Raw genomic sequence first — 57,226 nt, 5'->3', positions numbered from 1 at the left:
AGACCGTCACCGAAGCGCTGGAACAGGCCCAGGAATACGCCGACGTCGTCGGCGCCACCTACCGGGAGGATCAACAATGACAACCGTGGCAGTCGGCGCACCCACCGCCGACGACTCGGAACGCATCCGCCGGGTGCGGGAAGCCAAGAGCGACGCGGTCTCCCGCGCGGAAGGCTGGCGCCGCCGGGGGCCCCTGCTGCCGGCCCTGATCTTCATGATCGTGGTCACGCAGATCCCGTTCGTGTTCACCCTCTACTACTCCACGCAGTCGTGGAACCTGGTGCGCCCGGGCTCGCGCAGCTTCGTGGGCCTGCAGAACTACGCGGACGTCTTCCGCGACAGCCAGTTCCGCGAGGTCGCCGTCAACACCGTGATCCTCATCGTCGGCACCGTGCTGATCTCCGTCGTGCTGGGCCTGCTGCTCGCGCTGCTGCTCGACCGGGTCTTCCTCGGTCGCGGCATCGTCCGCACCCTGCTCATCACGCCGTTCCTGGTCACCCCCGTCGCGGGAGCGCTGATGTGGAAGACCGCGATGTTCGATCCCGTGTTCGGCATCGTCAACTTCGTGCTCTCCCCGTTCGGCGTCGGGCAGATCGACTGGGTCAGCCGCTACCCGCTCGCCGCGGTGATGGCCAACCTGGTGTGGCAGTGGACCCCGTTCATGATGCTGCTCATCCTGGCCGGGCTGCAGTCCATGCCGCGTGACACCCTCGAGGCCGGCCGGGTCGACGGGGCCGGCGCCTTCGCCCTGTTCCGCGAGCTGACGCTGCCGCACCTGCGGCGGTTCATCGAACTCGGCGCCGTGCTCGGCGCGATCCACCTGGTCAACACGTTCGACGCCATCTACATGATGACCCAGGGCGGACCGGGCACCGCCAGCTCCAACCTGCCGTTCTACATCTATCAGCGGGCGTTCCTCGGCTTCGACATCGGCCAGGCCGCCGCCATGGGCGTGGTGGTCGTCGTCGCCACCATCGTCGTGGCCACCGTCGCACTGCGGCTGATCTTCACATCGTTCACGGGCAAGGAGGAGGCCGCCTGATGAGCACCACCGCCCCCACCACACAGCAGCTCCCCGCACCGGAGACCGTCCCGGCGCGCCCCCGGAAACGTAAGCACCGCAAGGCAAATCCATGGGGCGTCGTCGCCTGGATCGCCGCCCTGGGGTTCTTCTTCCCGGTGTTCTGGATGGTGCTCACCGCCTTCAAGCAGGAGGCCGACGCCTACTCCGATCCACCGAAGTTCTTCTTCACTCCCACCCTCGACCAGTTCCGCGCGGTGTTCGACACCGGCGTCGGTGTCAGCCTGCTCAACTCGGCGTTCGCCACCGGCGTGTCGACGATCCTCGTCCTGCTGCTCGGCGTGCCCGCCGCGTTCGCCCTGTCGCTGCGGCCGGTGCGCAAGACCAAGGACGCCCTGTTCTTCTTCATCAGCACGAAGATGCTGCCGATCGTCGCCGCGATCATCCCGCTGTACGTGATCGTCGCGAACATCGGTCTGCTCGACAATATTTGGGCCCTGATCATCCTCTACACCGCGATGAACCTGCCGATCGCGGTGTGGATGATGCGCTCGTTCTTCCTCGAGGTGCCGGGCGAGCTGCTCGAGGCCGCGAGCATGGACGGCGCCGGCCTGTGGACGTCGGTGCGGGAGGTGATCCTGCCGCTCGTCTCGCCCGGCATCGCCGCCACCGCCCTGATCTGCGTCATCTTCTCCTGGAACGAATTCTTCTTCGCCGTCAACCTCACGGCGGTGCAGGCGCAGACGATTCCCGTGTTCCTCGTCGGCTTCATCACCGGCGAGGGCCTGTACTGGGCTCGCCTGTCCGCGGCCGCGACGATGGCGGCGCTGCCCGTCGTCCTCGCCGGCTGGGTCGCCCAGAACAAGCTCGTGCGCGGCCTGTCGTTCGGCGCGATCAAGTAACTCTCCCGATCACTTTCGAAGGAATCGTCATGGCCGAGATCACCTACCGCAACGCGTCGTGCATCTACGAGAACTCCGACACCCTCGCCGTCGACTCGCTGAACCTGGACATCCAGGACGGGGAGTTCGTCGTCCTGGTCGGACCGTCCGGCTCCGGCAAGAGCACCGCGCTGCGGATGCTCGCCGGACTCGAGGACATCGACGAGGGCTCGATCAGCATCGGCGGCCGCGACATGGTCGGCGTGCCGTCGAAGGACCGTGACATCGCGATGGTCTTCCAGAACTACGCCCTGTACCCGAACAAGACCGTCGCCGAGAACATGGGCTTCGCACTGAAGATGCGCGGCGTGAGCGCCGACGAACGGCGGCGCAAGGTCGAGCAGGCGGCGAAGCTGCTCGACCTCACCGACTACCTGGACCGCAAGCCCGCCAAGCTCTCCGGCGGCCAGCGGCAGCGCGTCGCGATGGGCCGGGCGATCGTCCGCGAACCGCAGGTGTTCTGCATGGACGAACCGCTGTCCAACCTCGATGCCAAGCTGCGGGTGCAGACCCGCACCCAGATCGCCGCGCTGCAAAGGCGTCTCGGCACCACCACGGTGTACGTCACGCACGACCAGGTCGAGGCGATGACCATGGGTGACCGGGTGGCGGTGCTGCGCGGCGGCACGCTGCAGCAGTTCTCCTCCCCCACCGAGCTGTACGACCGGCCCGCCAACGCGTTCGTCGCCGGGTTCATCGGCTCGCCCGCGATGAACCTGCTCGACGCGCGGATCGTCGACGGCGGCGTGCAGATCGGCAGCACCGTCGTCGACGTCGAACGGGACCGCATCGCCTCGCTGCACCGCGCCGGCCTCGAGACCGTCACCGTCGGGATCCGGCCCGAACAGCTGGAGATCACGGACGGCGACGGCGTCGAGGCCATCGTCGACCTCGTCGAGGAACTCGGCAGCGAGTCGTACGTGTACACCCGCGTCGCGCGCAGCGACACCACCCTCGTCGCGCGGTCGCTCACCCGCACCCCGGCCCGGCTCGCGGACACGATCCGGCTGCGCAAGCGGGAGGGCTCGGTGCACCTGTTCCATCCGGAGACGGGCGAACGCGTCGGCGACTGACCGGCCGGCGGTGAACCTGCGCCGGAACCGGCGGTGAACCTGCGCCGGAACCGGCGGGGTCGGTACGGTCGGGACGTGCTCTTCTCGACGATCGTCGCCACCTCACGGGCCGTCGGCACCACCCGGTCGCGACGGACCAAGGTGGAAGAACTGCGCAGCCTCCTCGCCGTCCTCGACCCCGTGGAGGTCGAGCCCGCGGTGTCGTGGCTGGCGGGCGAGCCCCGCCAGGGCCGCATCGGCGTGGGCTGGCGCACCCTCGCCGGGGCCCGCGCCGACCCGGCCGACGCGCCGTCGCTGACCGTCTCCGACGTCGACCGGGCCTTCACCGAGCTCGCCGGTCTGGCCGGGACCGGATCGACGGGGCGGCGCCGCGAACTGCTCGCCACGCTGCTCGGCGCGGCCACCACCGCCGAACAGGAGTTCCTGGTGCGGCTGCTCACCGGGGATCTGCGGCAGGGCGCGCTCGAGGGCGTGATGACCGACGCGGTGGCCGCCACGGCCGGTCTGCCCGCCGAGACGGTGCGCCGGGCGTTCATGCTCTCCGGGCAACTGTCCGTGACGGCGGCCGCCGCGCTCACCGGCGGCGCCGACGCGCTCACCGCGTTCCGTCTCGAGGTGGGCCGGCCGATCAGGCCGATGCTCGCCTCTCCCGCGCCGTCCCTCGCCGACGCCTACAGCCGGTTCGGCGGCGACGTCAGCGTCGAATACAAGCTCGACGGCGCCCGCATCCAGGTGCACCGCCACGACGAGACGGTGCGGGTGTTCACCCGCACCCTGCGCGAGATCACCGGCAGCGTACCGGAACTCGTCGATCTGGTCGCCGCGCTGCCGTGCACGTCGGTGGTGCTCGACGGCGAGACCCTGGCACTCGACCCCGCGGGCCGGCCCCGGCCGTTCCAGGAGACCATGAGCCGCTTCGGCGCCGAGTCCGCCCACGATCTGTTGCTGCACCCGTACTTCTTCGACTGCCTGCACCTCGACGGCGTCGACCTGCTCGACGCACCGCTCGCCGAGCGTCTCGACGCCCTGCAGCGGGTCGCCCCCGAGCACCGGATCCCGGGCGTGCTGCAGCCGGACGACGCCGCAGCCAAGGCCCAGTTCGAGGCCGCGCTCGCCGCCGGACACGAGGGCGTCGTCGTCAAGGACCTCACCGCGCCCTACGCGGCGGGCCGGCGTGGCCGCGCCTGGCAGAAGGTCAAGCCGGAGCACACCCTCGACCTGGTGGTGCTCGGCGCCGAGTGGGGCTACGGCCGCCGCACCGGGTACCTGTCCAATCTCCATCTGGGCGCGCGGGACCCGGACGGCGGTGAACCGATCATGGTCGGCAGGACGTTCAAGGGGCTGACCGACGCGCTGCTGCAATGGCAGACCGAGGAATTCCCGCGGCACGAACGCAGCCGCGACGCACACGCGGTGTACCTGCGGCCGGAGCTGGTCGTGGAGATCGAACTCGACGGCGTGCAGGTCAGCCCGCGCTACCCCCGGCGGGGTGGCGCTGCGATTCGCGCGGGTGGTGCGCTACCGCCCCGACAAGACGGCCGCCGAGGCGGACACGATCGACGCGGTGCGGGCGCTGCTGCCGGCGACGGATTCCGGTTAGCGCCCCGCACTTCCGCCCGATACCGGATGTCGCTCGTGGCCGGTCATGCCCGCCCCCGGGCGAGCGACTCGACCACGGTGGCGAACATGGTGGACTTGATGACACCGAGGGTGCCGGGGTCTTTCCCCACGAGCGGGGTGACGAGCTCGACGGCAGCATCCAGGACGGTATCCTCGCCGGCTGTGCGGTCGACCAGGCCGGCAGCCTCGGCCTCGAGGCCGCCGTAACGGTGCCCGGTGGTCATCGCGGTGACTGCAGTCTGCGGGGTCAGCTTGGCCTGGATCAGGGCGGCCATGCCCGGCGTGAACGGGATGTGGATGTCGACCTCGGGGAAGCAGTAATAGCCCCGGTCGGCGCGCATCACCCGGTAGTCGTGCGCGATGCCGAGCATGGCGCCCGCCCCGAACGCGTGCCCGACCACCGCGGCGACTGTCGGCAACGGGAAGGTGAGGATGCGGCTGAACAGCGCCTGCACCCGGCCGACGTACCACTGCGCCCGATCACCGTGCGCCGTCAACCATTCCAGGTCCAGGCCGTTGGAGTAGAACTTCCCCGTCGCCGTGGTGACGAGCGCGTGCGCGTTCTGCTGCGCTTCGTCGAGGAGGCGGTCGACGGTGTCGAGCCAGTCCGGGGAGAACCGGTTCTCATCGTCGCCGAGGTCGAGGACGGCGATCTTGTCCCGGTAGGTCAGAGTGACAGTCATCGAGAACCTTTCGTGTGGCCGCCGCGCCGGGGCGGCGCCGGCGGAGGATCGAGGGCGAGAACCGCACGGACCGCGGCCTCGAGGCGTTGCCGCAAGGCGGTGTCGGGGACACGCCGACGCCGGAGCAACAGCCCTGTGGGCAGACCGACGACGCAGTCCTCGACGACCGCGACCGCACGCGCGTCGCCGCGGCCCCACAACGTCCGAGTCAGGCGAACGAGCAGCGCGACCAGAACCGAATCGAGCCGGCTCAACTCTGCGGCGACATCCTCCGGCAGGTCGGACCCGAGCAACTCGTCGCGCCGGACGGTGAGCAGAAGACGCGAGGACTCGGGGAAGCGTGCGGCGAACGCCGCCGGGGTATCGGCAGCTGCGACGACGGCGTCGACCCCGACGGCCCAGCCCGGCGCCGAGGCGGAGCCGAGAACCTCGTCGACCGCCGCGTGTTGCAGGTCGAGGAAGCGGTGGGCCGCGCGCAACCAGGCCCGGCCGACCAGCCCGCCTCGTGAGCCGAACGCGTGATACAGAGCGCCGTTCGACATCCCCGTGGCCGCGGCGACCGCACGCAGCGTCACCGCACTCGCGCCACCCTCCACCACCAGACTTTCGGTGGTGTCGAGAACCTCGTCGAGGTCATGGATGCGGGGGCGGGGCACAGCGGGACCATAACAGAACATGCGCTCTATTACTAGGCGGTAACCTCGGGGTGGCGATCGGCTGCGCTGCCGAATCGCGGCCGGCCGTGCCGCGTCGCGTCGCGGACGGAGGCCCCCGTTTCGCTGTCGGTGAATACCCCGGCCCCGGTGCCGACGTCATGCGAGACTTCGGGGCATGTCAGCAGCGGACCGGCCCGCCGTCGCGGATCTCGACGCCCGGCGCCGACAGCACCGTGCCCGGGGGCCGCGGCCCGAGCGCCTGCTGCGCGAGGTCTACGGGGAGATCCTGCGCGACGAACGCCGGGATCAGGACCGCAGCCTCGCCGACGTCGCGGCCGCGATCGGCATGTCCAAGCAGTACCTGTCCGAGATCGAGCGCGGCCGCAAGGAGCCGTCGTCGGAGGTGCTGCGCTCGGTGTGCGGCGCGCTGCACCTGCCCGTCGAGCACCTGCTCTCGCGCGGGATCCGGCGGTTGACCGCCGCGCGAGTGAACGCGCCGGTCGAGCGGGTGCGCGACCCGCGCGTGGAGCTGTGCGCCGCCTGAGCCCCGGTCCCGCTGAGCGGAACCCGTGGTATCGCCCGTCGCTTCGGGGCTGGAGAATCCGCGTCCGACCCGACGATCCCCCCACTGCCGAGGAGACGAGCATGGATGCCGCCGGCCGTTTCGAGAACAAGGTCGCCTTCGTCACCGGCGCAGCCCGCGGCCAGGGCCGCGCCGAGGCGGTGCAGTTCGCCCGGGAGGGCGCCGACATCATCGCGATCGACGCATGCATCGATTTCGCCTCGACCGCTTACCCGGGCGCCACGGAGGAGGATCTCGCGGAGACCGTGCGGCTGGTCGAGACGACCGGGCGTCGCATCGTCGCCACGACCGCGGACGTGCGGGACTTCGACGTGCTCTCGCGGGCACTCGCCGACGGCGTGGACCGGCTCGGCCGGCTCGACGTGGTCGTCGCCAACGCCGGCATCTGCTCGGGCGCGCTGTCGTGGGAGATCACCCTCGAGCAGTGGCGCGAAACGGTGGACGTCAACCTCACCGGAGTGTTCCACACCGCGAAGGCCGCCGTGCCCTACCTGATCGAGCAGGGCGAGGGCGGCGCGGTCGTCTTCACCAGTTCCGTCTCGGGTCTCAAGGGCACCCCGTTCACCGGCCACTACGTCGCGACGAAGCACGGCATCACCGGACTGGCGAAGACGATGGCGAACGAACTCGGCGAGCACCGGATCCGGGTCAACACCGTCCACCCGGCCGGGGTGGAGACCGGCATGAAGGTCAGCGACCTGCACCCGCTGATCGCGAAGTACGCGACCACTCTCGGCCCGATCTACATGAACTCCCTGCCGTACGAGATCCTGCAGCCCGAGGACGTCGCGGCCGTCGTCGCGTGGGTGTGCTCGGACGAGGCGAAGTACATCACCGGCGCGCAGATCCCGGTCGATCTGGGGAACCTGATCCGCTGAGCGCCCCCACCCAACGTGGCCGAATGTCACACCGCTTCGATCCGAGCGAACGCATGTCACATTCGGCCACCCGAAGGGGGGAGTGCACCCTGCGGCCCGGCCACTACGGCTCGCGGTCGACGATCAGCTCGTCGGCGAGCCCGTAGTCGATGGCCTCCTGCGCGGTGAAGACGCGGTCCCGGTCGGTGTCCTTGCGCAGGCGCGCCGGGTCCTGACCGGTGTGCTCGGCAAGGATCTCCTCGGTCTGCGCGCGGATCCGCAACACCTCTGCGGCCTGGAGCGACAGGTCCGAGATCGTGCCCTGCCCCTGCGTCGACGGCTGGTGCAGCAGCACCCGCGAGTGGGCGAGCACGAAGCGCCGGCCCGGTGCTCCGGCCGCGAGCAGCACCGCCGCCGCGGACGCGGCCTGACCCATGCAGTACGTGGCGACGGGCGGCCGCAGGAACCGCATCGTGTCGTACACGGCCATCATCGCGGTGCTCGACCCACCGGGCGAATTGATGTAGAGGCCGATCTCCCGATCGGGCGACTCGGCTTCGAGGTGCAGCAGCTGGGCCATCACGACGTTCGCGACGCCGTCGTCGATCTCCGTGCCCAGAAAGATGATTCGCTCGTTCAGCAGCCTGCTGAACACGTCGAAGGACCGCTCCCCCGCCGGCGTCCGCTCGATCACGTGCGGAATCGTGTACTGGGACATGATCACAATCCCATCCGGCGACCGGCCGCGAACGGGGCGAGCTGACCGAACGAGTGGACCACTGCGTCGACGATGCCGTACTCGCGGGCCTGCTCGGGCGTGAACCACCGGTCCCGGTCGCTGTCGGCGGCGATCTGCTCCACCGGGCGCCCGGTCTCGGCCGCCAGGATCTCCTCGGACTGGCGCTTCATGTATTCCCAGTTGTCGGCCTGGATGGCGATGTCGATCGCGGTGCCGCCGATCCCCGCCGACGGCTGATGCATCATGATGCGACTGTGCGCCAAGGCGATCCGCTTGCCGTGCGTGCCGGCGGCGAGCAGCACCTGCCCCATGCTCGCGGCGAACCCGAGAGCCACGGTGACCACGTCGTTCGGAATCAGCTTCATGGTGTCGTAGATCGCGAGCCCGGCGAGGACCGATCCGCCCGGCGAGTTGATGTAGACGACCACGTCGCGTTCGGTGTCGGCCGTGGCGAGCAGGACGAGTTCGGAGCAGACCCGTTCGGCCGTGTCGTCGTTCACCTCCCCGGTCAGCAGCACCGTGCGGTGCTGGAAGAGCCGGTCGGCGAGTTGGTCGCGGTAGTTCAGCGGTGGTGTGGTGATCATGACCGTCATCCTGGCGCCGGTTCCGCGCGCCGGGGCGCTTCGTCTGCCGACGGCAGACACAGGTGATGTTGCAGGGGCGCGACCGGCGGATACGCTCCGGAGGTGACCTGGTCCCTGGAGTTGGTGCCCACCGCCGTCGGGGTGGCACTGCTCGTCGGGACGACGACCGCGGTGCTGTGGGGCTACCGCGCCCCGCATCAGTTCGCGCCGGCGATCGCGGTGCTGCGGGGCGCCGTGCAACTGGCCCTGATCAGCGTGGTGCTGTCCGGGGTGATCACGAATCCGATCTGGGTGGGCGCCGCCCTGCTCGTCATGTTCACCGTGGCGGCTCTCACCGCATCGCGCCGGATCGGCTGGAGCCCGGGACACGTGGCCCTCGTATCCGGTGCGATGGTGCTCGGGATCGCCGTGACGCTCACGATCGTCTTCGTCACCGGCGCCATCGAGTTCTCCCCGCGGTACGTGCTGGCCATCGGCGGCATCGTCGTCGGCAACGCCATGACGATCGCGACCCTCGCCGGGCGGCGCTTCACGGAACTGACCGGGGACAACTGGGACACCGTCGAGGGCTGGCTCGCGCTCGGTGCGACGCCGCGGCAGTCCACCCGCGAGCTCACGCGTCTGGCCGTCCACTCGGCGCTGATCCCGTCGACGGACCAGACCAAGACCACCGGGCTGGTGACGCTGCCGGGCGCCTTCGTCGGCGCGATCTTCGGGGGTGTGTCCCCGCTCGAGGCCGGGCGCTTCCAGATCGTGGTGCTCGCCGCGATCATGGCCGCCGGAACGATCACCGCCGTCGTCCTCGTCTCCGGTCTGGCACCGGTCCGTACCCGGCCCGGCCTGCCGGACTGATCTCCGCTGCGCCCCGGACCGGGTGGCCGGGGGGCGTAGGATCGCAGGCAACCACTCGGTGCACGTTCGGTCGCCGCAGGGAGCGAGGATGGGCCCGTCGACGGTGCTCGACCACGCGCGGGCAGCGTTCCACGCGCGGGACTGGACGCGGGCGTTCGACGCGTTCCGCGCCGCCGACGCGCACGAGCCCCTCACCGCCGACGATCTCGACCTGTTCGCACGGTCGGCGTATCTGGTCGGCCAGGACGACGACTGCGCGACGCTGTGCGAACGTGCGTTCTCGGCCCATCTCGACGCCGACGACCCCGAGCGGGCGGGACTCAGTGCGTTCTGGCTCTGCTTCCTGCTGATGAACCGTGGTGAGGTGGCGCGCGCCGGCGGCTGGCTCGCCCGGGCCCAGCATCTGAGCGAGCCCGGACGCCCGGACTGCGCGACGCGCGGCTTCCTGCTGCTGCCGGCGGCGGTGCAGGACATGCATGCGAACCGCCCGGCCGACGCCCTGCCCGCGTTCACCGCCGCCCAGGAGATCGGCCGGTCCTGCGGCGACGCCGACCTCGTCGCGCTGAGCACCCTCGGCATCGGGCAGTGCCGCATCCTGCTCGGCGACGTCACCGGCGGTCTCGGCACGCTGGACGAGGTGATGGTCGGCGTGACCCTCGAAGAGGTCTCGCCGGTCGTGGCCGGCCTGGTGTACTGCGCGGTGATCGAGGCCTGCCAGGGCACGTTCCAGCTGCAGCGGGCCAGGGAATGGACGCGGGCACTCGGCCGCTGGTGCGACGCCCAGCCCGGCCTCGTCCCGTTCCGTGGACAGTGCCTCGTACACCGCGCGGAGATCCTGCAACTGGAGGGCGCCTGGACGGAGGCCATGGACCTGGCCCGGCTCGCGTTCCGTCGGCTGTCGGACCCACCGGGGCAACCGGCCGTCGGCATGGCCCTGTACGAACAGGGTGAACTGCACCGGCTGCGCGGCGAGTTCGACGAGGCCGAGGACGCCTACCGCCGCGCGGGCCGGCTGGGCCGCGAGATCCAACCGGGTATGGCGCTGTTGCGTCTGCGTCAGGGCGACCCCGACGCGGCGCTCGCCGGGATCCGGCGGGCGCTCGGCGAATCGCTTCCCCTCTATCGTCCGCGGCTGCTGGCGGGCCACGTGGAGGTCGCGCTCGCCGTCGGCGACGTCGCGGCCGCGCGCCGCAGCGCCGACGAACTCGCGGCGCTGGCCCGCGAACAGGACGCTCCGGCGTTGAGCGCGATCGCCGAGCAGGTCACCGGGGCCGTCCTGCTCGCCGAGGGCGCACCGCGCGCCGCCCTCGACCGGCTGCGCCGCTCGTGCGGGCTCTGGCGCGGGTTCGAGGCGCCCTACGAGTGCGCGCGGGTGCGGGTGCTGCAGGGCCGCTGCTGTGACGCGCTCGGCGATGCCGAGTCGGCGCGGCTCGAGTACGAGGCCGCGGCGGCGACGTTCCGGGACCTGCACGCCGAGCCGGACCTGCGGGACCTCGCGCGAGTGCCGACGCGGCCGGCCGCGCGAGGCCGGCTGACCCCGCGCGAGGTCGAAGTGCTGCGGGCCGTCGCCACCGGGAAGACCAACCGGGCCGTGGCCCGTGAACTCGTGTTGAGCGAGAAGACCGTGGCACGGCACCTGAGCAACATCTTCACCAAGCTCGACGTGTCGTCCCGCGCGGCCGCGACGGCATACGCGTACGAGCACCACCTGCTCTGAGCTGCACAGAATGACCCACCCGGGTTCTCGTCCGGCTACATAGTTCGCCCGACGCGGCCGATGCCGGCGGCGCCTAACGTCGTCCGTCCAGACCCCTCGAGCCAGGAGTTCCCCATGACCACCGACAGTGCACCCCGACTGATCGACACCGTCGTGATCGGCGCGGGCCAGGCGGGTCTGTCCGCCGGCTACCACCTCGCCCGGCGCGGCCGCTCATTCCTGATCGTCGACGCGAACCGGCGGATCGGCGACAACTGGCGCAGCCACTGGGATTCGCTGCGCCTGTACAGCCCCGCCGGATACGACGGCCTGCCCGGCATGCCGTTCCCCGGCGATCCGCACCGGTTTCCGACGAAGGACGACGTCGCAAACTATCTCGAGGCATACGCCGCGCGGTTCGATCTCCCCGTCGCGGGCGGCACCCGGGTGCGTCGGCTCTCACGCGACGGCGACCGCTTCCTCCTCGACTGCGGCGAGATGCGGATCGAGGCCGGCAACGTCGTCGTCGCGACCGGCACGTTCGGCCGCACCCCGAGCATCCCGGAATTCGCGGCGGAGCTGGACCCGCGGATCGTGCAGCTGCACTCGAGCGAATACCGTAATCCGGCGCAGCTGATCGACGGCCCGGTGCTCGTGGTGGGCGCCTCCCACTCCGGCGGCGACCTCGCCTACGAGGTGGCGACGTCCCATCCGACGATCCTGTGCGGCCGCGACACCGGGCAGCTCCCGGTGCGGATCGAGAGCCGCCGGATGCGGGTGCTCTTCCCGGTCCTGTGGTTCGTGTGGGGCCACGTGCTCTCCGTCCGCACCCCGCTCGGCCGGAAGGTGCGTGAACACGAACGCCGGCACGGCGCACCGCTGTTGCGGGTCAAGCGGGAGGATCTCGCCGAGCTCGGCGTCGAACGGATCACCGAACGGGTCACCGGGGTCGTCGACGGCCGTCCGGTCCTCGCCGGCGGGCGCGTCCTCGACGTGACGAACGTGTTGTGGTGCACCGGTTTCCGCCAGGTCTACGACTGGATCGACCTGCCGGTGCTCGGCCCGGACGGCTGGCCGCTCGAGGAACACGGGGTGGTGACCGACATCCCCGGCCTGTACTTCACCGGGCTGTGCTTCCAGTCGTCGTTCCGCTCGATGCTCGTGGGCGGGGCCGGCGCGGACGCCGGGCACGTCGTCCGGCACCTGGTCGAGCACCGCGCGCCCGTCGCCGCTGGGGTTCCGACCCGACTCGGCGCTCCGGCGCACGGCTGTTCACACGGCTCGTCGGGGACCTACGCTACGTCCAGCCGGCGAGTGTCTCGGCTGCTGCCCGGTAGTCGATCGTCCCGGTAGAGACGGCGATCACCAGGTCGTACGCGTCGTCATCCGGCGCGTCGAGATCGAGCCCGTTGAGGCCGTAGAAGACGAACACCGCCATCCACGAGAGCCGCGTGTTGCCGTCGACCAGAGGATGGTTCCGCGCGATCGATTCGAGCAGCACCGCGGCCTTCTCGTGGATCGACGGATAGGCATCACGCCCGAAAAGCGAGGAGCGAGGTCGGTGCGCAGCCGAATCCAGGAGACCGAGATCGCGAATGTGCGGCACTCCCAGATCCGCCGCAAGCGCGAGCAGATCCTCGAGTTCCAGGTACTCGACGTTCACTGAGCCAATCGGTCGAGCAGCGCAGCGTATCGCTCCCGGCCGTCACGGGACAACGCCTGCACCCGCGTGTCCCGCACGCGCCGCGCCGCCGCCTCCGTGATGGCACGCACCGTCGCCTCGTGCTTACTCACACCGTCCGCCTCCGCCAACAGCGCAAGTGCTCGCTCCTGCTCTTCGGTCAACCGGAGTGTCATGGCCATGAGTCCGATGCTACCACTTTGGTATCACCGGACGGCCCGAGGGCCCGGCAGCTGCCGGCGCAGGCCGCTGGCTCGCAGCACCCGCCGCTCGACCCCGGCGCGGGCGGCTTCCTCGGTGCCGATCAGGCGCACGTGACCGCGCGCCCGGGTGATCGCGGTGTACAGCAATTCGCGGGTCAGCAGCGAGGATTCGGGTGGGGGCAGGATCACCGAGACCGTGCCGTACTGGCTGCCCTGGCTGCGGTGGATGGTCATCGCGTACACGGTCTGCACGGCCGACAGCTGGCTCGGGTGGAGCCGGAACGGCTCCCTGCCACGCGCGAACGCCGCGACGGGTTCGCCGGCGGCGTCGACGACCACGACGCCGGTGTCGCCGTTGTAGATGCGGGTCTCGTGGTCGTTGGCGGTGACGAGCAGCGGCTGACCCGGGTACCAGCGCTCGGCGTCGAGTCGCCGGCCGGTGTCGGTGGCGATCCACTCCATCGCCCGCCGCGCCCACCACTGCACCCCGTACGGTCCCTCGCGGTGCGCGCACAGCAGGCGGTGCGTCTCGAACTGCTCGAGCGCAGTCACGGCGTCGCCCGCGACGGCGGCGGCGGTGACGGTCGCGGCGGTGGTGACGACGTCGTGCCGCAGGGCCTCCAGGTCGTTCGGCGCGTGGAAGGACACCTCGGTGCCACCGCCCCCGAGAATCCGCATCACCGCGTCGGCGTCGCCCTCCCGCACGGCGACGGCCAGGTGTGCGATGTCGCCACCGAACCGCCGGCCGCGGCTGAGCCGGATCACGCCGCCGCGCAGCCGGTTCCGTTCCCCCGGCGAGAGCGCCGCCTCGGCGGGGTCGTCGCCGGCGTCGAGGTCGGGTCCCACGACGCGGCCGAGAACGGGGTTTCCCGCGGCGGTGACGGGACGGGCCACGAGGTCGGCCAGGACGGCGCCGGCGTCGACGGAGGTCAGCTGGTCGGGGTCGCCCACCAGGATCAGGCGGGTGCCGGGGCGGACGGCCTCGAGCAGCCGGCACATCATGGTCAGCGACACCATCGACGTCTCGTCGACGACCACGACGTCGTAGGGCAGATGGTTGCCGGCGTGGTAGCGATACCGGGTGCGGCCGCGCTGCCAGCCGAGCATGCGGTGCAGGGTCATCGCGGACAGGTCGGCGCGCAGGCCCAGCGGCTCGGCCTGCTCGCGGACGGATTCCTGCAGCCGGGCCGCGGCCTTGCCGGTGGGCGCGGCCAATCCGATGCGCAGGGCGGGGCCGTGCAGCGTGGTCAGGAGCGCCAGGATCCGGGCGACGGTGTGGGTCTTGCCGGTGCCCGGCCCGCCGGCGATGACCGTGGTCCACCCGGTGGCGGCCAGCGCCGCGGCGATGCGCTGCCGATCCGGTGCGGCGGCCGGGCGGCCGGGGTCGTGCTGGTCCCGGAACAGCTCCCGCAGCCCCCGCTCGAGCGTCTGCTCGTCGACGACGGGATGACCGAGCCCGCGGGCGTCGAGGATCTGCCGGACCGTCTCCTCCTGACGGAAGTAGCGCTCGAGGTACAGCAGCGGACCGTCGGCGGTGTCCACCAGGCGCAGCGGGCGCAGCGGGCCGCGGTCGCCGCCGACGACGAGCGGACTGCGGCGCAACCCGGCGACGACGGCGTCGTCGTCCGGCCACGGCAGCGCCGCGAGATCCACCTCTGCGGCCTCGTCGACGGTGACCTCCCGCAACCGGGTCAGGTCCAGGCACACCGAACCGGCACGCACGGCACGCACGGCCAGCGCGGTCGCGAGGTGCACGTCCTCGGCGGTCTCCCCGGACAGCTGGGCCAGCCGCAGCGCGACGTGCACGTCGGCGGCCGCGAGCACCCCGGCCTCGTTGAAGACCCGCAGGGCCCCCTTGCCACGCTGGGCCACCTGGGCCTTCGTCACGGGACCTCCTTGCCTGCCAGCAGGTCGGACAGTTCGGCGACGAGGGCGGGCGGCGGCACCCAGTCGAACACGCCGCAGCCCGCGGGGGTGTCCGGGCCGACCATGCCGCGCACGAACAGGTACTGCACGCCGCCGAGGTGCACGGCCGGGTCGTACCCGGGCAGCCGCCACCGCAGATACCGGTGCAGGGCAACGGCATACAGCAGCGCCTGCATCGGGTAGTGGGCGCGCAGCATCTCCTCGGCCATCCGGTCCCGGGTGTAGTGGGCGGTGGTGAGCTCCTCCGGCCCGAGCCGGTTCGTCTTGTAGTCGACGATCACGAATCGCGGCTCGGTGCCGTGGATCCGCAGGACCGAATCGATGCTGCCGGTGAGGTAGCCGCGCAGCGGGGTCGGCTCGAGGATGCCCACGAGATCGGCGTAGGACGCGAACGGGTCGCCGGCGGGCAGGTGGGCACGCAGCAGCCGGGCGACACCGTCGAGGGTGACGGTGGTGGCGACGGGGTCGTCACCCCCGGCGAGGGGCAGCTCGAAGTCGAGCTCGGCGAGCCGGTCGGCGGGAGCGATGTCGGCGAGCGTGCCCGCGCCCCCGGCGAGCGGGGTGCGCAGGACCGGCAGCAGGGCCTCGGCCAGCTCCTCGGGGTCGACGTCGGAGAACTGCTCGGCGACGGTGTCACGGCAACAGCGCAGCAGTTCCGCCCCGAGGTCGGCGGCCGCGGTGTCGACGACCTCGAGCACCGCGTGCACGAGGGTGCCGAACACGGCCCCGCCGGGCAGGGGGTTCATCGGGGACGCGATGCCGTCGTCCTCCGCGTCGGCCGGCAGCAGCGGGGGTTCCTCGGGTTCGTCGGTCTTCGCGGGCTGTTCGGCCTCGGCGCCCGCGCCGGGCCCCTCGTGGGCGGCGGCGGTGAGGGCGGTGTAGGAGGTGCGCCGCCAGGCGTCGTCGAGCTCGCGGTCGAAGCGGGCGGCCTCGAGTTCCACGACGGTCTCGTGCGGCCGCACCCACGTGACGGCGGGGATCGGCGCCGATCCGACGGCCTCGACGGACACCGTGCCGGCGGCCCGGCCGGCCCACCCGGTCAGCTGCTGCGCCACGATCGGGTCCTCGGGCACGCGCGCCTTGTGGGCGATCTCGGACGTGCCCGGCACGCGGCCGAAGAGCATGCGGTGCAGCGGGGCACCGGAGGTGCTGTACCCCGGAGCCCACCACAGCACCAGGTGACAGCGGGCGCGGGTCAGCGCGACGTAGAGCAGGCGCAGTTCCTCGCCGGCCACCTCCTCGTCGTGGCGCCGGCAGCGCTCGCCGTAGCCCGCGCTGCCCTCGCCGCCGACGTCGAGGACGCGACGACCGTCGTCGTCGTGGAGCAGGAGCCGGTCGGGTTTCGACCGCACGCCCGACTCCCACGCGAACGGCACGTACACGACGGGGAATTCGAGGCCCTTGCTGGCGTGGACGGTGAGCACCTGCACCGCGGCGGCGTCGCTGTCGAGGCGGCGGCTGCGATCGGCGCGGGCCGTGCCCGCCTCGGCGATCCGTTCCGTCAGCCAGCGGGTCAGCGCCGTGACACCCAGCGCCTCGGCCGACGCGGTCTCGTCGAGCAGTTGCGCGAGGTGCCGCAGATCGGTCAGTTCCCGCTCGCCGCCCGGCCATCCCAGCAGCCGCGGTTCGAGGTCGCAGAACGCGGCGAGGCGCTCGAAGAGCGCGGCGAAGCCGGACCGCTCGAACACGACGTCCAGTTCGCGCAGCAGGGTGCCGATCGCGGCGACGAGTTCGTCGCCCCGGGTATCGACGTCCTCGGCGGTGCGGCCCATCAGCGAGGTCAGAGCGGCCAACCGCACCCGGTCGGGGCGGTGCGGCTGTTCGAGCGCCTGCAGCACCCGCAGCCATTCCCGCGCGGCCGGGGTCGCGAAGACACTCGTCCCGCCGGCCAGCACGGCCGGGATCCCGGCACCGGTGAGCGCCCCGTGGACGAGGGCGACCTGCGCATTGGTGCGCACCAGGACCGCGACGTCGCCGGGTTCGACGGGCCGGCGGCCGGCCCCGAGGTCGACGGTGACGTCGCCACCGAGCAGGGCCGCGACGTCGGCCGCGACGTCGCGTGCCACCCGTTCCTGCAGCGCCTGGGCCTTCGGGAAACCGGAGGCGCCGCACGGGCCGGCCCCGGTCCGCGGCAGGTGCCGCAGCCGCAGCGGCGCTGCCCCGGCGATCCGGGACGCCGGCTGCGCCGCCTCCACCGGGTGCGCGACGATCCGCGGATCACCCAGGGCCGCACCGCCGTACAGGTGGTCGAGGGCGGCGAGCAGGTTCCCGTCGCTGCGCCAGTTGCAGACGAGTTCCTGGTGGCCGTCGGCGAACTCCATCGCGCCGAGGTAGCTCAGCACCTCGGCGCCGCGGAACGCGTAGATGGCCTGCTTCGGGTCGCCGACGAGGACGAGGGTCGTGCGACGGTGGAACGCGCTGCGCAGGATCTCCCACTGCAGCGGGTCGGTGTCCTGGAACTCGTCGACGAGCACGACGCGGAAGCGGGAGCCGATGCGGCGGCACGCGGCCTCGCCGTGCTCCGGGTCGGTCAGCACCGCGTGCAGCAGCGCGAGCTGGTCGTCGTAGTCCCGCAGGCCCGCGAGGCGCTTGCGCCGGTCGACCTCGGCCCGCACGGCCCGGGCGAACTCGACGCGTTCCCCGGCGGGCGTGCCGTCGGCGCCCTCGGGGGCGAGGGCGGCCTGGGGGTCGAAGACCGCGGCGCGCGCGGCCTCCGCGGCCTCGGCATGCGAGATCGGTGCCCTGTCCGCCCGCCCGTACCGGCGCAGGTACAGGTCCGCGATGACCTCGATGGTCAGGTCGTCGACGTCCTCGACGAGCACCGCGTCGGTGTCCCGCTCGCCGGCGGTACCGAGCTCGTCGAGCATGCGCTGGCAGAATCCGTGCGTGGTGGCGATGGTGGCGGCGTCGAAGTCGGACAGGGCCCGCAGCAGCCGGCGCCGGTGCGTGGCCACGTCGCCGCCGGCGAGGTGCCGGATCAGCTCGTCGGGGTGGTGCCGCGCGGCCTCCGGGTCGGCCAGCGCCCGCGCGACGCCGGCGAACCGGTCCCGGGTGCGTTCGCGCAGTTCCTGCGTCGCGGCGCGGCTGAACGTCACCAGCAGCAGCTGCGACAGCTCCGCCGCCCCCTCGGCGACGAACCGGGTGGCCAGGCCGACGATGGCGTAGGTCTTGCCGGTTCCCGCGCTGGCCTCGAGCACGGTGGTGCCCGTCGGGAGCGCCCCGAGCAGGTCGAACTTCGACACGGTTCGGGTCACGGACGCCCCTGGATCTCGTTGGACAGCAACGGCTCCCACAGGCGCCGCGCGAGGGCGCCGAACCGGGTGGGCTCGCCGTGCCACGCCTGCTCGTCGTCGCGGGCGGCGACGGCGGTCAGGTCCCGCAGCGTCACGCCGGAGCCGTACAGGTAGGCGATGTGCCGGTCGGTGCGTTCGCCGTAGGTGGAGCCGAACTCCTGGGCGGCGGCGTCGACGCCCATCTCGACGGAGTCGCCGCGGTGTCGCCGCTCGGCGTACTCCGCGGCGGCGGCGGTGGCCGTCGGCAGCGGCTCGTGCAGCCCGCGGTCGCGCAGGTCCACGAGCCGGGCGAGCTGCTCGAGCGCGTCGGCGGGGGCGTTGATCGTGGACCGCCAGGCCGGGGTGCTGCGGAACCGGCCGCGGCCGGTGGTGATCGCCTGCCACTGCCCCGGCCGGTCCGACACGGCGACGGCGAGCAGGTGCACCCAGGCGGTGAGGCGGTGCTTCGGCGCCAGCCGGGAGAAGGTGCTGCGGGCGACGACGGTGCCGTGGACCCCGCCGACCGTGCCGGTCAGCCGCCGGCCGTCGCCGAGGTCGACGTTCACGTCGACGGTGTCGGCCGGTCCCGTGTAGATCGGCCGGCACACCGCCACCAGGGCGTCCACGGTGCCGGCGACGTCGTCGAGCGCGAGCTCGCCGAGCCGGTACGGCGGCAGTGTCCCGCGCCGCCATTCGGCGGCCCGGAAGTCCGCGGGGTCCGTGCCGGCGAGCAGCGCCTCGAGCATGCGGTCGCCGAGGTCCCACCGGGCGAGCGGGTCGAGCCCGATGTCGAGGGCGTCCGCGATGTCCTCGTCCCGGTCGGGCACCCGCACCCCGAGCCGCTGCCGCAGGAACGCCTGGGTGGGGTGGGTGACGAACGCGACGAGGTCGGCGAGATCGACGTCGGTGCGCGGGACGGGCGCGAGCGGACGGTGCAGCAGCCCGGGCCGGTGCCTCGCCGGATGCTGCGCGGCGCGCGCCCCGGCGAGTGCGGCCCGGTCGAAGCTCAGCGGGCGGCCGGGCCGGAAGTTGCGCGGATCGAACGGCTGCAGCGGATGCCGGGTGACGACCTCGGCCATGCCCTCGGGTCCGACCATCGTCTCGACCACGTCGCGCAGCTCGCTGAGCGGGATCGCCGGGGGCCGGCGGGCGCCGGTGACCGGGTCCGCACCGGTGTAGAACAGCAGTAGCGTTTCCCCCGCCGACATGACGGCGTCGAGCAGCAACTGCCGGTCCTCGCTGCGCGGATCACGTTCTCCCAGACAGGGGTTCAATGCCAGCACGTCGTCGCCGTCGATGTGCGCGGCGCGGGGGAAGACCTCGTCGTCGAGGCCGAGCAGGACCACGACCCGGTGCGGCACCGACCGCATCGGCACCATCGTGCACACGGTCAGTTCACCGGTGCGGAAGTTCGCGCGCGTCGGCCGCCCCGCGAGCCGGGCCGCCAGCATGGCCCGCACGTCGGCGAGCCGCAGCGGCGCCGGCCCGGCGTGCTCGACGGCGGCCGCGAGTTCGCGGTGCGCCTGGGCGAGCTGCCAGGCGTCGGCGGGCTCGACGTCGGTCAGCAGGTCCAGTGCGCGGGCGAGGGCGGCGGCCCACTGCGCGGCCGGTTGCGGACCGCGCAGGCCGTGCAGCGCCACCGTCAGCCGGTCGATGTACTCGGCGAACCGTCCGGTCAGGTCGATGTCGTTGCTCTCGACGTCGTCGAGCGGGAGGGTGAGCCCGAGCCACTCGCTCTGCGACTCGTCGGCGGCCGCACCGAGCAGGATCCGGTCCAGTGCCGTGCCGAAGGTGTTCTGCGGGAAGTCCCCGAGCCCGAAGGCGTTTCGCTGTCCCTTGCCGATGCCCCATCGGGCGCCGGCGGCGGCGGTCCACTCCTGCAGCCGTTCGAGGTCGTCGTCGACGAGGCCGAACCGCCGGCGCACCGGCGCGGCGGCGGCGAGGTCGAGGACCTCGCTGGCGGTCACCCGCGCGTCGGCGAGGTCCACGAGCGTCGACACGACCGCCAGCACCGGGTTGGTGCGGCGCAGGCCCCGATCGGCCAGACGCACCCGCAACCGGTGCCCGGGGTGTCCGGAAGCGTCGCGCTGGGCGAGGGCGCCCTGACCGAAGGCGGCCTGCACGAGCGGCGCGTAGGTCTCCACGTCCGGGCACATGACGACCACGTCGCGCGGTTCGAGACCCGGATCGTCCGCGAACAGGTGCAGCAGGCACTCGCGCAGCACCTCGACCTGCCGGGCCGGGCCGTGACAGGCGTGGATGCGGATCGTGCCGTCGGCGACCGCGGAGCGGGCCGGGGGCCGGTCGGCGCGGAGGTCGTCCTGCAGCCGGCCGAGGAGGGTGTCGGGGCCGGGCCGGCCGGCGTGGTGCACGTCGGCGACTCCGGGGCCGGCCAGGTGCGCGCGCAGTTCGCGCACGTCACGGGCCAGGCTCGCCAGGAGGGGGTGCTGCACCGCGAGGGCGCTGCGGTCGTCGGCGCGCCGGCGCACCGGCTCCGCGGCCGCCTGCCCCTCCCACATGGCCGGGCTGGGGTGCGGAATCCACAGGTGCACATCGCGGTTCGCGGCGATCGCGGACAGCACGGCGCACTGGGCGACGGTGAGCCGGGTGGGTCCGAACAGCGACAGCCGCGACGGCCAGCCCACGAGCGCGGGCTCGGCGCGCAACCGCGCGCAGGCGGCGGTGAGCCGCTCGGCGGGACTGTCGTCGCCGATGCGCTCGCGCAGCCGCCGCCACAGCCGTGCCTGCCACCCGAGGTGGTCGGCGAGGCCGTGGCCGGTGCCGTCCGTGTCGCGTCCGGCGGCCCAGTCGACGAGCATCTCCGGGCGCTGCGTGGAGTAGCTGCGGAACAGGCCGGCCAGGTGGGCGGCGGTGGCGTAGCGACGGCCGGCGCGGTGATCGACGCCGTCGCGGCCGAGATGCCGGGCGAGGACGGTGCACCACGATTCGTCGAGGCAGTCGTCGACGACGTCGAGCAGCGTCCACAGCATCCGGTCGGGATGCCACGGGTCGTCCTCCGCCGCCCGGCCGGTGGCGGCGGCCAGTGCCTCGTCCACCAACCGTGCCGGCGACGGGTGGTCGATGTTGGCGGCGACGCCGTCGCCGCAGGTGCCCCCGAGCACCGTCGACAGCCGCTGGGTCAGCCACCGCTCGACCCCCTTGGCGGGGACGGCGACGAGCTCGCGGGCGAACGGGTCGGCGAGGGGCACGGCGAGCAGGTCGGCGAGGGCGGCCGCCAGGGTGTCGGCGCGCTCGGCGCGGTGCAGCGTCAGCACGCAGGTCCCCTCGTCGCTCGGTGTGTTCCGGTCCTCCACCGGCTTATCACACCGCGGCGACAGGGCTCGCCGCCGCGGCGGTGCAGCAGGCGCGGCGCGGGCGGTCGCGGCAGGTCAGCGCGACAGCCACGCCGCGATCGCGATCCGATCGTTCTCGACGATCTGCAGGACCATCCCGTGCACCATCGACTCGATCCGGCCCCCGAGGAGCGGGACCCGGACCACGACCTGCCCCTGTACGTCGATGAACGTGCCGCCGGTCTCGCTCACCCGCAGCCGCGAGCGTCCCTCGAGGGCGACGGGCAGGCCGGTGGCGCCTCCGGACATCCGCCCCTCGGCGGCCTCGCCCATCAGCGGACCCCATTCGTCCGTGCGCTCGATGACCAGCGGGCCGCGCAGCATCCCGCGCACGATCGACGGCAGCTCCGAGGGTTCGGACCGGTCCGTGACGGTCACGCGCAGGGTGCCCGGACCGTGCGGTTCCTCGACCACCGCGGTGGCGCTCGCCCGGTCCGCCACCCGGTCGAGCCAGTACCGCTCGTCGATCAGGGCCGCGTGCACGTCCCGGACGTGGTGGTCCAGCTCGGTGGTGAAGGCGAAGGACTTCGGCATGAGCTGCACATTATCGGTCCGCCCGGACCGTTGACAGGGCTCCGCCCCGATGCAACACTGAACCTAATGGTTCAGTATTCGAGTCTCGATGCCACGTTCGCGGCGTTGTCGGACCCCACCCGGCGCGGGATCCTCCAGGACCTGCGTGCCGGACCGGCCTCGATCAGCGACCTGGCCGCCCGGTACCGGATGACGCCGACCGGGATCACCAAACACGTCCGGCTACTCGAGGAGGCAGGTCTCGTCGTCACCGAGAAGAAGGGCCGGGTGCGCTACTGCCGGCTCGGCACCAACCCGCTCGAGCGGGAGGCGGACTGGATCCGCAACCACCAGCAGATGATCGAGGGCCGCATGGACCGCCTCGCGGAGTTCCTCGACCGAACGAAAGGAACGTCATGACCACCACGAATCCCTCTGCTCCGCTTGCCGTTACGACGCCCAGCGAGCGCGAGATCCGGGTCGAGCGCGTCTTCGACGCCGACCGCGACCGCGTGTGGGCCGCCTACACCGAGCCCGAACTGCTCGCCCAGTGGTGGGGCCGGGGCAACCGGCTCGACGTCGAACGCTACGAGTTCGAACGGGGTGGACACTGGCGGTTCGTCGAGCACAGCGACGGCGAAACCCACGGGTTCGAAGGGCGATTCCGGGAGATCGCGCCCAAGGACCGCATTGTGCAGTCCTTCGAATGGGACGGGATGCCGGCATACGTCGCCATCGACACCGCGACGTTCAAGGACCTCGGCGACGGCCGCACCCGCGTGGTCACCGTCTCGCAGTTCCACACGCCCGAGGAACGCGACGGCATGCTGAACTCCGGCATGGCCGAGGGTCTCGGCCAGAGCTACGACGCGCTGGACGCGCTGCTCGCCCGGATGTGACCGCCGTCCGGGCTCAGCGCCTCCCCGCGGTGCGGGGCTCAGCGCCTCCCCGCGGTGCGGGGCTCAGCGCCTCCCCGCGGTGCGGGGCTCAGCGCCTCCCCGCGGTGCGGGGCTCAGCGCCTCCCCGCGGTGCGGGGCTCAGCGCCCGGAGACGGTGTCGCCCTCCTCGTCGACCTCGTCGGACCCCGTGTCGACGAGGTCGGCGAACGCCGTGCCCGACACCGTCCCCCCGGTCCCGGGCAGGGTCACCGTCGGCCGGGCCCCCGGCTCGTACCGGCGCTGCATCTCCTCCGCCTGTTCCTTCGCGCGGCGCTTCGTGTCCTCGTCGATGTTCTCCAGCGGATCCTCGGGCCTGTGCTCGGTACTCAACGGTTTCGCTCCGATCCCCTCGCGGTGCACCTGGCCGCCGGTCGCCCGGCACCCCTCACGATCCTCCGCATCGGCGCCCGGCACCACCCCCGCCGACGAATCGGCCGAGCCGGGCCGCGGAGACCCCGCGGACCAGTAGGCTCGTGCGCATGGCTGTATCGCCGATCCGAACCCCGAGGTAGGTGGCGCCATGGCAGAGCTCATCCTGGGCCCGGTCCTTCGGCACGTCGGTCGCAGCGACGCCACCGTGTGGGTGGAGACGTCGGACCCGTGCACCGTCGAGATTCTCGGCCACCGGGAGCGCACCTGGACCGTGGCCGGCCACCACTACGCACTGGTGGTGATCGAGGACCTCGAGCCTGGCTCGACCACTCCGTACGAGGTCCGCCTCGACGGCGATCCGGTCTGGCCGCACCCCGACTTCCCCGCGTCCGTCGTCCGCACCCTCAGCGACGACGGGCCGCTCGAACTGGCCTTCGGTTCGTGCCGGTTCGCCACCACGTCCGCCACCGAGAACGACGACAAGCTCGGCGCCGACGCCCTCGACGCATACGCGCAGCGCATGATGACCCGGACCCCGGACCGGTGGCCCGACGCGCTGCTGCTCCTCGGCGACCAGGTCTACGCCGACGAACTGTCCGAACAGACCCTCGCGCGGGTCCGCGAACGCCACGACCTCGACGAGCCTCCCGGCCCGCAGGTCCGCAACTACGAGGAGTACACCTGGCTCTACGCCGAGTCGTGGTCCGATCCGCACGTGCGGTGGCTGCTGTCCACCGTCCCCACGTCGATGATCTTCGACGACCACGACGTGCACGACGACTGGAACACCTCGCAGTCCTGGCGCGACGAGGTCGAGGCCACCTCGTGGTGGGAGGAACGCATCGTCGGCGGGCTGGCGTCGTACTGGGTGTACCAGCACCTCGGCAACCTCGACCCCGTCCAACTGGCGGAGAACGCGCTGTACCAGCGCGTCCGGAAGGCAGACGGGGACGCCGAGCCGCTGCTGCGCGAGTTCGCGTCGGCCGCGGACGAGGAGGCCGACGGCGCGAAGGGCGCCCAGTGGTCCTACCGGCGCGACCTCGGGAGGGTGCGACTGCTCGTGATCGACTCGCGGTGCGGGCGGGTCCTGTCCGGCGGCCGGCGGGAGATGGTCTCGGACCCGGAGTTCTCCTGGATCGAGCGGCAAACCCAGGGCGACTACGACCACCTGCTCGTCGGGACGTCGCTGCCGTGGCTGCTGCCGCGGGCGCTGCACGACCTCGAATCCTGGGACGAGCGGCTCGCCGCCGGGGTGCGCGGGAATCGGGTCGCCCGCTGGGCGGAGACCGTCCGTCGCGGCGCGGATCTCGAGCACTGGGCGGCGTTCCGCGACTCGTTCGACCGGCTCGCCCGGCTCTTCGCCGACATCGGCCGGGGCCGTTGCACCGGACCGTCCGGCCGTCCCCCCGCGACGATCTGCGTGCTCTCGGGCGACGTGCACCACGCCTACGTCGCGCAGGCGCGGTTCCCGGATCCGATGCCGACCCGGGTGTACCAGCTGACCTGCTCGCCGCTGCACAACTACGTGCCCGCCGCGGTCCGGGCGGTGTTCCGCATCTCCTGGAGCCGGGCGATGGAACGGACCGTGCGCTTCGCGCTCGGGCGCGTGTCGGAGGTGCCGCCGGTGCCGATCGAGTGGACCAAGGCGACGGGACCGTTCTTCGGCAATCAGATCGCGACGCTGCGCCTGGCCGGCCGCGCCGCGCATCTGGTGCTGGAACGGGCCGGCCGGGTCCCGCACGGTCCCATCGGTTTCACCACCACCGCCGACCTCGTGCTGTCGACGCCGGACGAGACCACGTGACCCTGCGGACCGCGAGGCGGGTCCGGTGACGGGATCCGGCACGCGTTCCTGGTGGGGCTGGGGCACGGTCGAGGACGCGGTGCGCGGCGCCGAGCTGCGGGACCTGGTCGACCGTGCCTCGGCCCTGCTGCCCGGCGCCGACCTCACGGACCACCCGCCGCCCGACGTGCCGTCGCTCGGACTGCCGCCCCCGCGGATCGTCCCACCGGATTCCCTTGCGGCGCTGTGCTCCTCCGACCCGACGGACCGGGCCGCCCACACCCACGGGCGCGCGTTCCGGGATGTGGTCCGGAACCTGCTCGGCGACCTGCGCCATCCGCCCGACCTCGTCGTGCGGCCGACCGTCGAGGGCGAGATCGTGGACGTCCTGGACTGGTGTGCCCGGGTGCACGTCGCCGTGATTCCGTTCGGCGGCGGCACGTCCGTCGTCGGCGGTGTCGAGCCGCGGCTCGACGGCGACTTCTCCGGTGCGGTGAGCCTGGATCTCGGTGCCCTCGAAGGAGTTCGGGAGATCGACCGCACGAGCCGGGCGGCCCGCATCGGGGCGGGCACCCTGGGTCCCGCGCTCGAAGACGAACTGCGCCCGTCCGGTCTGACGCTGCGCCACTTCCCGCAGTCGTTCGAGTTCTCCACGCTGGGAGGCTGGCTGGCCACGCGTTCGGGAGGCCACTTCGCGACCGGATACACCCACATCGACGACCTGGTGGAGTCGATGCGGGTCGTCACCCCGGCGGGCACGTGCGAGTCGCGTCGCCTGCCCGGCTCGGGAGCGGGACCGTCGCCGGATCGCCTGTTCCTCGGTTCGGAGGGGGTCCTCGGTGTCGTCACCGAGGCCTGGATGCGGCTGCATCCGCGCCCCCGGTGGCGGGCGGACGCGTCGGTGCACTTCACCGACTACGGAGCGGCGGTGGCGGCGACCCGCGCCGTCGCCCAGTCCGGTCTCCGGCCCGCCAACTGCCGGTTGCTGGACCCCGTCGAGGCGTTCGTCCACGCGGCCACGCCGTCGGCGGGCGGTGTCCTCCTGCTCGCCTTCGAGTCGGCCGATCATCCCGTGGACGCCTGGATGGACCGCGCCGTCGAACTGTGCCGCGGGCACGGCGGCACCCTGCCGGAGGCGCCGCGGCGCACCGCGCCGGAGGCGCCGCGGCGCACCGGCTCGGCCGGCGACGAGAGGGACACGGACGCCGCGGGCAGGTGGCGGTCGTCGTTCCTGCGCATGCCGTACCTGCGCGACGCCCTCGCCGCGCGGTCGATGATCGTCGAGACCTTCGAAACCGCCTGCACGTGGGACACATTCGCTTCTCTGCGGGCGGCGGTGCACGACGCCGCGAACGACGCGATACGCCGGGCGGGCGCGACGGGGGTGATCGCGTGCCGGTTCAGCCACGTGTACCCGGACGGCCCCGCACCCTACTTCGGCATCTACGCCGCGGGCCGGTGGGGCAGCACGGTGGCCCAGTGGGACGACATCAAGGCCGCCGTGTCGGAGGCGATCCTCGCTGCGGGCGGCACGATCACCCATCACCACGCGATCGGCCGGGATCACCGGCCCTGGTACGACCGTCAACGCCCCGAGCCGTTCGCGGCGGTCCTGCGGGCGGCCAAGTCGGCTCTCGACCCGGCGGGCATCCTGAACCCGGGGGTCCTGATCGGCCCGGTGGCACCCGCGCCGGACGGCCCTACGTCGTCGTGAACCGGTCCATGATCGAGCGGGCGCAGCGCACCACGGTGTCGCGGTCGTACGAGACGACGTAGTCGAACTCGCGGTCGAGGTCGGCGGTGCCGCGATGCAGGTCCACGGCCGACAGCACGCACGCGAAGTGCGGGCCGAGGACGACGACGTTCCACTCCTCGACGAGCGGGTCGTCCGGGTCGAGCGGCGCGTGGTGGATGCCCGCCTCCGCGTAGTGCCCGAGGCCCACGCCGTACACCCCGGCGTACGCGATCCGGTCCGCCATGTACTGCCACCGCGCGCGGGTGCGCTCACCGAAGTGCCGGGCGTACTGGAAGGTGCCGAGCACGATGGTCTCCGGGCCCGCGGCGCCGGCCTGCTTCTCGAGATTCGTGCTCATCGCGACCAGGAGGCGCTTGAGGCTGCGCACGGGCCGGCGCCCCACCGAGGCGATCGCGAACGGGGTGCGCGCCTCCTCCGGGCGGACGCTGCGGACGGGTGCGGGCGGGAAGGGGTCGATCCCCTCCTCGTCGAGTTGTTCCGGGGTGTCGACGGCGGGGTACAGCGCGCCGAGGCCGTACGTGGCCCCGAGCCCCAGGGCCCGTCGCCGACACAGTTCCGAGTCGACGCCGTCCGCGATCACGAGCGCGCCCGTCCGCTCGACCTGGGCGGCCACGGCGTGCGCGGTACGGGCGGTGTCCGTGTCCGCACGATGGGCCAGCAGCCGCGCCGCGAGGATGATCACGTCCGGTTCGACGAGCGGCAACAGGGCCAGGGACTGCGGACGCGACCCGACCTCGTCGACCGCGACGACCTTGCCGCTGCGGCGGGCATCGGCCACCGCGCGCAGCGTCCGCGACGGGTTGGCCGTCAGGGACTCCTCCGTGATCACCACGACGTCGCGCCGCAATCCCTCCGAATCGGGAACGTCGAGGCTCTCGACCGACTCGAGGTCCATCGCCACCAGCGCGGGTACGTTCCGGACCGGCCTCGACTGCGCGACCGACCACTTGAGCCGGTCGAGGTGCCGCTTCTCGCTCATGGTCCGCGCCGCGACCCGCAGGGCCTCCGCGGTGGCGAGCGGCCCGTCCGCGGGGCCGCGCAACTGGACCTCCACCGCTGCGAGCGCGCCCGAGTCCAGCCGGCGCACCGGCGCGTAGGACGGCGTCACCTGCAGGCCCGCGGCCTCGGGATCCGCGTGCCGGGTGGGGTCGGAGAGGACGAACACCATGACCCCAGCGTCGCATGCGCGACCCGCTGCGCAAAGGCCGGTGCGGGCGACGGGCCCGGTCCCGACCTTCCCCTGCCGGGACCGGAGATCACACGACGGCGACCAGCACCGCGGCCAGCCCGCCGACGAGCAGCACCACCGAGATCCCGATCAGGAACGACCCGGCGATCGACGCCGCCACCAGTCCCCCACCCACGCCGAAGAGCGTCAGCAGGATCCATCCGACGCGCGGACTCTCGACGAGTGACGCAGCCCGTTCGCCGGAGATCTCGGGGGATGCCGGTGTGCTCGCCATGGTCACGTCCCAACCTCGTGCGCACCGCACAGCCCTGGCTCGACCGTTGCTGCTGAGCTCGATCGTTGCTGCTGATGCTCGTGAGCCTGCCGTGCACGAGCATTCCTTCTTCCGGTGACGTTCCCACCATCACTGACATCACCGAACGGCAACATTCGGTCACGAACGAATAGCAGCCCCCGGTGACGAAACGATGTGCAGTCGCCCGGAGCCGTCCACCGGTTCCGGTCCGGGACGACGCAGACTCGAACGATGGACGAAGCGCGCTATGCCGATTTCCTTCCGGCAGGCTACCGATCGAACTACCGCGACCCCGAACCGACGTGGTGGCAGTGGCGCGGTCGCCGTGTCCACATCGCGCGCGCCGCACGTCCCGATGCACCTGTTCGAGTCTTGGGAATCCACGGTGCCGGCGGGAACGCCACGGCCCTCTGGCCGTTCACATCCCTGATCGCGGGGGACGGAGCCGATCTCCTCCTCCCCGACCTGCCCCTCTACGGACGCACCGTCGAACCTCGGCCGGCCCACGTTCGCTACCGGGATTGGATCGACCTCCTCTGCGACCTGGTCGACGCCGAACAAGCCGTCGACCCGCGCCCGCTGATCCTCTTCGGGGCCAGTATGGGCGGGATGACGGCGTACGAGGTCGCTGCGCGGACCGGTCGAGTAGCCGCGGTGCTCGCGACATGCCTGCTCGATCCCGCCGATCCCGAGGCGCGCGCGGCCGCGGCCCGATGGGGTCCTGCCGGGAAAGCCGCCCCCACCCTCCTGCCACCCTCGCCCGAGCGGCCGGCAACCTACGGGTGCCCGTCAAATGGCTCGTACGCATGAACCGGATGAGCAACAACCCCGACCTTTCACGCCTGTGCGCCTCCGACCCCCGCGGAGGCGGAGTCCGAGTTCCCGTCGGATTCCTCGCCGACTGGTTCGCCTACCCGCACACCGCACCCGAGCACTTCACCGCCGCCCCGGTCACGCTCGTCCACCCCGCGGCCGACCGGTGGACCCCACCGCAGCTCAGTCGGCGTTTCCTCGATCGCATCTCCGCACCGACACAGTCCTTCCTCCTCGAGAACTGTGGGCACTTCCCCATCGAGGAACCGGGACTGACACAGCTGATCGCCGCTGTGCGATCCGTGATTTCCGAAGTCGCAGCGCCGGGCTGACCGCGTCGGTCGTCCGCCCCTCCCTCAGTTCCCGGACGTGCGATCGGGGGTGAGTTCGAACACCGGGTGACGGTCGGCCTCCGCCTCGAATTCCTCCGGCGAGGCATCCTTGCCGGCCCGGAAGTAGTCCCGGGTGGCGGACGCGACGCCGACGTACTTCCGCAGGACCGGCCCGGCCTCGTGCGCCGGCACCTCCCGGATCGTGTAGTGGCGGGTGCGGAAGTGGCGGGTCAGGCCCACGCGGCCGGAGGCGCGCGCGTTGAGCACCCATGGCACCACACCGTAGGGCGCCACCAGCCAGCGCCGGCCTCCATGCTCGACGACGGTGACGGGGTTGGCGCGCGTGCGGCCGGTGCGACGGCCTCGGGTGGTCAGCAGGTACGAGTGCGGAACGATGCCGGCCCGCACCAGGGCGCTCATCACGACGTTCTCCACGCGGTGGGTGCGGCCCCTGCGATACCGGCGGGGCTCGCCGGGCCGGGAGTCGGACTTCACATCGCACTCCTCTGTACGGAGGACAGGTGAGCCGGACTCGCGCACCCGCGCCGCGCCGCCGGACTCGTCCACTGCACGTTCGCGTTCGGGCACATGGATGTCAACCGGCCCTGGCAGGTGGCCAGGCACCGGACGGGCCTGCACAGCCGGGACGCCGGCGTGCGCTCGACAGCCCGGCACCCCGGGTGCCTAAGGTGACCGCATACGGTAACTGCGGCCCGCCGCACGGCCGAATCGAGGAGGAACGACGATGAGCGATCGCACCCCCAGCCAGTGGGAAGAGATCACCGCGGCCGACCCCGCGCATTCCACCTGGTACGTCGAGCGGTTCCGGAAGATGGCGGCCGAGGGTAAGGACATCGCCGGGGAAGCCCGGCTGGTCGACGCCATGCTCGACCGCGGCGGACGAGTCCTCGACGCCGGCTGCGGCCCGGGACGGATCGGTGGCTATCTGCACGATGCCGGTCACGTGGTGGTCGGCGTCGATGTGGATCCGGTCCTGATCGCCGCTGCGGAACAGGACCATCCCGGCCCGACCTGGCTCGTCGGCGATCTCGCCGAACTGGATCTGCCGGCCCGCGGTGTCGCGGCCGACTTCGAAGTCATCGTCTGCGCGGGCAACGTGATGACCTTCCTGGCGCCCTCCACTCGCGGCGCGGTACTGGCAGGATTCGCCCGTCACCTCGCCCCGACGGGCCGGGCGGTCGTGGGGTTCGGCGCGGACCGGGGCTACGAGTTCCCGCAGTTCTTCGCCGACGCCGCGGCCAGCGGTCTCGCGGTGGATCTGAAGCTCTCGACCTGGGATCTACGCCCGTTCACCGACCGGTCCGGGTTCCTGGTCGCGGTGCTGTCGCGTGCGGCCTGATCGGCCGTCCCTGCCGTTCGCCGTCCGTACCGTCGGCGCATGACCCGGACGCCAGGTCATGCGCCCTTCGAATGTGTTCTCCCTCACAGCGTGTTACCCGCCGGTAGGGGTCGGGTAGCCGATTCGTGTCACGTCGGTGAGCCCCATCGATGACATCGACCGAAGGAGCGAACGCACGATGACCACGACCGACACCGCCACGCTGCTCACCCAGCTGCGAGCACTGCTCGACCTGACCAACACCGAGATCCAGGTCGCCGAGACCCGTATCGCCCAGGCCCGCACCGAGGCCGTCCGCCGCGAACTGACCGAGAACGCCGCCAACGGCCGCGACCGCGCCGAGGCCATCGAGCGCACCATCCGCGAGCTGGGCGGCCTGCCCGACGTCATCGGCCCGTTCGTCGGCCGCGCCGCCGCCGCGGTGAAGGCCATGGTCGAACAGGCCCAGCCGTTCGACGAGGCGCTGCTGGGCGACCTCGCGCTCGAGCACCAGCTTCTCGATCGCGCCCGCTATCTCAAGGCCCTCGCCACCGCCGCCCAGACCCCCGCGGTCGTCGGCCTGGCCGACCGTCTGATCACCGCCCACAGCGCGACCGTGGAGTGGTTGACCACCGTCCTGGCCGAGGACGCCCTCGGCGGCCCCGCCGCGCTGCGACGGACCCCGCTGCAGGCCGCCGCCGGCGCGGCGGTGCGGATCGTCAACATCCCGGTGATGTGGTCCACGCGCGGCATCGACCGCGCGATCGACGCCGCCCGCTCCACGCGACCCGCCCTGGGTTCGCTGCTGGCCCGTGGCGCCCATGCCGGTGACGTCGCCACCAAGACCCTCACGGCCAGCCGGGACGCGGCGCTCGAGACCGCCGAACGGATCACCCGCCGCGAAGGCGCGGACGGGACCGCCCGGGCTATCCACACGGCGCGCAGCGCCACCGGCATCCTCTCCGCCGAGGAACTTCCGATCGCCGACTACGACAGCCTCAACGTCTCGCAGGCGGTCGCCGAGGTCAAGGAACTGACCGAACCGGCCGACGTGCGCGCGATCGTCGCGTACGAGGAGGCGCACAAGAACCGGCACGGCGTCGTGTCGGCCGCCCAGACCCGCCTGGCCGCCATCGCCCAGGAGGTCGTCGGGCTCCACTGATCAGTCGCCACAGCAGATCGCCGGGCTCCGCGTCGCGGGGCCCGGCGATCACGTGTAAGCCGGGCAGTCCCGCCTGGTCTCGTCGCGACCCGCGGAGCGGACGAGCCGACGGGCGGTGGGATGATGGCGGGCGTGCCGATGCCCTCACCGCTGCCCGTCAAGAACGGGGTCGGACCCACGCGCCTGCGCGTCCCGACGTCCGGACCGTGGGCAACGATCGCCGCGTACGTCGTCGCGAGGTTCGACCACCTGGATGCCGACGACCTGCACCGGCGGTTCGACGCCGGCGAGATCGTGGGCTCCGACGGCAGTCCGATCGGTCGCGGCACCGCGCTGGGCGCGCATCGGTTCGTCTGGTACTACCGCGATCTGCCGGTAGAGGAACCGATGCCGTTCCACGAGGAGATCCTGCATGTCGACGACGACCTCGTCGTGATCGACAAGCCGCACTTCCTCCCGACCACCCCGGGCGGGCGATACCTGCGCGAGTCCGCGCTCGTCCGGTTGCGGACCCGCCTCGGCAACCCGGACCTGACGCCGATCCATCGGCTGGACCGAGCGACCGCCGGTCTGGTGATGTTCTCGGCCCGTCCCGCGACGCGCGGCGCATATCAGTCGCTGTTCGAAAAACGGCGGGTCGTCAAGGTTTACGAGGCGGTGTCGGCGCGACCGCCGGAGTGGGACCCGGATGCACCGGCGCTTGCCGGGCGGGCCCTGCCCCTCGTCTACCGCAACCACATCGAGGCGCGGCGCGGCGAGTTACGGGTGCTCGTCGACAACTTCCGTGAGCCCAACGCCGAGACGGTGGTCGAGGTGAGTGGGACCGGCGTGAGCGCCTCCGGACGTGCTGTGCTGCACACGGTTCTGCGTCCACGCACCGGACGGATGCACCAGTTGCGGGTGCATCTGGCAGCGCTCGGCGCCGGGATCCTGGGCGACCGTTGGTATCCCGACCTGCTGCCCGAGGCCCCGGACGATCATTCCCTCCCACTCCAATTGCTCGCGCGGGAACTGGAGTTCAGCGATCCGCTGTCGGGGACGTCGCGGAAGTTCGTCACCTGCCGAACGCTGGGCGAGGCGCCCTTGTCGCAACCCGGCAGACGCGACGGCCGACACCAGATCGTGGACGTTGAATCGGAACGCTAGCGGGGCACCGGTTCAGCCGATCCAACTGGGGAAATGCTGTTCAGGACAGGCGTCTCAGCCCCGTCCCAGGGGTGTCACCGTTATCGGCCCACTTCGTCACAATGATCAAACATGTCGTCTTCAGTGATTCGGACAGGCAGCGACGACTCCGACGAGCAGGTCGAGCGCAACCCCGATACCCTCCCGACGCACGCCGACCGAGCGGCATCTGTCCGCGGTGCGACCGCAACAGCAACTTCGACGTGGTCGGTCCGGTGCAGCTTGTCGAGCGGTCGACCGGAAGCGGCTCGGTCGCTACTGAGCGAGTTGTCGTCCTCCGATGCCACGGACGCAAGAAGTGCACCCTGGTGGTGGAAATCTTCGAACTCGGTCCTGGTGGCATGAATTCCCGCCCCGGTAAGTGGATCGGAACCCTGTGGTACCCCATCACGGGAGCCGTCATCGACATGAGCGACGTCACGGCACACCTCTCGAGCGCATTCCAAGAGGGCGTGCGGTGCGTGAGTGTAGAGGCTCCCCACGCGGCAGTCGCGATGTTTCGGAACGCACTGGCCCGGATTGTGCAGGACAAGGGCAGTGAAGAAGCCCAGAAGAAGGACCCGCTGGTTTGTGCTGGTCAGCGAGTTTCGGTCAGGGGCCGGCTTTCGGGACGTGCCGGTCAGCGTTCGCCTAGCGGTCGGATGAATCCGACCCGCGAGTGGGGCCAAGAGTCATCTCGAATCTTGAAGCCCCCCACTCGTCGCGTGTCGGTGGGCGATCATCCGCGAACGAATCGGTGCCTACCGGCGACCCGGACCGCCTCGGAACTGAAAGCCCATACTGACCGGGTGTCTCCCAGTCAGGTCAACCTCTCTACCTCTCGCTTGCCCGGGTCTCCAACGGGGACACGGGGTGCGAGAGGGTTCCGACAGCATCCTGTCTGTCCGCGGAAAAGGGGCCGTTGCTCGGTGCATTTGTCCGTGGTGCCGCGCACCCGGCGACTATTCTGACTATTCAGAGCCGCTGTCGTCGGTGCCGGCAAGGCGTCGTCGGGCGTTCCGGTATGAGACAACGGGATGTGAGTAAGCCATGGTGGATCCGATGGGCGGGCGTCGCGAGGTTCTTCCGATTCCCGATCGGCAGCATCTCGGCCTGACGACCTACGACGCAAAGGATCCGGACACCTCGTTCCCACCCATCGAACCGTTGCTGCCACCCGAGGGCGCCCCGAATGTGCTCGTGGTTCTCCTGGACGACGTGGGATTCGGCGCCGCCAGCGCATTCGGCGGGCCCGCGCAGACGCCGACCGCGGAACGACTGCAGGCCGGTGGGCTCACGTACACCCGATTCCATACGACCGCGCTGTGCGCGCCGACCCGCGCCGCTCTGCTCAGCGGCCGCAATCATCACTCGGTCGGAATGGGCATGATCACCGAGGCCGCGACGTCGGCGCCTGGTTCGTCCGGTCTCCGTCCGAACACCAAGGCCGCGTTGCCGATGACGTTGAAGCTCAACGGCTATTCGACGGCCCAGTTCGGCAAGTGCCACGAGGTGCCGCCGTGGCAGACCTCGCCGGTCGGACCGTTCGACGCCTGGCCGTCCGGTGGTGGCGGGTTCGAGCACTTCTACGGGTTCATCGGGGGCGAAAACAACCAGTACTACCCGGCGCTCTACGAGGGCTTCGCCCCCGTCGAGCCCGACAAGACACCGGAAGAGGGCTATCACCTCACCGAGGACCTCGCCGACCACGCCATCGAGTGGGTGCGCACCCAGAAGGCGCTCGCCCCGGACAAGCCGTTCTTCGTCTACTTCGCCCCCGGCGCCACCCACGCACCGCACCACGTACCGCCGGAGTGGGCGGACAAGTACGCCGGCCGCTTCGCCGGCGGCTGGGACGCGCAGCGTGAGTCGATCCTCGAACAGCAGAAGCAGCGCGGGGTCGTGCCCGCCGACGCCGAGTTGACCGCGCGTCCGGATGCGATCCCGGCGTGGGACGAGATGGACGACGCGCTGAAGCCGGTGCTGGAACGTCAGATGGAGGTGTATGCCGGTTTCCTCGAGCACACCGATTTCCACGTCGGGCGCGTGATCGACGCGATCGACGCGATCGGCGCCCTCGAGAACACGCTCGTGTACTACATCATCGGCGACAACGGCGCCTCCGCCGAAGGAACGCTCAACGGTGCGTTCAACGAACTGGCGAACTTCAACGGCCTCGCCGCGATCGAGACGCCGGAGTTCATGGCGGAGGTGAAGGACAAACTCGGCACCGCGGAGGCCTACAACCACTACTCGGTGGGCTGGGCATGGGCGATGTGCACGCCCTACCAGTGGACCAAGCAGGTCGCCTCGCACTGGGGCGGCACCCGCAACGGCACGATCGTGCACTGGCCCGCCGGCATCGGCAGTAAAGGCGAGACCCGGTCCCAGTTCACCCATGTCATCGACGTCGCGGCGACGGTGCTCGAGGCCGCCGGACTGCCGGAGCCCACGTTCGTCAACGGGGTGCAGCAGGCACCGATCGAGGGCACCAGCATGGTGTACAGCTTCGACGACGCGGACGCTCCGGAACGCCACGACCTGCAGTACTTCGAGATGGCAGGCAACCGCGGCATCTACTACAAGGGCTGGAGCGCTGTCACCCGGCACAGTACCCCGTGGCTGCCGAACGAGGTGCTGCCCGAGCTCGACGACGACGTGTGGGAACTCTACGACGGGTCCACCGACTGGACGCAGGCGCACGACCTGGCCGCGGAGATGCCCGAGAAACTCGCGGCGTTGCAGCGCCTGTGGCTGATCGAGGCGGTGAAGTACAACGTGCTGCCCATCGACGACCGCCGGTTCGAACGTCTCAACCCGACGATCGCCGGCCGGCCCCAACTGGTGTCCGGCAGCAGGCAGGTGCTGTTTCCCGGGATGAAGCGGCTCAGCGAGCACAGCGTCATCGACATCAAGAACCGGTCGTTCTCGGTGACGGCGGCCGTCGAGACGGCGAAGAACGGCGTCACCAACGGTGTCGTCATCGCGCAGGGCGGCCGCTTCGGCGGTTGGGCCCTGTACGTCAAGGAGGGGCGAGCGGCGTTCGTCTACAACCTCCTCGGCATGACGGAGTTCACTACCGAGGCCACCGAAGACCTGCCGGCGGGCAGTCTGCAGATTCGGGCGGAGTTCGCCTACGACGGCGGCGGTCTCGCGAAGGGCGGCAACGTCACCCTCTATTACGACGGCCGCAGCGTCGGCTCCGGCCGAATCGAACAGACGCAGCCGATGATCTTCTCCGCCGAGGAGACGACCGACATCGGTGACGACTACGGGATGCCGGTCAGCGCCCACTACGTGGGCGAAACCAAGTTCAACGGGCGCATCGACGTCGTGCAGATCGACGTCGGCGACGACGACCACTCCCATCTGATCGACCCGGCGGAAATCGCACGGGTCGCGACGTCCCGCCAATGACGGGCGTAGTCCTCCGCCCTGTGACGTGGTTTCCGTGAACGTCTTTCGCGGGCACCTGGTGAAGTTCCCTGGTGAACAGGCACGAGGTGACGCATCGCGCTGGTCCACCGTGGGGCGGCGCGATCCAAGTCGGGCCAACCGCCGCCCCGTTCACAAGGGTCTCCGTTTCCGGTGGGGTGATTCGTGTCGATCGATCCTTGGCACCCACGCAGGGAACACCAGCGCTACCCAGGGACTGAAACCGAATATCACCATGAGGGTCCGTGCGAGCAATACATCGCCGCGAGCGTCGTTATCGTCGCCTTGCTGCCCGATCGACCGAGCGCCAGAACACCAGGACCGAAATTGCGTCGCCGCAGACCGATCCGGTCACGGGCAAACGCCGTGGGCTATTGACAGCCCTTCGCGCTCGTGCGGAAATCTGACACCGCGCGGCAGCGGGATGTCCGCAGATATGTCCTCGGACAAGGCAGGATGGCTCGGCAGAAGCGGGTCCCGCTTCGCGCAGATCCGAAGCTCGCGCAACCCCGACGACCGGATGGGGACGACCGCACCCGATCCGAGGACGCGGACTGCTCGAGAGCTACTGCGACTCCCGATCTTGCCCCGTCATCGATCGACGAGAGCCGACCCCGTCGAGCGACCGCCCGACGCGTCGACGGAGCCATCTCGCCCCTGGCGCGGACATAATCCCTGGTCACCGGCTCCAGAATTTCGCAGGAGATACTCATGAGTAATGAAGCTGTCGGCATGCTCGGCCTATGGGTAATTGTCGGAACAGTCTGCGGAGTGATTGCAGCCAACATCGCTTCAAACAAGCACCGCAGCGTCGGCGGCTTCCTCCTTCTCGGCTTCCTCTTCCCTGTCCTTGGCGTCGTGGTCAGCATTCTCGTTCCACCGGGGACACCGCCTGCGCCCGCTGGGATGCGACCGGTGACCTGCCCCCGCTGCAACGCGCAGCAGAATGTCGGCGTGGATCAAGCGGAGTACGAGTGCTGGCAGTGCAAGACGAAGGCCTCCGCCGCCCACTAGACCGATCGCAGACCCACAACGGTGGGGCGCTTCGGGGTGTCCGGCCCAGCCCCTTCTCAGCCCCGTCGCGGGGCTGACGCAACGCGGCCACGAAGTGCCTACAGGGCGGCGCAAAACGTACCTTGACCCGCACGTTTGCCAAGAGTTAACGCCGCCACCTGGGGCGGCGCAGCCCCTAGACGTTGAAGCGGAACTCCACGACGTCGCCGTCCGCCATCACGTAGTCCTTGCCCTCCATGCGGACCTTGCCCCGGGCCTTCGCCTCGGCCATCGACCCGGCCGAGTCGAGGTCCTCGAAGGAGACGACCTCGGCCTTGATGAAGCCCCGCTCGAAGTCGGAGTGGATGACGCCGGCGGCCTGCGGTGCGGTCGCACCCTGCGGGATGGTCCATGCACGAGCCTCTTTCGGCCCGGCGGTGAGGTAGGTCTGCAGGCCGAGAGTGTGGAAGCCGACGCGGGCGAGCGAGTGCAGGCCCGGCTCGGTCTGGCCGATGGACTCGAGGAGCTCCTGGGCCTCGTCGGGCTCGAGTTCGATCAGCTCGGATTCGACCTTCGCGTCGAGGAACACACAGTCGGCCGGGGCGACGGCCGCGCGGAGCTCCTGCTGCTTCGCCTCGTCGGTGAGCACCGCCTCGTCGGCGTTGAACACGTACAGGAACGGTTTGGTCGTCATGAGGTTCAGCTCGCGCAGCAGGCCGAAGTCGAGCGAGTCCTTCGCCGCGAACAGGGTCTTCCCCTCGTTGAGCACGCCCTGGGCCTTGACGGCCTCGTCGAACTGCGGCTTGAGTTCCTTGTTCTTCTTCGCCTCCTTCTCGAGGCGTGGCAGGGCCTTCTCCAGGGTCTGCAGGTCGGCGAGGATCAGCTCCGTCTCGATGATCTCGATGTCCGCGAGCGGATCGACGCGGCCGTCGACATGGACGACGTCGTCGTCGGCGAACACCCGCACGACCTGGCAGATGGCCTCGGCCTCCCGGATGTTGGCGAGGAACTTGTTGCCGAGCCCGGCACCCTCGGAGGCGCCCTTGACGATGCCGGCGATGTCGACGAACGACACGGTCGCGGGCAGGATCCGCTGCGACCCGAAGATCTCGGCGAGCCGCTCCAGCCGCGGATCCGGCAGTTCGACGACGCCGACGTTCGGCTCGATGGTGGCGAACGGGTAGTTCGCGGCAAGCACTTCGTTCTTGGTCAGCGCGTTGAACAGCGTCGACTTTCCGACGTTGGGAAGACCGACGATTCCGAGGGTTAGGCTCACGGAATCGATATTCTACGTGGTCGCGGTCGCGCCCCTTCCATCCCCACGGCGTGCGACGGCCACCAGCCACTCGGCGTCGTCGTGCCACGGCCGCAGGTCCCAGGTGGCGAAGCGGTGCTCGAGGCTCAGGCCGGCGGCCGCGAGGTCGGCGGCGAACCGCGACGGGCGGTATGCCGCGCCGGTGGTGAAGCCGGCGACGAACACCCCACCGGGACGCAGATGCGCGGCGATCCGCTCGAGCACGGTCCGCTCCGAACCGGGCGCGAGGAACACCATCACGTTGCCGGCCGAGACCACCGCGTCGAACCGCTCGCCCGGCAGATCCAGCTGTGCCAGGTCGGCGAGATGCACGGTCAGCTCCGGGTGCGCCCGGGCCTCCTCCACGAGCACCGGGTCGAGGTCGACGGCGGTCACGCTGTGGCCACGCCGGGCCAGCTCGAGCCCGACACGGCCGGTGCCGCAGCCGGCGTCGAGGATCCGCGCGCCGCGCGGAACGAGCACGTCGACGAACCGGGCCTCCCCGTGCAGATCCGTCCCCGCATGGGCGAGCTCGGCGAACCGCTCGATGTAGGCCCGGGAATCCCCGGCACTGCGCTCGGACTGCCATCGCGTCGCGGACATGGGCCCGATGCTAGCCCGGGCCGCGGGCGTCAGCAGGCGACGCGGACGAGCTGCGAGATCCGGCCGGCCTGCTCCTCGGTGGGAGCGGTGTCCCCGTTCTGTGCCAGCTCCCCGACCTTCGCGATCACCTCCTGATCGCTCGCGCCGGAGTCGATCAGCGGGCACGTCTCGATGACGATCGCCTCGATGGAGGCGTCGTCGCGGTCGGCGGCGAGGTTGGGATAGCCCGTGCGGAACGCGGCGACGAACGTCGCGAGCTTCGCCTCGTCGAAGGCGCCGCGCGCCCGCTCGGCCACGCTCGACGCGGCGGAGGCGAGGCTCGAGGCCGCCCCGCCGAGCGTCGTGCGCGCCGCATCGGATTCGTTCGACGCGTCGTCACCGGAACTGCAGGACACGAGCACGGCGGCCACGGCACCCGCGGCCAGCACGGCGGTGAGCTTCCTCATGATCAGAGCCTGCCACGATCCGGGTGTTCGCGCCGGTGAACCGCCCCGCGGGGCGCGGTTCCCGTAGATTGCAGACGAGCCCGATCCACGTCGTCGAGAGCATCGGAAGGACCGTCCGTTGAGCGATGTGCAGAGCACCGAGCGGAAGCCACCGGCACCGAAACCGGACCGCACCACGCTGATCGCCTCCGGCGGGTTGACGCTGGCGAAGTGGTCGGCGGCGTTGGTGGTGATCGCGGCGGGCGCACTGGTCATCGGCTGGATCATCGAGAAGATGTGGGTGATCGTCCTGCCCGTGGCGCTGGCGATCGTCATCGCCACGATGCTGTGGCCGCCCACCCGCGGCATGATGAAGCGCGGCGTGCCGCCGGCGGCCGCGGCGGGCCTGACCCTGTTCCTGTTCTTCGCGATTCTCGGCGGCATCATCGCCGGCATCGTCCCGTCGGTGGTGGCGCAGGCGCCGGAGCTTGCGAACAAGACCACCGACGGCATCAACAAGGTGCTGGACTGGGTGCAGGGCCCCCCGGTCAATCTGAAGGACGAGCAGCTCGAGAACGCGACGCAGGTGGTGATCGACAAGGTCCAGGAGAGCGGCGCGACCATCGCCAGCGGCGTGTTCACCGGTGTCAGCACGGCCGGTTCCCTGCTGGTGACGATCGGTCTGGTACTCGTCCTGGTGTTCTTCTTCATCAAGGACGGCCCGCGGTTCATCCCGTGGGTGCACGCCGTCGGCGGCGGTCGCGCCGGGCGGCACCTCGAGGAGGTGCTGATCCGGATGTGGAACACCCTCGGCGGTTTCATCCGCACCCAGGCGCTCGTCAGCTTCATCGACGCGTTCTTCATCGGTCTGGGGTTGGTCATCCTCGGAGTGCCCCTCGCGCCCGTGCTGGCGATCCTCACGTTCATCGGCGGGTTCATCCCGATCGTCGGTGCCTTCGTCGCCGGAGCGCTCGCCGTCCTCGTGGCGCTGGTCGCGAACGGTCTGACCACCGCGATCATCGTTCTCGTCATCATCATCGCGGTGCAGCAGCTCGAGGGGAACGTGCTGCAGCCCGTGCTGCAGTCACGCAGCATGCACCTGCACGCGGTGGTGGTGCTGCTCGCCGTCACCGCCGGGACGTCGCTGTTCGGGATCATCGGCGCGTTCCTCGCCGTCCCCGTCGCGGCCGTCGCCGCGGTGGTGCTGCGCTACATCGGCGAGCAGATCGACGAACGCAGCGCCGCGCCGGAGGAGCCCGAAACCGCCGGGGAGGAGACCCCGGCGCTGCCGCCGGGACCGGCGGCAGCCGAGCCGGGCCCGGCCTGATCGGCGGGGCTCAGCTCGCGATCTCCACCGTGGATCCGGTGCGGCCGCGCACGACGTGCAGGCGGCTGGGGATGCGCTGACGCATCTCGTCGACGTGGCTGACCACGCCGACGACGCGGCCGCCGGCGCGTAGCTCGTCGAGCACCCCCATCACTGCGTCGAGCGCGTCGGCGTCGAGCGTGCCGAACCCCTCGTCGATGAACATCGTGTCGAGCACCAGTCCCCCGGATTCGGCGGCGACGACGTCCGCGAGCCCGAGGGCCAGCGCCAGCGACGCCTGGAACGACTCGCCGCCCGAGAGGGTCTTCGTCGACCGCACCGCACCGGTGTACTCGTCGTGGATGTCGAGGCCGAGGCCGCCGCGCTTGCCGTGCGTGCCGGCGGCATCGGTGTGCACGAACTCGTAGCGGCCGCCGGACATGCGCCGCAGCCGCACCGACGCCGACTCGGCCACCTCCTCGAGGCGAGCCGCGAGGACGTACGAGCGCAGCGACATCTTGCGCGTGTTCTGCCCGGTGCCCGCGACGACGTCGGCGAGCGCTGCGAGTTCGGCCTGCTCGTCCCGCAGCGGCACCAGCTTGGCGTACTCCTCTTCGAGGCGCGCCGCGAACTTCTCGATGTCGGCGTGGCGCCGCTCGGCCTCGGAGGCCGCGGACACCGCCGCGGCCAGCGCGGCCGCGCTCCGGGTGACCGCCGCCTCCGGTTCCGTCAGGTCCACCGGGTCGTCGCCGACCCGGGCGGTCTCCGGGTCGTCGAGCACGGCCTGCGCGGCCGCACGCCGGTCCGCCGCCGCGCGCAGGGCCTGCTCGATCTCGCGGAGGCGCGAATCGGGGCGCACCGCCGAGAGTGCCTGCTCGATGCTCGCGAACCCGGCCCGTTCGGCGGCTGCCGCCGCCTCCTGGGCCCGCTCGCGCGCGACCGTCGCGGCGTTCGCGGCCCGCACCCGGGCGTCGAGCAGGTTCGCCGCAGCACCGGCGAGCGCCGCGATCCGACGTCGGCGGGCGGCGAGGGAGTCCTCGGCACCGGCCGCCGTGGTGATGCGGGTGCGGATCTCGTCGGCCTCTGCCGCGGCGCTCTCCTCGCGGTGCGCGGCCTGGGCGACTTCGACGTCCACCGCGTGCGCCTGCTCGCGCAGGTCCGCGTCGAGCCCGCGCAGCCGGGCGATCTCGCCGCGATGGCGCTCGCGTTCGGCGGCGGTGGCCGCCGTCGCGGCGTGCGTGGCGGCGGCCGCGGCCCGCATCTCGGTGAGCGTGTCGAGACCGGCGTCACCGCAGCGCTGCCGCAGCACCGCGACGGTGTTGGCCGCGTCCGCGACCGCCGCCTGCGCCCGCGTCAGTTCCGCGGCGGCTCGCTGCTCGACCTCCCGGGCGGCGTCCTCGTCCGCCTTGGTCGCGGTGTCCGAGGCGGGCCGGGCCGGGTTCGGGTGCGCCGTGGCTCCGCACACCACGCACGGACGCCCGTCGACCAGATCGGTGGCCAGCTCGGCGGCCATCCCGGCGATGCGGCGCTCGCGCACGTCGAGCAGGGCGGTGCGGGCGTCGTGGTGTGCGTCGCGCAGGGCGACGACCTCGTCCTCGAGGCGTCGCAGCCGGGGGGCCCGGTCCTGGAGTTCGGTGGCGGCCGCGAGGGCGTCGGTGGCCCGCGCCAGTTCGGCCTCGAGCCGGGGCAGGGTGGCCGCGGCCCGCTCGGACCGGCGCGCGGCCTCCTCCGCGGCGTCGCGGCGGCCCGGAAGTCCCTCCAGTTCCGCGGCGATCCGCTCGGCGCGCACGGCCAGGTCGCGCCGCTGCTGCTGCAGGGCGACGCGGTCGGCCTCGAGCCGGGTCAGGCGCTGCTCCTGTTCGAGCAGGGCGTCGAGGCGGACCACCTCTGCAGACCACCGCTGTTCGTGGGGGCGGATCAGAGCGCGGTCGGTTTCGGCGGGGGAACCGTCGAGCTCGGCGACGAGGGCCTGTCCCTCCCCGTCGGCGGCGAGCGGGGCGGCCGCGGCCACCGCGGCGGCGTGTGCGGCGGCGGCGGCCTCCGCGGCGCGGTGCGCGTCGCGGGCGACGTCGACGACCGGCGCCGCCCGCCGGGCCGTCTCGAGTTCCGTGGACAGGGTCTGCAGCTCGCCGGCCGCGGCATCGAGGTCGGCGAGTTCGGCGACCGCGCGGGCGCGTCGTTCCTGGCACCGTCGCAGCTCGGTCGCCTCGGCGAGGACCGCCCGGTCGCGGGTGTCGTCGGCGCGCGCGACGTCGAGCGCCGCGAGCGCGAGATCGCGGCTCTCGGCGGCGTCGTCGCGCAGCCGGTGCGCCCACACGACCGGTTCGGCGTCGGCGCCGGCCTCGAGGCCGGCCGCGGCGCTGACCTTGGCGAGCAGCAGGTCGACGGCGCGTTGCTGTTCTTCGAGGCGTTTGGCGGCGGTGCTGCGGCGGTCCTTGAACCAGCGCTCGACGGAGCCGAATCGCGTGGTGTCGAACAGCCGCTCGAGCAGCTTGCCGCGGTCCTCGCTGTCGGCGCGCAGGAACTTCGCGAACTCGCCCTGCGGCAGCAGCACCACCTGGAAGAACTGCTCGGCACTCATCCCGAGCAGGCGCCGGACGGCCTCCCCGATGTCGGGCAGCCGCGAGAGGTGCTCGCCCGAGCCGTCGAGCCAGGTCAGGCTCGCCTTGGCATTCTGCTTGACGGTCCCGGTCCCGCGCAGCTTCGGGCGCTCGTAGTCGGGGCTGCGCACGATCCGCAGCCGCCGGCCCGCGATGGTCGCCTCGAGACTCACCTGCGGTGCGGTGCCGGCGGGGGCGTGGTCCGACAGCAGCCGGCGTCCGTCGGCGCGGGCTCCGGGCACCGTGCCGTACAGGGCGAACGCCACCGCGTCGAGAATGGAGGTCTTGCCGGCGCCGGTGCGGCCGTGCAGCAGGAACAGCCCGTCCGCGCCGAGCTCGTCGAAGTCCACCCGCACGGTGTCGGCGAACGGCCCGAACGCGGTGATCTCCAGCTGGTGCAGCCTCACGCGGACGCCTCCCCCGGTGCGACGGTCTGCTCGGTCCCGACGCCTGCGGCACGGTCGACGTCGCGCAGCGCCTGCTGCACCCAGCGCAGCTCCCGCTCGGACGGCTCCGATCGCACATCGGCCAGGAATCCGCGGGTGACGTCGAGGTCGCTTCGGCCGCGCACCTTCTGCCGGTAGGTGACGGTCGATGCCGCGACGGGCAGTTCCCACTCGACGTGGACGGCGCGGGGGAAACGGGACTGCAGCCGACGCATCGCGTCGAGGGGGCGCACGGCGTCGGTGAGGACGGCCGAGACGTAGTGGTCTTCCGCCCCGGTGTGCGCGACGTCGGTGAGCAGGTCGTCGAGGACGCCGGTGAGACGGCTCAGGCCCCGCACGACCGGCAGGTCGACGCGCTCGACGGCCGCCCGCCCGGTGGCGTCCAGATCGACGAGCCACACGGCCTTGCGGTGGGTGCGTTCGCCGAACGAGTACGGCAGCGGCGAGCCCGAGTAGCGGATGTGCTCGGCGACGGTCTGTGGGGAGTGGAGGTGACCGAGCGCGACGTAGTCGACGCCGTCGAACGCCGACGCCGGGACGGTTTCGACGCCGCCGACCGAGATCGACCGTTCGGAGCCGGCGGCCTCGGCGCCGACGACGAAGGCGTGGGCGAGCACCACGGCGCGAACGCCGCGGGCGCGCGCGTCGGCGCGGACCCGGTCCATCGCCGCCCCGAGGATCTCCGCGTGCGAGCGGGCCTCGGGCACCCCCAGTTCGGCGCGGGTGATCTCCGGCTCCAGATAGGGGATGCCGTAGAAGGCGACGGTGCCGTGGGCGTCGTCGAGCAGGACGGGCCGGTCGACCTGGGAGACCCGGGTGATCAGGTGCAGCCCGCCCTCGGCGGCGAATGCCGCGGCGGCGCCGAGACGGACGGGGGAGTCGTGGTTGCCGGACGTCGCGACGATGACGGCGCCGGCCCGGCGGATCGCCTCGAGTCCCGCGTTGCACACCGCGACGGCATCCGCGCTCGGGATGGACCGGTCGTAGACGTCGCCGGCCACCACCACCACGTCGACGCGCCGCTCGGCGACGAGGTCGGCGAGGGCAGCGAGGGCCTGCGCCTGGTCGGACAACAGGTCCACGCCGTGGAAGGTGCGGCCGATGTGCCAGTCCGAGGTGTGCAGGATCCGCATGCCGTCAGACCGTAGAGCAGCGCACCGACACGACATCGCCCGGTCCGGGTGAGCCTGTCGGTCGTCTCGGGCATCATGCGCACCATGACGGCACTCACGGCACTCGCGTTGCTCGCCGCCCTCGCACTCGGCGCGGTTCTCGGCTGGTTGCTGCACGCCGCGCGCAGCGGCGACCGCGCCGCGCGGGCGGAGGCCCAGCTCGCGGCCCTGCGCGAGAACGAAGCGCAACTGCGGCAGGCGCTCGGTGCCGTGAGCGAGGATTCCGCCCGCCGGCATTCCGGTGCGATCGGCGAGCAGGTCTCACGTCTCGTCGGGCCGTTGCAGGAGGCGGTGGGAGCCCTCGCGCGGCAGGTGGAGCACGTCGAGCGGAACCGGGTGCACGCCTACGCCGGCCTGACCGAGCAGGTCGAGGGCATGCACCGCGCCTCGCAGTTGCTCTCGACGCAGACGCAGCAGCTGGTGACGGCCCTGCGCGCCCCGCAGGTGCGCGGACGATGGGGCGAGATCCAGCTCGAACGCGTGGTCGAGCTCGCCGGGATGGTGCGGCACTGCGACTTCGACACCCAGGTCGCCAAGGACGGGGTGCGCCCGGATCTGCTGGTGTATCTCGCCGGCGGCAAGCAGATCGTCGTGGATGCGAAGGTGCCGTTCGCCGCCTATCTCGACGCCGCCCAGGAGGAGGACGTCGCCCGGCGGGACCAGCACCTGGTGCGGCACGCCCGCCAGGTGCGCACGCATATCGATCAGCTCTCGGCGAAGGCCTACTGGGAGTCGTTCGATCCGACGCCCGAGTTCGTGGTGCTGTTCGTCCCCGGCGACCCGTTCCTCGATGCGGCGCTGGCCGCGGATTCGGAGCTGCTCGAGTACGCATTCGCCCGGAACGTGATCCTGGCCACCCCCACCACCCTCGTCGCGCTGCTGCGCACCATCGCGCACACGTGGCGGCAGGAGGCCCTGTCGAAGGAGGCCGCGACGATCCACCAGCTCGGCCGGGAGCTGTACCAGCGGATCGGCGTCGTCGGGGGGCACCTCGATCGGCTCGGATCCCAGCTGGGCAAGGCCGTCGACTCGTTCAATCTGACCGTCGCGTCGATGGAGTCCCGGGTGGCGGTGACGGCGCGGAAGCTGAGCGAACTGGAGATCTTCGACGGCGAGCACCCGGAGGTGCAACCGGTCGACGCGTGGCCGCGCCGCACGACTCCGACCGACATCTCCGAGTCCGGCGGTCCTGTCGACGAAGCAAGTTGACCCGATGGGTCTAGTGTCGACATGTGTCTGCAACGCAACGTGCTCGCTCGGCGGTGCCGCTCGACATGCGGTCGGTGGCGCCCACTGTGCCTGGCGTCCCGTGGTGGGGCGCGATCCTCGTCGCGGCGGGCTCGACCCTGCTCGGCTTCCTCATCGACGCGGCACGCGGTAACGAGCTCGGCTCGGCGTTCTCCGCGTTCTACGTGCTCGGATGCATCGCGGCGGTGGCGGCCGTGCAGCACCGGGCGCTGTTCACGGCGATGGCGCAGCCGCCGCTACTGCTCCTCATCGCCGTCCCGATCGCGCAGGAGTTCCTCGTCGAATCCGGCGGCGGCGGCCTGAAGGATCTGGCGCTCAACGTCGCGTATCCGCTGGTGAACCGCTTTCCCGTGATGCTCACCGCCACGGTGGCGGTCCTGGTCGTCGGCGGCCTGCGGATCTTCCTGAGCCGGCCCCCGGTGCCGGCTCCGGCCCGAGCGGGCAGGACCCGAGCGGGCAGGAGGAGCGCACGCGCGGCAGCGCGTGCGGCCAAGGCCCCGTCGCGGGCCGCGCAGCAGGACCGCGACACCGCCGTGCCTGCGAAGCCGGCGCGGGGCCGTCGCGGGCGCCCGGCCGCGCGGCCGCCCGCCTCCACCAAGGCCAGCGTGCGGCAGGTGGCGGACACGCGCGACAACCCGGTGGTGCGGCGCCGCACCACCGCCCCGGCCCCGGCTCCGGACGCGGTCCGTCGCGGCGCAACCGAACCGGCCGCGGCACGTGACGTCGCCGACCGGCCGCGGCGCAGCGAACCGGCACCGCGACGGGCCGCCGAGGCCCGCCGGGAATACGACCGGCGCGGCGACCACCGGAGCCGCACCGACCGGCCCTACGAGCGGGGCGATGTTCCCCCGCCGCCCCGCAGGCAGTCCCCGGTTCCGGAGACCCCGGAACACCGGCGGCCCCGGGTGCGCTACCGGGACCGGTACGAGGACTGAGCGCGCCGGATCAGGCGCGCCGCGCGGAGCGCAGTTCCCGGGGCAGCGCGAACACCAGGGTCTCGTTGGCCGTGGTCACCGACTGCACGTCGGCGAAGCCGTGCTCGGCGAGCAGGTCGATCACGCCGCGCACCAGAACCTCCGGCACCGATGCGCCCGAGGTGATCCCGACGGTCTGCACGCCCTCGAGCCAGGCCGGGTCGACCTCGCGGGCGTAGTCGACGAGATGCGCGGCCCGGGCACCGGCACCCAGCGCCACCTCCACGAGCCGCACCGAGTTCGACGAGTTGCGCGAGCCCACGACGATGACGAGGTCGCATTCGGGCGCCATCGCCTTGACCGCCACCTGCCGATTCTGGGTGGCGTAGCAGATGTCGTCGCTCGGGGGGTCCTGCAGCAGGGGGAACTTCGTGCGCAGCCGCTGGACCGTCTCCATGGTCTCGTCGACGCTGAGGGTGGTCTGCGACAGCCAGATCACCTTGGCCTCGTCGCGCACGGTGACGTGGTCGACCGCGTCGGGCCCGTCGACGAGCTGGACGTGGTCGGGAGCCTCGCCGGCGGTGCCTTCCACCTCCTCGTGACCCTCGTGACCGATGAGCAGGATGTCGTAGTCGTCGCGGGCGAAGCGCTTGGCCTCCTGGTGCACCTTCGTCACCAGCGGGCACGTGGCATCGATGGTGCGCAGGTTGCGTTCGGCGGCGGAGGCGTGCACCGCGGGCGAGACACCGTGCGCCGAGAACACCAGCACCGCGCCCGCCGGCACCTGGTCGGTCTCGTCGACGAAGACCACGCCACGCTCGGCGAGGGTCTCGACCACGTGACGGTTGTGGACGATCTCCTTGCGGACGTAGATCGGGGCACCGTGCTTCTCGAGTGCCTTCTCCACCGTTTCGACGGCCCGGTCGACGCCGGCGCAGTACCCGCGCGGCTCGGCGAGCAGGACGCGCTTACCGGCAGCAGGTGAACCGGCCGACCGAGTGATTCCGACTTCGAGGGGAACAGGCGCAGACATGCCTCCAGGGTACGGGCCGTTCGCGGGGTCGGCCCTCGTCGGCTACCAATCGGGCGGCACGTGAGGCAGTCTGTTTCTCATGATCCGTCCACCGTTCATGGCGCGGGTGGCGGCCGGGCTGGCCGTCACCGCGTACGAAGAGACCCTCAAGCTGCCGTCCACCGCGGTCGCGCTGCCGATGACCACGGTCAGCCAGATCCTTCAGACAACGATGCGGATCCAGCAGACGATGACGTCGCTCGCCATCAAGGGCGACCAGCTGTTCGAGCTGCTCGGCGCGGCCCCCGCCGAGGAGCCGTCGTGGGCCACCTTCGACGACGACGCCGAGGTGCCGGCGGGCACTGCCGAGATGTCGACCGCCGCAGCGCCGGGGCGGTTCGCGCTCTACTCGATGCCGCCGGCCGCGGAGGCCGCGGTGCCGGTGGCCGCCGGCCCGAAGGCGGGCAAGTCCCCCGTCGCCGAGACGGAGACCGCCGGCTCCGGCGCCGCCGAGACCGGGTCGCCCGCCGAGTCCACCGCCGCGAAGATCAGCGCCGGCAAGACCGCCGTCGGCGGCGCCGACGCGGCCGGGGGCAAATCCGCGAAGAAGGCGGCGAAGAAGACAGCCGCCGGGAGCGCGGCAGGATCCGAGGTGCCCGAGATCGTCGAACTGCTCGACTACCCGTCGCTGACCCTGGCACAGCTGCGGGCCCGGATGCGCACCCTGTCGGTCGAGGACCTGCGGGCGCTGCTCGAGTACGAGAGCGCCACGCGCGCACGCGATCCGTTCGAGACCATGCTGTCCAACCGGATCGCGAACGCAAGCACCAAGTGACCTCCGCGCCCACGGTCACCCCGTCCAACTCCGCGGAGCATCCGTGGCCGGTCCGGACCGTCTCGCAGAAGGTCGCCGGCTGGATCGACCGGCTCGGTTCGGTCTGGGTGGAGGGCCAGATCACCCAGCTCAACGTGCGTCCCGGCACCCGCACCGCGTTCCTCACGTTGCGGGATCCGTCGGCGGACATGTCGCTGTCGGTGACGTGCTCGCCGCAACTGGTGCAGAACTCCCCCGTACCGCTCACCGAGGGCAGCCGGGTGGTGATGTTCGGCAAGCTGTCGTTCTGGACCGGCCGCGGCACCCTCGCCCTGCGGGTCACCGAGATCCGCGCCGTCGGTATCGGCGAACTCCTCGCCCGCATCGAGCGGCTGCGTGCGCTGCTCGCGGCCGAGGGACTGTTCGACCCTCGGCTCAAGCGGCCCCTGCCGTTCCTGCCGCAGCGGATCGGTCTGATCACCGGGCGCGCGAGCGCCGCCGAGCGGGACGTGCTCAGCGTCGCGCAGCGCCGATGGCCGGCCGTCCGTTTCGCGATCCGCAACACCGCCGTCCAGGGGCCCACCGCGGTCCCGCAGATCCTGGATGCGCTCGAGGAACTCGACGCCGACCCGTCCGTCGACGTCATCGTGCTCGCGCGCGGCGGCGGCAGCGTGGAGGACCTGCTGCCGTTCTCGGACGAGGCGCTGTGCCGCGCGATCGTCCGGTGCACGACGCCGGTGGTCAGCGCCATCGGGCACGAACCGGACAGCCCGCTGTCCGACCACGTCGCCGACCTGCGGGCGGCGACCCCCACCGACGCCGCCAAACGGATCGTGCCGGACGCGGTGGCCGAACAGGACCTGGTGGACGAGCTACGAGGGCGGTCGGCGGCGGCGCTGCGGAACTGGGTGCGCCGGGAGGAGCAGGTGATCGAGCAGTTGCGCAGCCGGCCGGTGCTCGCAGACCCCCTGCGCACCGTCGACCGGCGAAGCGAGGAGATCGAGCGGCTGCAGCAGTGCGCCCGTCGCGACGTGACCCGCGCGATCGACGCCGAGGCCGCCCGGATCGAGCACCTCGGTGCGCGGCTCGCGACCCTCGGTCCCGCCGCCACCCTCGCCCGCGGCTACGCGGTGGTCCAGCGGGTGGTCCCCGACGGGGATCCGGAGGTGCTGCGGTCGGCCGGCGACGCACCGCCCGGCACCCAGCTGCGGGTGCGGGTCACCGACGGGGCGCTGCGCGCCGCCGTCATCGGACGAGAGAAGTGACGGGGAACGGATGAGCGAGACGAAGACCACGGCCGCGAGCGGCCCGAAGACCACCTCCGCGAGCGGCCCGAACGACGACGTGGCGGAGTTCGGCTACGAGCGTGCGCGCGACGAACTGGTCAACGTGGTCAAGATGCTCGAACAGGGTGGCTTGGACCTGGACGATTCGCTGGCGCTGTGGGAACGGGGCGAGGCGCTCGCGCGGCGCTGCGAGGAGCATCTCGCCGGTGCCCGGCAACGTGTGGAGACCGCGCTGTCGCACGCCGACGACGAGGAGTGAGCGGAGCGGCTGCTAGGGCTGCAGCGGTTCGGCCGCACCCGCGGCGGTCGCCAGCTCGCGGAACTCGGCCTCGTCGCCGGAGCCGCCGATGAGGATCCGGACGTCGCCGAAGTCGGACACCCACAGCGGTTCGACGCCCTCGCCGCCGTAGACCACCCAGTCGCGGCCGGCGAGGCTCTGCGCCCCGGTCGCGGTGCGCGGCTCCCCGGCGACGAACCGCACCAGCTCGTCCTCCCCCGCATTCGACTGGGTGAACCGCACGTATCGGCCGTCAGGGGTGATGAATCCGACGGTGCTCGAATCGCCACCCTGCTCGCCGGTGATGATGCTGCGGCTGCCGGAGTTGGCCTGCCAGTCCTCGGGCACCTTCGGCTGCCGGATCGGGAAGTCCAGCTCGCGGGCGTCGTACTTCAGGCCGGCGTCGACGTCGAAGCTGGGCACGGGTCCCGCAGTGGGGCCGCCGGGGCTGAAGGAGCATTGGCTGGCGATCGCGGCCACGACGACCATGATCAGCAGAAGCGGGATCAGCGACCACGCCATGTCGCGCGTGTCGTGGAGAATGCGGGGTTTCTGGGAGGCCACGCTTCCAGTCTGACAGCCGTCCGCACCGATACCCGCACGTGGCCGGGTCCGAGCCCCGCCGACGGGGCGGTGATGAGAGAATTACCACTCGAAACCATCGGAACCCGGCGGCTGTCCCCTCGGCGGCCGTCCCGCGTCGGCGTCCGCGCCGACCGACTGCATCAGGAGGCAGTAGCCCATGACGGCCAGCACCCCGACCCGCCGCCAGGCCCCGGACCGCAATCTCGCCCTCGAGCTGGTGCGTGTCACCGAGGCCGCGGCGATGGCTGCGGGCCGCTGGGTCGGCCGCGGTGACAAGGAAGGCGGCGACGGCGCCGCCGTCGACGCCATGCGTCACATGGTCAGCTCGGTGTCGATGCGCGGCGTCGTCGTGATCGGTGAGGGCGAGAAGGACGAGGCGCCCATGCTCTACAACGGCGAGGAGGTCGGCAACGGCGACGGCCCGCTGTGCGACGTGGCGGTCGACCCGATCGACGGCACCACCCTGATGGCGAAGGGTGCGCCCGGCTCCATCGCGGTGCTCGCCGTCGCCGAGCGCGGCGCCATGTTCGACCCGTCCGCCGTGTTCTACATGGACAAGATCGCCGTCGGCCCGGAGGCCGCGGACGTCATCGACATCACCGCGCCCGTCGCCGAGAACATCAGCCGGGTCGCGAAGGCGAAGCACTCGGAGATCTCCGACATCACCGTCACGATCCTCGACCGTCCCCGGCACGCGCAGCTCATCAGCGATGTGCGCGCGACCGGCGCGCGCATCCGCCTGATCTCCGACGGTGACGTCGCCGGCGCGATCGCCGCGGCGCGCCCGGGTTCGGGTGTCGACATGCTGCTCGGCATCGGCGGCACCCCGGAGGGCATCATCGCCGCGGCCGCGATGCGCTGCATGGGTGGCGCGCTGCAGGGCCGGCTGGCGCCGAAGGACGACGCGGAGCGGCAGAAGGCGATCGACGCGGGCCACGAACCGGGCCGCGTGCTGACCACCACGGACCTGGTCAAGGGCGAGAACATCTTCTTCTGCGCGACCGGCGTCACCGACGGCGAACTCGTCAAGGGTGTCCGCTACTACGGCGGCGGCGCGACGACGCAGTCGATCGTGATGCGCAGCAAGTCCGGCACCGTCCGGATGGTCGAGGCGTACCACCGTCTGAAGAAGCTCAGCGAGTTCACGTCGATCGATTTCCACGGCGTCGCGGGGGCCGTTCCTCCCATGCCGTGACCCGCTTCGCGGTCGTGGTGTCCTTTCGGATCTCCGCCGGTCCGAAGGGGCGCCCCTGCGGCGCGAGCCGCCTACTGTGAAGCCATGGCCGAAAATCCCGAGCAGCAGTTCCGAATCGAACACGACACCATGGGTGAGGTCCGGGTCCCGGCCGACGCCCTGTGGCGCGCTCAGACCCAGCGGGCCGTGGAGAACTTCCCGATCTCCGGCCGCGGCCTCGAACGCACCCAGATCCGCGCGATGGGCCTGCTCAAGGCGGCGTGTGCCCGGGTCAACCAGGACCTGGGCCTGCTCGACGCGGAGAAGGCCGACGCGATCGTCGCCGCCGCTACCGAGATCGCCGAGGGCCTGCACGACGACCAGTTCCCCATCGACGTGTTCCAGACCGGTTCGGGCACGAGCTCGAACATGAACGCCAACGAGGTCATCGCGAGCCTCGCCGCGCAGCGCGGGGTGACGGTGCATCCCAACGATCACGTCAACATGTCGCAGTCGTCGAACGACACCTTCCCCACCGCGACGCACGTCGCCGCCACCGAGGCGGCGGTGAAGGATCTCATCCCGGCCCTCGACCAGCTGCGGGCGTCCCTCGCCGCGAAGGCGGAGGAGTGGAAGCGGGTCGTCAAGTCCGGCCGGACCCATCTGATGGATGCCGTGCCGGTCACGCTCGGGCAGGAGTTCGGGGGCTACGCCCGGCAGATCGAGGCCGGCATCGAGCGGGTGCAGGCGACGCTGCCGCGGCTCGGCGAGCTGGCCATCGGCGGCACCGCCGTCGGGACGGGCCTGAATGCCCCCGAGGGGTTCGGCCCCCGCGTCGTCGCCGAACTGGTGCGCGCGACCGGGGTGGAGGCGCTGACGCCGGCGAAGAACAGTTTCGAAGCGCAGGCCGCGCGCGACGGTCTGGTCGAGGCGTCCGGGGCGCTGCGGACCATCGCGGTCTCGCTGACGAAGATCGCGAACGACATCCGGTGGATGGGGTCGGGTCCGTTGACGGGTCTCGCCGAGATCCAGCTGCCGGACCTGCAGCCGGGCAGCTCGATCATGCCGGGCAAGGTGAACCCCGTGCTGCCGGAGGCGGTGACCCAGGTGGCGGCGCAGGTCGTGGGCAACGACGCGGCCGTGGCGTGGGGCGGCGCCGCGGGCGCGTTCGAGCTCAACGTGTACATCCCGATGATGGCCCGCAACCTGCTCGAGTCGTTGCGCCTGCTGGCCAACGTCTCGCGCCTGTTCGCCGAGCGGTGCGTCGACGGTCTCGTGGCGAACACCGAGCACCTGCGCACACTGGCGGAGTCGTCGCCGTCGATCGTGACGCCGCTGAACTCGGCGATCGGATACGAGGAGGCCGCCGCGGTCGCGAAGGAGGCGCTGCGGGAGAAGAAGACGATCCGGCAGGCGGTGATCGACCGGGGCCTGATCGGCGACGGCCTGAGCGAGGAGGAGCTGGACCGGCGGCTCGACGTGCTGGCGATGACGCGGGTCGAGCCGCAGGGCTGACTGCGCCCGACGCCGGTGGGGTCTTGTGACAGGCGTCTCATCGTGGTCTCATATGAAGCTGAATTCCAATTCAGGTCTTCAGGAAGCGAGACGCCATGACCACCGTCCCCACCGTCACCGGCACCGTCGACAGCGGCAGCCTCGGCCGGACGTTGATGCACGAGCACCTGTTCGTCCTCTCCCCCGAACTGCACGGCAACTGGGACATCGGCGTCGACCTCGACGCGGCGGTCGCGGAGGCGATCGGCCGCGTCCGGGAGGTGCACGCGGCCGGCTTCGACACGTTCGTCGACCTCACCGTGGTCGGCACGGGCCGCAACATCGACCTGATCCGGCGGGTCGCCGAGGCCACCGACATGAACATCGTCGTGGCGACCGGTCTCTACACCTACATGGACCTGCCGCACTACTTCCACTACCGCGGCCCCGGCACCCTGTTCGGTGGCCCGGAACCCCTGGTGGACTTCTTCGTCCGCGACATCGAGGAGGGCATCCTCGATTCCGGAGTGCGCGCCGGAATGCTCAAGTGCGCCATCGACGCTCCGGGCCTGACCGCAGGCGTCGAGCGCACGGCCCGGGCCGTGGCGGTCGCCCACCGCCGCACCGGCGTGCCGATCACCGTGCACACCCACGCCCACTCCGAGTCGGGGCTGGTGATGCAGCGCCTGTTCACCGAGGAGGGTGTCGACCTCTCCCGTGTGATCGTCGGCCACAGCGGCGATTCCGACGACATCGGCTACCTCACGTCGCTGATGGACGCCGGGTCGTACATCGGCATGGACCGCTGCGGCGTCGACGTCTACCTCGGCTTCGAGCAGCGGGTGAAGACCATCGCAACCCTCGTCGAGCGCGGCTATGCCGGCCGGATGCTGCTGTCGCAGGACTACGCCACCCTCAACGACTGGCTCGATCCGAAGATGCTCGCCGTGGAGACGCCGCGGTGGAGCTACATGCACCTGCACAACGACGTGCTGCCCGCCCTGCGGGAGGCCGGGGTGAGCGAGGCGGACATCGACCGGATGCTGATCGACAACCCGCGCGAGATCTTCGAACGCCGCGACACGTACTGAGTCGGGTGCCGTCCGCTGCCGGGTGTGGCACCCGGCAGCGGACGGCGCGGATCACACCGCCGACTCGGTGCGGCGTACGACGAACCGGGACAACTCGTCCCGGTCGATGGCCCGCTTGAGGATCTTCCCGGACGCCCCCTTCGGCAGTGCGTCGACGAAGCGGACGATGCGGGGTGCCTTGTAGGCGGACAACCGCTCCCGGCACCATCGCACGACGTCCTCGGCGTCGGCGCCGCCGCCGTCGCGCAGCACGACCACCGCGGCGATCTCCTCGCCGTAGTGCCGGTCCGGGACGCCCACCACGGCGGCCTCGACGACGTCGGGATGCTCGTAGAGCACCTCCTCCACCTCGCTGGGGTACACGTTGTAGCCGCCGCGGATGACGAGGTCCTTGACGCGGTCGACGATGCGCAACCGGCCCTGCTCGTCGAACTCTCCGAGGTCGCCGGTGCGGAACCAGCCCTGCTCGTCGAGCACGGCCGCGGTGTCGGCCGGGCGCTGCCAGTAGCCGGCCATGACGACGGGTCCGCGGACGAACACCTCCCCCACCTCGCCGGGCCCGCACGGGGCACCGTCCGGCCCGTAGACCTCGACCTCGATGTCCGGGGCCGCGGTTCCGCTGTACCCGATGCGCGCCGGGACGTCCCCCCATGAGAAGGTCGCCATGGCCGTGGTTTCCGTCAGGCCGTAGCCCTCCCGGATGGTGCAGCCGAAGCGCTGCCCGAAGTCGCGGGCCACCTCACCCGGCAGCGACGCTCCCCCCGAGACCGCCAGCCGCAGCCCCTCGAAATCCGCCGGGCCGTAGGGCGATTCGGCATGCAGCATCGCGTTCCACATGGTCGGAACCCCGCACACCACCGTCAGCCGATCCCGGACCACGAGATCGAGCATCGCCGCCGGGTCGAACGGGGACAGCAGGGACAGGGAGGATCCGGCGGTGAACGCCGACATCATCACCGAGGCCTGGCCGAAGATGTGGAACAGCGGCAATCCGGTCCCCACGCGGTCCTCGGGTCCCGATCCGGACAATGTGCACGAAATACGGCCCGCGGACAGCAGATTCGAGACGGTGAGCTGGGCCCCCTTGGGGCGGCCGGTGGTGCCCGACGTGTACAGCACCGCCGCGATGTCGCCGTCGGCACGGTCGACGGGGTCGATGGGGTCCTCCTCGACCGCGGCGCCCGGCTCCAGCGGCAGCCACGGCACGCCGAGACCCTCCGCGGCCTCGGCCACCGAGGCGGAGGCGCCGTGCCAGGCGATCGCGAGCACGGCCCGCGAGTCCCCGAGCGTATAGCTCAGCTCGGCCGCGGTGGACATGGTGTTCACCGGAACCACCACGGCGCCGACCGCCTGGATGCCCAGGTAGGCCACGACGAATTCGGGTACCGACGGGGCGAGCAGGAGCACCCGGTCGCCGGTGGTGACGCCGCGACCGCGGAGCAGTGCGCCGTAGCGCAGCGCGTCGTCGCGAAGCCGGCGATAGCTTCGCTGCCCGTCCTGCGTGCGCAGGGCGATGCGTTCCGGCGCCGCGTCCGCATGGGCGAGGACGGGGTCGAGAACACTGGCCATGACTGGTTTCCCTTCGTCGAGTGACATTTTGGGGGGAGGCCCGCTCGTGATTGACATCACATGACGGATGCCCCAGACTAGCACCACAGCCT

At 71.6% G+C, this 57,226-nt stretch carries 49 protein-coding genes and 2 pseudogenes (1 of these 51 running past the window's edge); 29 read left to right on the top strand and 22 right to left on the bottom strand.

Annotated elements, in window-relative coordinates; all coding sequences use genetic code 11:
* The 5 genes and pseudogenes from ISO16_RS25560 to ISO16_RS25540 form a co-directional block, all read left to right on the top strand.
* Window positions 1-80, top strand: partial view of an ABC transporter substrate-binding protein gene (locus ISO16_RS25560; protein ID WP_006933846.1) — the end only. It extends 1,249 nt beyond the left edge of the window; 80 of the gene's 1,329 nt are visible here — the last part of the coding sequence; its start codon lies off the left edge, out of view; its stop codon occupies window positions 78-80.
* Window positions 77-1,042 (top strand): carbohydrate ABC transporter permease, encoded by a 966-nt coding sequence (locus tag ISO16_RS25555; protein WP_006933844.1) that lies wholly within the window; start codon window positions 77-79, stop codon window positions 1,040-1,042. Before ISO16_RS25560 ends, ISO16_RS25555 begins: the two co-directional genes overlap by 4 nt.
* On the top strand, window positions 1,042-1,923 hold the full coding sequence (locus ISO16_RS25550) for a carbohydrate ABC transporter permease (RefSeq protein ID WP_006933843.1): 882 nt from the start codon (window positions 1,042-1,044) through the stop codon (window positions 1,921-1,923). Before ISO16_RS25555 ends, ISO16_RS25550 begins: the two co-directional genes overlap by 1 nt.
* Before the next feature lie 29 nt (window positions 1,924-1,952).
* Window positions 1,953-3,035 (top strand): ABC transporter ATP-binding protein, encoded by a 1,083-nt coding sequence (locus ISO16_RS25545; protein WP_006933842.1) that lies wholly within the window; start codon window positions 1,953-1,955, stop codon window positions 3,033-3,035.
* Between the two features lie 75 nt (window positions 3,036-3,110).
* A pseudogene (locus ISO16_RS25540) lies at window positions 3,111-4,635 on the top strand (ATP-dependent DNA ligase).
* Window positions 4,636-4,678: 43 nt separating this feature from the next.
* On the opposite strand, the gene ISO16_RS25535 reads toward ISO16_RS25540, so the two are convergent.
* Window positions 4,679-5,338: an enoyl-CoA hydratase-related protein gene (locus ISO16_RS25535; RefSeq protein WP_072634705.1), complete on the bottom strand. Its 660-nt coding sequence runs from the start codon at window positions 5,336-5,338 to the stop codon at window positions 4,679-4,681.
* Window positions 5,335-5,994, bottom strand: coding sequence for a TetR/AcrR family transcriptional regulator (locus ISO16_RS25530; protein WP_006948046.1), 660 nt, complete (start codon window positions 5,992-5,994; stop codon window positions 5,335-5,337). Before ISO16_RS25530 ends, ISO16_RS25535 begins: the two co-directional genes overlap by 4 nt.
* Before the next feature lie 175 nt (window positions 5,995-6,169).
* Between ISO16_RS25530 and ISO16_RS25525 the strand changes: the two genes are divergently transcribed.
* Complete coding sequence (locus tag ISO16_RS25525) at window positions 6,170-6,538, top strand: helix-turn-helix domain-containing protein (protein WP_072634704.1); 369 nt, start codon at window positions 6,170-6,172, stop codon at window positions 6,536-6,538.
* Window positions 6,539-6,639: 101 nt separating this feature from the next.
* Window positions 6,640-7,455 carry a mycofactocin-coupled SDR family oxidoreductase gene (locus ISO16_RS25520; RefSeq protein ID WP_072634703.1) on the top strand — a complete coding sequence of 272 codons (816 nt, stop codon included), beginning with the start codon at window positions 6,640-6,642 and terminating at the stop codon, window positions 7,453-7,455.
* Window positions 7,456-7,558: 103 nt separating this feature from the next.
* Here the strand turns inward: ISO16_RS25520 and ISO16_RS25515 are convergent, their stop codons facing one another.
* Both ISO16_RS25515 and ISO16_RS25510 read right to left on the bottom strand, forming a co-directional pair.
* Entirely contained in the window at window positions 7,559-8,152 is a 594-nt protein-coding gene (locus ISO16_RS25515) for an ATP-dependent Clp protease proteolytic subunit (RefSeq protein WP_029542284.1), read from the bottom strand.
* 2 nt (window positions 8,153-8,154) lie between these two features.
* Window positions 8,155-8,757: a ClpP family protease gene (locus ISO16_RS25510; protein WP_072634873.1), complete on the bottom strand. Its 603-nt coding sequence runs from the start codon at window positions 8,755-8,757 to the stop codon at window positions 8,155-8,157.
* 102 nt (window positions 8,758-8,859) lie between these two features.
* Here ISO16_RS25510 and ISO16_RS25505 point away from each other — a divergent pair, with 102 nt between their 5' ends.
* From ISO16_RS25505 to ISO16_RS25495, 3 genes are all read left to right on the top strand, one after another.
* Window positions 8,860-9,609 (top strand): ABC transporter permease, encoded by a 750-nt coding sequence (locus tag ISO16_RS25505; protein ID WP_072634702.1) that lies wholly within the window; start codon window positions 8,860-8,862, stop codon window positions 9,607-9,609.
* Window positions 9,610-9,697: 88 nt separating this feature from the next.
* Window positions 9,698-11,326 (top strand): LuxR family transcriptional regulator, encoded by a 1,629-nt coding sequence (locus ISO16_RS25500; RefSeq protein ID WP_072634701.1) that lies wholly within the window; start codon window positions 9,698-9,700, stop codon window positions 11,324-11,326.
* A 114-nt stretch (window positions 11,327-11,440) separates the two neighbouring features.
* Window positions 11,441-12,658 (top strand): flavin-containing monooxygenase, encoded by a 1,218-nt coding sequence (locus ISO16_RS25495; protein ID WP_072634700.1) that lies wholly within the window; start codon window positions 11,441-11,443, stop codon window positions 12,656-12,658.
* On the opposite strand, the gene ISO16_RS25490 is transcribed toward ISO16_RS25495, so the two are convergent.
* From ISO16_RS25490 to ISO16_RS25465, 6 genes are all read right to left on the bottom strand, one after another.
* A complete protein-coding gene (locus ISO16_RS25490) occupies window positions 12,603-12,968 on the bottom strand; it encodes a type II toxin-antitoxin system death-on-curing family toxin (RefSeq protein ID WP_043799206.1) in 366 nt (121 codons plus the stop codon). The two genes, ISO16_RS25495 and ISO16_RS25490, sit on opposite strands and share 56 nt — an antisense overlap.
* Complete coding sequence (locus ISO16_RS25485) at window positions 12,965-13,168, bottom strand: hypothetical protein (RefSeq protein WP_006948033.1); 204 nt, start codon at window positions 13,166-13,168, stop codon at window positions 12,965-12,967. Before ISO16_RS25485 ends, ISO16_RS25490 begins: the two co-directional genes overlap by 4 nt.
* Window positions 13,169-13,192: 24 nt before the next feature.
* Window positions 13,193-15,076 (bottom strand): exodeoxyribonuclease V subunit alpha, encoded by a 1,884-nt coding sequence (gene recD, locus ISO16_RS25480; protein ID WP_072634699.1) that lies wholly within the window; start codon window positions 15,074-15,076, stop codon window positions 13,193-13,195.
* The gene (locus tag ISO16_RS25475) at window positions 15,073-18,369 is read right to left on the bottom strand and encodes a UvrD-helicase domain-containing protein (RefSeq protein WP_170914058.1); all 3,297 of its coding nucleotides are present in this window, start codon (window positions 18,367-18,369) and stop codon (window positions 15,073-15,075) included. The genes recD and ISO16_RS25475 overlap by 4 nt, the downstream gene beginning before the upstream one ends.
* Window positions 18,366-21,662 (bottom strand): exodeoxyribonuclease V subunit gamma, encoded by a 3,297-nt coding sequence (recC, locus tag ISO16_RS25470; protein WP_072634872.1) that lies wholly within the window; start codon window positions 21,660-21,662, stop codon window positions 18,366-18,368. The genes ISO16_RS25475 and recC overlap by 4 nt, the downstream gene beginning before the upstream one ends.
* A 114-nt stretch (window positions 21,663-21,776) precedes the next feature.
* Complete coding sequence (locus ISO16_RS25465; RefSeq protein ID WP_006948023.1) at window positions 21,777-22,274, bottom strand: DUF2505 domain-containing protein; 498 nt, start codon at window positions 22,272-22,274, stop codon at window positions 21,777-21,779.
* Window positions 22,275-22,340: 66 nt separating this feature from the next.
* On the opposite strand from ISO16_RS25465, the gene ISO16_RS25460 reads away from it, so the two are divergent.
* The gene (locus ISO16_RS25460; protein WP_043799194.1) at window positions 22,341-22,673 is read left to right on the top strand and encodes an ArsR/SmtB family transcription factor; all 333 of its coding nucleotides are present in this window, start codon (window positions 22,341-22,343) and stop codon (window positions 22,671-22,673) included.
* The gene (locus tag ISO16_RS25455; protein WP_072634697.1) at window positions 22,670-23,152 is read left to right on the top strand and encodes an SRPBCC family protein; all 483 of its coding nucleotides are present in this window, start codon (window positions 22,670-22,672) and stop codon (window positions 23,150-23,152) included. The genes ISO16_RS25460 and ISO16_RS25455 overlap by 4 nt, the downstream gene beginning before the upstream one ends.
* Window positions 23,153-23,290: 138 nt before the next feature.
* On the opposite strand, the gene ISO16_RS25450 is transcribed toward ISO16_RS25455, so the two are convergent.
* On the bottom strand, window positions 23,291-23,491 hold the full coding sequence (locus ISO16_RS25450) for a hypothetical protein (protein ID WP_326839326.1): 201 nt from the start codon (window positions 23,489-23,491) through the stop codon (window positions 23,291-23,293).
* Between the two features lie 220 nt (window positions 23,492-23,711).
* On the opposite strand from ISO16_RS25450, the gene ISO16_RS25445 reads away from it, so the two are divergent.
* Both ISO16_RS25445 and ISO16_RS25440 read left to right on the top strand, forming a co-directional pair.
* Window positions 23,712-25,367, top strand: a complete 1,656-nt coding sequence (locus tag ISO16_RS25445; RefSeq protein WP_072634696.1) for an alkaline phosphatase D family protein — start codon at window positions 23,712-23,714, stop codon at window positions 25,365-25,367.
* Window positions 25,368-25,392: 25 nt separating this feature from the next.
* Entirely contained in the window at window positions 25,393-27,060 is a 1,668-nt protein-coding gene (locus tag ISO16_RS25440) for an FAD-binding oxidoreductase (RefSeq protein ID WP_072634695.1), read from the top strand.
* Here ISO16_RS25440 and ISO16_RS25435 read toward each other — a convergent pair.
* Together ISO16_RS25435 and ISO16_RS25430 are read right to left on the bottom strand one after the other, a co-directional pair.
* Window positions 27,047-28,270, bottom strand: a complete 1,224-nt coding sequence (locus ISO16_RS25435) for an EAL domain-containing protein (protein ID WP_072634694.1) — start codon at window positions 28,268-28,270, stop codon at window positions 27,047-27,049. The two genes, ISO16_RS25440 and ISO16_RS25435, sit on opposite strands and share 14 nt — an antisense overlap.
* Window positions 28,271-28,358: 88 nt before the next feature.
* Entirely contained in the window at window positions 28,359-28,565 is a 207-nt protein-coding gene (locus tag ISO16_RS25430; RefSeq protein ID WP_072634870.1) for a hypothetical protein, read from the bottom strand.
* A gap of 252 nt (window positions 28,566-28,817) precedes the next feature.
* On the opposite strand from ISO16_RS25430, the pseudogene ISO16_RS25425 reads away from it, so the two are divergent.
* Window positions 28,818-29,731: pseudogene (locus ISO16_RS25425) on the top strand (alpha/beta hydrolase).
* A gap of 24 nt (window positions 29,732-29,755) precedes the next feature.
* Here ISO16_RS25425 and ISO16_RS25420 read toward each other — a convergent pair.
* The gene (locus ISO16_RS25420; protein ID WP_072634693.1) at window positions 29,756-30,226 is read right to left on the bottom strand and encodes a nitroreductase family deazaflavin-dependent oxidoreductase; all 471 of its coding nucleotides are present in this window, start codon (window positions 30,224-30,226) and stop codon (window positions 29,756-29,758) included.
* A gap of 250 nt (window positions 30,227-30,476) precedes the next feature.
* On the opposite strand from ISO16_RS25420, the gene ISO16_RS25415 reads away from it, so the two are divergent.
* The 5 genes from ISO16_RS25415 (at window position 30,477) to ISO16_RS25395 (ending at window position 37,845) form a co-directional block, all read left to right on the top strand.
* A complete protein-coding gene (locus ISO16_RS25415; RefSeq protein ID WP_072634692.1) occupies window positions 30,477-31,091 on the top strand; it encodes a class I SAM-dependent methyltransferase in 615 nt (204 codons plus the stop codon).
* Window positions 31,092-31,269: 178 nt separating this feature from the next.
* Window positions 31,270-32,232, top strand: coding sequence for a hypothetical protein (locus ISO16_RS25410; protein WP_072634691.1), 963 nt, complete (start codon window positions 31,270-31,272; stop codon window positions 32,230-32,232).
* A gap of 120 nt (window positions 32,233-32,352) precedes the next feature.
* Window positions 32,353-33,378 carry a pseudouridine synthase gene (locus ISO16_RS25405; RefSeq protein WP_072634690.1) on the top strand — a complete coding sequence of 342 codons (1,026 nt, stop codon included), beginning with the start codon at window positions 32,353-32,355 and terminating at the stop codon, window positions 33,376-33,378.
* A gap of 1,080 nt (window positions 33,379-34,458) precedes the next feature.
* A complete protein-coding gene (locus ISO16_RS25400) occupies window positions 34,459-36,813 on the top strand; it encodes an arylsulfatase (RefSeq protein ID WP_170914057.1) in 2,355 nt (784 codons plus the stop codon).
* Between the two features lie 729 nt (window positions 36,814-37,542).
* The gene (locus tag ISO16_RS25395) at window positions 37,543-37,845 is read left to right on the top strand and encodes a hypothetical protein (protein WP_139310989.1); all 303 of its coding nucleotides are present in this window, start codon (window positions 37,543-37,545) and stop codon (window positions 37,843-37,845) included.
* 175 nt (window positions 37,846-38,020) lie between these two features.
* Here the strand turns inward: ISO16_RS25395 and ychF are convergent, their stop codons facing one another.
* The 3 genes from ychF to ISO16_RS25380 are packed head-to-tail and all read right to left on the bottom strand — an operon-like array spanning window position 38,021 to window position 40,167.
* Entirely contained in the window at window positions 38,021-39,100 is a 1,080-nt protein-coding gene (ychF, locus tag ISO16_RS25390) for a redox-regulated ATPase YchF (protein WP_006934885.1), read from the bottom strand.
* Between the two features lie 12 nt (window positions 39,101-39,112).
* Complete coding sequence (locus tag ISO16_RS25385; protein ID WP_065922849.1) at window positions 39,113-39,721, bottom strand: class I SAM-dependent methyltransferase; 609 nt, start codon at window positions 39,719-39,721, stop codon at window positions 39,113-39,115.
* A 29-nt stretch (window positions 39,722-39,750) separates the two neighbouring features.
* Window positions 39,751-40,167 (bottom strand): hypothetical protein, encoded by a 417-nt coding sequence (locus ISO16_RS25380; protein ID WP_072634688.1) that lies wholly within the window; start codon window positions 40,165-40,167, stop codon window positions 39,751-39,753.
* 127 nt (window positions 40,168-40,294) lie between these two features.
* On the opposite strand from ISO16_RS25380, the gene ISO16_RS25375 reads away from it, so the two are divergent.
* Complete coding sequence (locus ISO16_RS25375) at window positions 40,295-41,473, top strand: AI-2E family transporter (protein ID WP_072634687.1); 1,179 nt, start codon at window positions 40,295-40,297, stop codon at window positions 41,471-41,473.
* A 10-nt stretch (window positions 41,474-41,483) separates the two neighbouring features.
* Here ISO16_RS25375 and ISO16_RS25370 read toward each other — a convergent pair whose 3' ends face one another.
* Both ISO16_RS25370 and ISO16_RS25365 read right to left on the bottom strand, forming a co-directional pair.
* Complete coding sequence (locus ISO16_RS25370; RefSeq protein WP_072634686.1) at window positions 41,484-44,459, bottom strand: AAA family ATPase; 2,976 nt, start codon at window positions 44,457-44,459, stop codon at window positions 41,484-41,486.
* Window positions 44,456-45,631 carry an exonuclease SbcCD subunit D gene (locus ISO16_RS25365; RefSeq protein WP_072634685.1) on the bottom strand — a complete coding sequence of 392 codons (1,176 nt, stop codon included), beginning with the start codon at window positions 45,629-45,631 and terminating at the stop codon, window positions 44,456-44,458. Before ISO16_RS25365 ends, ISO16_RS25370 begins: the two co-directional genes overlap by 4 nt.
* An 84-nt stretch (window positions 45,632-45,715) precedes the next feature.
* Between ISO16_RS25365 and ISO16_RS25360 the strand changes: the two genes are divergently transcribed.
* Both ISO16_RS25360 and ISO16_RS25355 read left to right on the top strand, forming a co-directional pair.
* Window positions 45,716-46,879 (top strand): DNA recombination protein RmuC, encoded by a 1,164-nt coding sequence (locus tag ISO16_RS25360; RefSeq protein WP_072634869.1) that lies wholly within the window; start codon window positions 45,716-45,718, stop codon window positions 46,877-46,879.
* Between the two features lie 53 nt (window positions 46,880-46,932).
* Entirely contained in the window at window positions 46,933-47,853 is a 921-nt protein-coding gene (locus tag ISO16_RS25355; RefSeq protein WP_083662451.1) for a DUF6542 domain-containing protein, read from the top strand.
* Window positions 47,854-47,863: 10 nt separating this feature from the next.
* On the opposite strand, the gene ISO16_RS25350 is transcribed toward ISO16_RS25355, so the two are convergent.
* Window positions 47,864-48,865 carry a 4-hydroxy-3-methylbut-2-enyl diphosphate reductase gene (locus ISO16_RS25350; protein ID WP_006932912.1) on the bottom strand — a complete coding sequence of 334 codons (1,002 nt, stop codon included), beginning with the start codon at window positions 48,863-48,865 and terminating at the stop codon, window positions 47,864-47,866.
* Window positions 48,866-48,944: 79 nt separating this feature from the next.
* Between ISO16_RS25350 and ISO16_RS25345 the strand changes: the two genes are divergently transcribed.
* From ISO16_RS25345 to ISO16_RS25335, 3 genes are read left to right on the top strand one after another with little or no spacing between them, the layout of a single operon-like run.
* Window positions 48,945-49,679: a lipid droplet-associated protein gene (locus tag ISO16_RS25345; protein WP_050034827.1), complete on the top strand. Its 735-nt coding sequence runs from the start codon at window positions 48,945-48,947 to the stop codon at window positions 49,677-49,679.
* Entirely contained in the window at window positions 49,676-50,923 is a 1,248-nt protein-coding gene (gene xseA, locus ISO16_RS25340) for an exodeoxyribonuclease VII large subunit (RefSeq protein WP_072634683.1), read from the top strand. The genes ISO16_RS25345 and xseA overlap by 4 nt, the downstream gene beginning before the upstream one ends.
* Before the next feature lie 10 nt (window positions 50,924-50,933).
* The gene (locus tag ISO16_RS25335; RefSeq protein ID WP_072634682.1) at window positions 50,934-51,203 is read left to right on the top strand and encodes an exodeoxyribonuclease VII small subunit; all 270 of its coding nucleotides are present in this window, start codon (window positions 50,934-50,936) and stop codon (window positions 51,201-51,203) included.
* 12 nt (window positions 51,204-51,215) lie between these two features.
* On the opposite strand, the gene ISO16_RS25330 is transcribed toward ISO16_RS25335, so the two are convergent.
* Window positions 51,216-51,785: a DUF4245 domain-containing protein gene (locus ISO16_RS25330; protein WP_072634681.1), complete on the bottom strand. Its 570-nt coding sequence runs from the start codon at window positions 51,783-51,785 to the stop codon at window positions 51,216-51,218.
* 178 nt (window positions 51,786-51,963) lie between these two features.
* Between ISO16_RS25330 and glpX the strand changes: the two genes are divergently transcribed.
* The 3 genes from glpX (at window position 51,964) to ISO16_RS25315 (ending at window position 55,565) form a co-directional block, all read left to right on the top strand.
* Window positions 51,964-53,001: a class II fructose-bisphosphatase gene (glpX, locus tag ISO16_RS25325; RefSeq protein WP_006932905.1), complete on the top strand. Its 1,038-nt coding sequence runs from the start codon at window positions 51,964-51,966 to the stop codon at window positions 52,999-53,001.
* Between the two features lie 84 nt (window positions 53,002-53,085).
* Entirely contained in the window at window positions 53,086-54,495 is a 1,410-nt protein-coding gene (locus tag ISO16_RS25320) for a class II fumarate hydratase (protein WP_029542230.1), read from the top strand.
* Between the two features lie 95 nt (window positions 54,496-54,590).
* On the top strand, window positions 54,591-55,565 hold the full coding sequence (locus ISO16_RS25315) for a phosphotriesterase family protein (protein ID WP_072634680.1): 975 nt from the start codon (window positions 54,591-54,593) through the stop codon (window positions 55,563-55,565).
* A gap of 51 nt (window positions 55,566-55,616) precedes the next feature.
* Here the strand turns inward: ISO16_RS25315 and ISO16_RS25310 are convergent, their stop codons facing one another.
* Window positions 55,617-57,134 carry a class I adenylate-forming enzyme family protein gene (locus ISO16_RS25310; RefSeq protein ID WP_072634679.1) on the bottom strand — a complete coding sequence of 506 codons (1,518 nt, stop codon included), beginning with the start codon at window positions 57,132-57,134 and terminating at the stop codon, window positions 55,617-55,619.
* Between the last annotated feature and the right edge of the window lie 92 nt (window positions 57,135-57,226).

The sequence above is a fragment of the Rhodococcus sp. M8 genome (assembly GCF_015654185.1).
GTDB classification, from domain to species: Bacteria; Actinomycetota; Actinomycetes; order Mycobacteriales; family Mycobacteriaceae; genus Rhodococcus; species Rhodococcus aetherivorans.
The sequence above is the reverse complement of the archived record's forward strand: the minus strand, read 5'-3'. Positions and strand labels throughout refer to the sequence as shown.

Bases quoted from the DNA above. Each gene is read 5' to 3' on its own strand.
- ISO16_RS25315 (WP_072634680.1), top strand. From the start codon at position 54,591: ATGACCACCGTCCCCACCGTCACCGGCACCGTCGACAGCGGCAGCCTC.
- ISO16_RS25385 (WP_065922849.1), bottom strand. From the start codon at position 39,721: ATGTCCGCGACGCGATGGCAGTCCGAGCGCAGTGCCGGGGATTCCCGG.
- ISO16_RS25460 (WP_043799194.1), top strand. From the start codon at position 22,341: ATGGTTCAGTATTCGAGTCTCGATGCCACGTTCGCGGCGTTGTCGGAC.
- ISO16_RS25455 (WP_072634697.1), top strand. From the start codon at position 22,670: ATGACCACCACGAATCCCTCTGCTCCGCTTGCCGTTACGACGCCCAGC.
- ISO16_RS25395 (WP_139310989.1), top strand. From the start codon at position 37,543: ATGAGTAATGAAGCTGTCGGCATGCTCGGCCTATGGGTAATTGTCGGA.
- ISO16_RS25405 (WP_072634690.1), top strand. From the start codon at position 32,353: ATGATGGCGGGCGTGCCGATGCCCTCACCGCTGCCCGTCAAGAACGGG.
- ISO16_RS25500 (WP_072634701.1), top strand. From the start codon at position 9,698: ATGGGCCCGTCGACGGTGCTCGACCACGCGCGGGCAGCGTTCCACGCG.
- ISO16_RS25520 (WP_072634703.1), top strand. From the start codon at position 6,640: ATGGATGCCGCCGGCCGTTTCGAGAACAAGGTCGCCTTCGTCACCGGC.
- ISO16_RS25410 (WP_072634691.1), top strand. From the start codon at position 31,270: ATGACCACGACCGACACCGCCACGCTGCTCACCCAGCTGCGAGCACTG.
- ISO16_RS25545 (WP_006933842.1), top strand. From the start codon at position 1,953: ATGGCCGAGATCACCTACCGCAACGCGTCGTGCATCTACGAGAACTCC.
- ISO16_RS25435 (WP_072634694.1), bottom strand. From the start codon at position 28,270: ATGGTGTTCGTCCTCTCCGACCCCACCCGGCACGCGGATCCCGAGGCC.
- ISO16_RS25365 (WP_072634685.1), bottom strand. From the start codon at position 45,631: ATGCGGATCCTGCACACCTCGGACTGGCACATCGGCCGCACCTTCCAC.
- ISO16_RS25495 (WP_072634700.1), top strand. From the start codon at position 11,441: ATGACCACCGACAGTGCACCCCGACTGATCGACACCGTCGTGATCGGC.
- ISO16_RS25535 (WP_072634705.1), bottom strand. From the start codon at position 5,338: ATGACTGTCACTCTGACCTACCGGGACAAGATCGCCGTCCTCGACCTC.
- ISO16_RS25380 (WP_072634688.1), bottom strand. From the start codon at position 40,167: ATGAGGAAGCTCACCGCCGTGCTGGCCGCGGGTGCCGTGGCCGCCGTG.
- ISO16_RS25555 (WP_006933844.1), top strand. From the start codon at position 77: ATGACAACCGTGGCAGTCGGCGCACCCACCGCCGACGACTCGGAACGC.
- ISO16_RS25345 (WP_050034827.1), top strand. From the start codon at position 48,945: ATGATCCGTCCACCGTTCATGGCGCGGGTGGCGGCCGGGCTGGCCGTC.
- glpX (WP_006932905.1), top strand. From the start codon at position 51,964: ATGACGGCCAGCACCCCGACCCGCCGCCAGGCCCCGGACCGCAATCTC.
- ISO16_RS25400 (WP_170914057.1), top strand. From the start codon at position 34,459: ATGGGCGGGCGTCGCGAGGTTCTTCCGATTCCCGATCGGCAGCATCTC.
- ISO16_RS25515 (WP_029542284.1), bottom strand. From the start codon at position 8,152: ATGTCCCAGTACACGATTCCGCACGTGATCGAGCGGACGCCGGCGGGG.
- ISO16_RS25465 (WP_006948023.1), bottom strand. From the start codon at position 22,274: ATGCCGAAGTCCTTCGCCTTCACCACCGAGCTGGACCACCACGTCCGG.
- ISO16_RS25360 (WP_072634869.1), top strand. From the start codon at position 45,716: ATGACGGCACTCACGGCACTCGCGTTGCTCGCCGCCCTCGCACTCGGC.
- ISO16_RS25550 (WP_006933843.1), top strand. From the start codon at position 1,042: ATGAGCACCACCGCCCCCACCACACAGCAGCTCCCCGCACCGGAGACC.
- ISO16_RS25510 (WP_072634873.1), bottom strand. From the start codon at position 8,757: ATGATCACCACACCACCGCTGAACTACCGCGACCAACTCGCCGACCGG.
- ISO16_RS25430 (WP_072634870.1), bottom strand. From the start codon at position 28,565: ATGGCGAGCACACCGGCATCCCCCGAGATCTCCGGCGAACGGGCTGCG.
- ISO16_RS25350 (WP_006932912.1), bottom strand. From the start codon at position 48,865: ATGTCTGCGCCTGTTCCCCTCGAAGTCGGAATCACTCGGTCGGCCGGT.
- ISO16_RS25335 (WP_072634682.1), top strand. From the start codon at position 50,934: ATGAGCGAGACGAAGACCACGGCCGCGAGCGGCCCGAAGACCACCTCC.
- ISO16_RS25525 (WP_072634704.1), top strand. From the start codon at position 6,170: ATGTCAGCAGCGGACCGGCCCGCCGTCGCGGATCTCGACGCCCGGCGC.
- ISO16_RS25415 (WP_072634692.1), top strand. From the start codon at position 30,477: ATGAGCGATCGCACCCCCAGCCAGTGGGAAGAGATCACCGCGGCCGAC.
- ISO16_RS25485 (WP_006948033.1), bottom strand. From the start codon at position 13,168: ATGGCCATGACACTCCGGTTGACCGAAGAGCAGGAGCGAGCACTTGCG.
- ISO16_RS25310 (WP_072634679.1), bottom strand. From the start codon at position 57,134: ATGGCCAGTGTTCTCGACCCCGTCCTCGCCCATGCGGACGCGGCGCCG.
- ISO16_RS25320 (WP_029542230.1), top strand. From the start codon at position 53,086: ATGGCCGAAAATCCCGAGCAGCAGTTCCGAATCGAACACGACACCATG.
- ISO16_RS25445 (WP_072634696.1), top strand. From the start codon at position 23,712: ATGGCAGAGCTCATCCTGGGCCCGGTCCTTCGGCACGTCGGTCGCAGC.